At 52.2% G+C, this 57671-nt stretch carries 52 protein-coding genes (1 of these 52 running past the window's edge); 20 read left to right on the top strand and 32 right to left on the bottom strand.

The window, feature by feature from the left end:
* From repC to repA, 3 genes are all read right to left on the bottom strand, one after another.
* Positions 1-649, bottom strand: the 5' portion of a protein-coding gene (gene repC, locus ATL17_RS16345) for a plasmid replication protein RepC (protein WP_133573927.1). The gene continues 551 nt to the left of window position 1, outside the view; 649 of the gene's 1200 nt are visible here — the first part of the coding sequence; its start codon is at positions 647-649; its stop codon lies beyond the left edge, outside the window.
* 198 nt (positions 650-847) lie between these two features.
* Entirely contained in the window at positions 848-1852 is a 1005-nt protein-coding gene (repB, locus tag ATL17_RS16340; protein WP_133573926.1) for a plasmid partitioning protein RepB, read from the bottom strand.
* Positions 1849-3069 (bottom strand): plasmid partitioning protein RepA, encoded by a 1221-nt coding sequence (gene repA / locus ATL17_RS16335; protein ID WP_133573925.1) that lies wholly within the window; start codon positions 3067-3069, stop codon positions 1849-1851. The genes repB and repA overlap by 4 nt, the downstream gene beginning before the upstream one ends.
* Positions 3070-3341: 272 nt before the next feature.
* Here repA and ATL17_RS16330 point away from each other — a divergent pair, with 272 nt between their 5' ends.
* From ATL17_RS16330 to ATL17_RS16315, 4 genes are all read left to right on the top strand, one after another.
* Positions 3342-4214 (top strand): hypothetical protein, encoded by an 873-nt coding sequence (locus ATL17_RS16330; RefSeq protein ID WP_133573924.1) that lies wholly within the window; start codon positions 3342-3344, stop codon positions 4212-4214.
* Entirely contained in the window at positions 4211-6151 is a 1941-nt protein-coding gene (locus ATL17_RS16325) for a vWA domain-containing protein (RefSeq protein WP_133573923.1), read from the top strand. Before ATL17_RS16330 ends, ATL17_RS16325 begins: the two co-directional genes overlap by 4 nt.
* Positions 6148-6840 (top strand): hypothetical protein, encoded by a 693-nt coding sequence (locus tag ATL17_RS16320; RefSeq protein ID WP_133573922.1) that lies wholly within the window; start codon positions 6148-6150, stop codon positions 6838-6840. Before ATL17_RS16325 ends, ATL17_RS16320 begins: the two co-directional genes overlap by 4 nt.
* An 85-nt stretch (positions 6841-6925) precedes the next feature.
* Positions 6926-7342, top strand: coding sequence for a hypothetical protein (locus ATL17_RS16315; protein WP_133573921.1), 417 nt, complete (start codon positions 6926-6928; stop codon positions 7340-7342).
* Here ATL17_RS16315 and ATL17_RS16310 read toward each other — a convergent pair whose 3' ends face one another.
* The 3 genes from ATL17_RS16310 to ATL17_RS16300 all read right to left on the bottom strand — a co-directional run bounded on the left by ATL17_RS16310 (position 7343) and on the right by ATL17_RS16300 (position 10846).
* Positions 7343-9133, bottom strand: a complete 1791-nt coding sequence (locus ATL17_RS16310) for a serine aminopeptidase domain-containing protein (protein WP_133573920.1) — start codon at positions 9131-9133, stop codon at positions 7343-7345. It abuts the gene before it with no gap.
* 109 nt (positions 9134-9242) lie between these two features.
* On the bottom strand, positions 9243-10274 hold the full coding sequence (locus tag ATL17_RS16305; protein WP_133573919.1) for a DUF3137 domain-containing protein: 1032 nt from the start codon (positions 10272-10274) through the stop codon (positions 9243-9245).
* Positions 10271-10846: a LemA family protein gene (locus ATL17_RS16300; protein WP_133573918.1), complete on the bottom strand. Its 576-nt coding sequence runs from the start codon at positions 10844-10846 to the stop codon at positions 10271-10273. The genes ATL17_RS16305 and ATL17_RS16300 overlap by 4 nt, the downstream gene beginning before the upstream one ends.
* A gap of 192 nt (positions 10847-11038) precedes the next feature.
* Between ATL17_RS16300 and ATL17_RS16295 the strand changes: the two genes are divergently transcribed.
* Positions 11039-12349, top strand: coding sequence for a sodium:solute symporter family transporter (locus ATL17_RS16295; RefSeq protein ID WP_133573917.1), 1311 nt, complete (start codon positions 11039-11041; stop codon positions 12347-12349).
* Between the two features lie 141 nt (positions 12350-12490).
* On the opposite strand, the gene ATL17_RS16290 is transcribed toward ATL17_RS16295, so the two are convergent.
* On the bottom strand, positions 12491-13456 hold the full coding sequence (locus ATL17_RS16290; protein WP_133573916.1) for a sodium-dependent bicarbonate transport family permease: 966 nt from the start codon (positions 13454-13456) through the stop codon (positions 12491-12493).
* 105 nt (positions 13457-13561) lie between these two features.
* Between ATL17_RS16290 and ATL17_RS16285 the strand changes: the two genes are divergently transcribed.
* Complete coding sequence (locus tag ATL17_RS16285; protein WP_133573915.1) at positions 13562-14470, top strand: LysR substrate-binding domain-containing protein; 909 nt, start codon at positions 13562-13564, stop codon at positions 14468-14470.
* Position 14471: 1 nt separating this feature from the next.
* Here the strand turns inward: ATL17_RS16285 and ATL17_RS16280 are convergent, their stop codons facing one another.
* Positions 14472-15272 carry a glutathione S-transferase family protein gene (locus ATL17_RS16280; protein WP_133573914.1) on the bottom strand — a complete coding sequence of 267 codons (801 nt, stop codon included), beginning with the start codon at positions 15270-15272 and terminating at the stop codon, positions 14472-14474.
* Between the two features lie 23 nt (positions 15273-15295).
* Positions 15296-15673, bottom strand: coding sequence for a hypothetical protein (locus tag ATL17_RS16275; protein WP_133573913.1), 378 nt, complete (start codon positions 15671-15673; stop codon positions 15296-15298).
* A gap of 104 nt (positions 15674-15777) precedes the next feature.
* On the opposite strand from ATL17_RS16275, the gene ATL17_RS16270 reads away from it, so the two are divergent.
* The gene (locus ATL17_RS16270) at positions 15778-16749 is read left to right on the top strand and encodes a LysR family transcriptional regulator (protein WP_133573912.1); all 972 of its coding nucleotides are present in this window, start codon (positions 15778-15780) and stop codon (positions 16747-16749) included.
* 1 nt (position 16750) lies between these two features.
* Here the strand turns inward: ATL17_RS16270 and arsH are convergent, their stop codons facing one another.
* The 5 genes from arsH to ATL17_RS16245 all read right to left on the bottom strand — a co-directional run bounded on the left by arsH (position 16751) and on the right by ATL17_RS16245 (position 20024).
* On the bottom strand, positions 16751-17473 hold the full coding sequence (gene arsH, locus ATL17_RS16265; RefSeq protein ID WP_133573911.1) for an arsenical resistance protein ArsH: 723 nt from the start codon (positions 17471-17473) through the stop codon (positions 16751-16753).
* Positions 17474-17480: 7 nt separating this feature from the next.
* Positions 17481-18539, bottom strand: coding sequence for an ACR3 family arsenite efflux transporter (arsB, locus tag ATL17_RS16260; RefSeq protein ID WP_133573910.1), 1059 nt, complete (start codon positions 18537-18539; stop codon positions 17481-17483).
* Entirely contained in the window at positions 18540-19046 is a 507-nt protein-coding gene (locus ATL17_RS16255; protein WP_133573909.1) for an arsenate reductase ArsC, read from the bottom strand.
* Entirely contained in the window at positions 19036-19386 is a 351-nt protein-coding gene (locus ATL17_RS16250) for an ArsR/SmtB family transcription factor (protein ID WP_133573908.1), read from the bottom strand. The genes ATL17_RS16255 and ATL17_RS16250 overlap by 11 nt, the downstream gene beginning before the upstream one ends.
* A gap of 65 nt (positions 19387-19451) precedes the next feature.
* Positions 19452-20024 carry a helix-turn-helix domain-containing protein gene (locus tag ATL17_RS16245; RefSeq protein ID WP_133573907.1) on the bottom strand — a complete coding sequence of 191 codons (573 nt, stop codon included), beginning with the start codon at positions 20022-20024 and terminating at the stop codon, positions 19452-19454.
* Positions 20025-20211: 187 nt separating this feature from the next.
* On the opposite strand from ATL17_RS16245, the gene ATL17_RS16240 reads away from it, so the two are divergent.
* The 6 genes from ATL17_RS16240 to ATL17_RS16215 all read left to right on the top strand — a co-directional run bounded on the left by ATL17_RS16240 (position 20212) and on the right by ATL17_RS16215 (position 27460).
* Entirely contained in the window at positions 20212-21792 is a 1581-nt protein-coding gene (locus ATL17_RS16240) for an ABC transporter substrate-binding protein (protein ID WP_133573906.1), read from the top strand.
* Between the two features lie 85 nt (positions 21793-21877).
* The gene (locus ATL17_RS16235) at positions 21878-22819 is read left to right on the top strand and encodes an ABC transporter permease (RefSeq protein WP_133573905.1); all 942 of its coding nucleotides are present in this window, start codon (positions 21878-21880) and stop codon (positions 22817-22819) included.
* A complete protein-coding gene (locus tag ATL17_RS16230; protein ID WP_133573904.1) occupies positions 22820-23671 on the top strand; it encodes an ABC transporter permease in 852 nt (283 codons plus the stop codon). It abuts the gene before it with no gap.
* Between the two features lie 9 nt (positions 23672-23680).
* Positions 23681-24676: an ABC transporter ATP-binding protein gene (locus ATL17_RS16225; protein ID WP_133573903.1), complete on the top strand. Its 996-nt coding sequence runs from the start codon at positions 23681-23683 to the stop codon at positions 24674-24676.
* Positions 24673-25659: an ABC transporter ATP-binding protein gene (locus ATL17_RS16220; protein WP_133573902.1), complete on the top strand. Its 987-nt coding sequence runs from the start codon at positions 24673-24675 to the stop codon at positions 25657-25659. Before ATL17_RS16225 ends, ATL17_RS16220 begins: the two co-directional genes overlap by 4 nt.
* A gap of 10 nt (positions 25660-25669) precedes the next feature.
* A complete protein-coding gene (locus ATL17_RS16215) occupies positions 25670-27460 on the top strand; it encodes an aminopeptidase P family protein (protein WP_133573901.1) in 1791 nt (596 codons plus the stop codon).
* A 29-nt stretch (positions 27461-27489) separates the two neighbouring features.
* Here the strand turns inward: ATL17_RS16215 and ATL17_RS16210 are convergent, their stop codons facing one another.
* The 4 genes from ATL17_RS16210 to ATL17_RS16195 form a co-directional block, all read right to left on the bottom strand.
* Entirely contained in the window at positions 27490-28020 is a 531-nt protein-coding gene (locus ATL17_RS16210) for a hypothetical protein (RefSeq protein ID WP_133573900.1), read from the bottom strand.
* Positions 28021-28028: 8 nt separating this feature from the next.
* Positions 28029-29555: a vWA domain-containing protein gene (locus tag ATL17_RS16205; protein WP_133573899.1), complete on the bottom strand. Its 1527-nt coding sequence runs from the start codon at positions 29553-29555 to the stop codon at positions 28029-28031.
* 9 nt (positions 29556-29564) lie between these two features.
* On the bottom strand, positions 29565-30548 hold the full coding sequence (locus ATL17_RS16200) for a hypothetical protein (RefSeq protein WP_133573898.1): 984 nt from the start codon (positions 30546-30548) through the stop codon (positions 29565-29567).
* A gap of 81 nt (positions 30549-30629) precedes the next feature.
* Positions 30630-32177: a bifunctional helix-turn-helix transcriptional regulator/alpha/beta hydrolase gene (locus ATL17_RS16195; RefSeq protein ID WP_133573897.1), complete on the bottom strand. Its 1548-nt coding sequence runs from the start codon at positions 32175-32177 to the stop codon at positions 30630-30632.
* A 165-nt stretch (positions 32178-32342) separates the two neighbouring features.
* Here ATL17_RS16195 and ATL17_RS16190 point away from each other — a divergent pair, with 165 nt between their 5' ends.
* Positions 32343-33887 (top strand): Fic family protein, encoded by a 1545-nt coding sequence (locus ATL17_RS16190; protein WP_133573896.1) that lies wholly within the window; start codon positions 32343-32345, stop codon positions 33885-33887.
* On the opposite strand, the gene ATL17_RS16185 is transcribed toward ATL17_RS16190, so the two are convergent.
* From ATL17_RS16185 to ATL17_RS16175, 3 genes are all read right to left on the bottom strand, one after another.
* A complete protein-coding gene (locus ATL17_RS16185) occupies positions 33884-35797 on the bottom strand; it encodes a polysaccharide biosynthesis protein (RefSeq protein WP_133573895.1) in 1914 nt (637 codons plus the stop codon). The two genes, ATL17_RS16190 and ATL17_RS16185, sit on opposite strands and share 4 nt — an antisense overlap.
* Positions 35798-35926: 129 nt before the next feature.
* Positions 35927-36724 carry a PfkB family carbohydrate kinase gene (locus ATL17_RS16180; RefSeq protein WP_133573894.1) on the bottom strand — a complete coding sequence of 266 codons (798 nt, stop codon included), beginning with the start codon at positions 36722-36724 and terminating at the stop codon, positions 35927-35929.
* A gap of 50 nt (positions 36725-36774) precedes the next feature.
* Positions 36775-37788, bottom strand: a complete 1014-nt coding sequence (locus ATL17_RS16175) for an SIS domain-containing protein (RefSeq protein ID WP_133573893.1) — start codon at positions 37786-37788, stop codon at positions 36775-36777.
* A 388-nt stretch (positions 37789-38176) separates the two neighbouring features.
* Between ATL17_RS16175 and ATL17_RS16170 the strand changes: the two genes are divergently transcribed.
* From ATL17_RS16170 to ATL17_RS16155, 4 genes are all read left to right on the top strand, one after another.
* The gene (locus ATL17_RS16170; protein ID WP_133573994.1) at positions 38177-38941 is read left to right on the top strand and encodes a transporter substrate-binding domain-containing protein; all 765 of its coding nucleotides are present in this window, start codon (positions 38177-38179) and stop codon (positions 38939-38941) included.
* A 62-nt stretch (positions 38942-39003) separates the two neighbouring features.
* Positions 39004-40281, top strand: coding sequence for an NAD(P)/FAD-dependent oxidoreductase (locus ATL17_RS16165; protein WP_133573892.1), 1278 nt, complete (start codon positions 39004-39006; stop codon positions 40279-40281).
* 24 nt (positions 40282-40305) lie between these two features.
* Positions 40306-41277, top strand: a complete 972-nt coding sequence (locus tag ATL17_RS16160) for an amino acid ABC transporter permease (RefSeq protein ID WP_133573891.1) — start codon at positions 40306-40308, stop codon at positions 41275-41277.
* A gap of 35 nt (positions 41278-41312) precedes the next feature.
* Positions 41313-42170 carry a DMT family transporter gene (locus ATL17_RS16155; protein WP_133573890.1) on the top strand — a complete coding sequence of 286 codons (858 nt, stop codon included), beginning with the start codon at positions 41313-41315 and terminating at the stop codon, positions 42168-42170.
* Here ATL17_RS16155 and ATL17_RS16150 read toward each other — a convergent pair.
* Positions 42167-42898: a GntR family transcriptional regulator gene (locus ATL17_RS16150; protein WP_133573889.1), complete on the bottom strand. Its 732-nt coding sequence runs from the start codon at positions 42896-42898 to the stop codon at positions 42167-42169. The two genes, ATL17_RS16155 and ATL17_RS16150, sit on opposite strands and share 4 nt — an antisense overlap.
* 101 nt (positions 42899-42999) lie before the next feature.
* On the opposite strand from ATL17_RS16150, the gene ATL17_RS16145 reads away from it, so the two are divergent.
* Complete coding sequence (locus tag ATL17_RS16145; protein WP_166639080.1) at positions 43000-44079, top strand: LacI family DNA-binding transcriptional regulator; 1080 nt, start codon at positions 43000-43002, stop codon at positions 44077-44079.
* 3 nt (positions 44080-44082) lie between these two features.
* On the opposite strand, the gene ATL17_RS16140 is transcribed toward ATL17_RS16145, so the two are convergent.
* The 9 genes from ATL17_RS16140 to ATL17_RS16100 all read right to left on the bottom strand — a co-directional run bounded on the left by ATL17_RS16140 (position 44083) and on the right by ATL17_RS16100 (position 54067).
* Positions 44083-47202 carry an alpha-mannosidase gene (locus tag ATL17_RS16140; protein ID WP_133573887.1) on the bottom strand — a complete coding sequence of 1040 codons (3120 nt, stop codon included), beginning with the start codon at positions 47200-47202 and terminating at the stop codon, positions 44083-44085.
* The gene (locus ATL17_RS16135) at positions 47195-48142 is read right to left on the bottom strand and encodes an ROK family protein (protein WP_166639079.1); all 948 of its coding nucleotides are present in this window, start codon (positions 48140-48142) and stop codon (positions 47195-47197) included. Before ATL17_RS16135 ends, ATL17_RS16140 begins: the two co-directional genes overlap by 8 nt.
* The gene (locus ATL17_RS16130) at positions 48132-48488 is read right to left on the bottom strand and encodes a phosphomannose isomerase type II C-terminal cupin domain (protein WP_133573885.1); all 357 of its coding nucleotides are present in this window, start codon (positions 48486-48488) and stop codon (positions 48132-48134) included. Before ATL17_RS16130 ends, ATL17_RS16135 begins: the two co-directional genes overlap by 11 nt.
* Positions 48481-49527 (bottom strand): ABC transporter ATP-binding protein, encoded by a 1047-nt coding sequence (locus ATL17_RS16125; RefSeq protein WP_133573884.1) that lies wholly within the window; start codon positions 49525-49527, stop codon positions 48481-48483. Before ATL17_RS16125 ends, ATL17_RS16130 begins: the two co-directional genes overlap by 8 nt.
* 2 nt (positions 49528-49529) lie before the next feature.
* The gene (locus ATL17_RS16120) at positions 49530-50366 is read right to left on the bottom strand and encodes a carbohydrate ABC transporter permease (RefSeq protein WP_133573883.1); all 837 of its coding nucleotides are present in this window, start codon (positions 50364-50366) and stop codon (positions 49530-49532) included.
* 2 nt (positions 50367-50368) lie between these two features.
* On the bottom strand, positions 50369-51301 hold the full coding sequence (locus tag ATL17_RS16115) for a carbohydrate ABC transporter permease (RefSeq protein ID WP_133573882.1): 933 nt from the start codon (positions 51299-51301) through the stop codon (positions 50369-50371).
* Complete coding sequence (locus tag ATL17_RS16110; RefSeq protein WP_133573881.1) at positions 51298-52569, bottom strand: ABC transporter substrate-binding protein; 1272 nt, start codon at positions 52567-52569, stop codon at positions 51298-51300. The genes ATL17_RS16115 and ATL17_RS16110 overlap by 4 nt, the downstream gene beginning before the upstream one ends.
* A 158-nt stretch (positions 52570-52727) precedes the next feature.
* Positions 52728-53474: a FadR/GntR family transcriptional regulator gene (locus tag ATL17_RS16105; RefSeq protein WP_133573880.1), complete on the bottom strand. Its 747-nt coding sequence runs from the start codon at positions 53472-53474 to the stop codon at positions 52728-52730.
* Positions 53475-53659: 185 nt separating this feature from the next.
* Positions 53660-54067 (bottom strand): MerR family transcriptional regulator, encoded by a 408-nt coding sequence (locus ATL17_RS16100; protein WP_133573879.1) that lies wholly within the window; start codon positions 54065-54067, stop codon positions 53660-53662.
* 303 nt (positions 54068-54370) lie between these two features.
* On the opposite strand from ATL17_RS16100, the gene ATL17_RS17140 reads away from it, so the two are divergent.
* Complete coding sequence (locus ATL17_RS17140) at positions 54371-54604, top strand: GDCCVxC domain-containing (seleno)protein (RefSeq protein WP_133573878.1); 234 nt, start codon at positions 54371-54373, stop codon at positions 54602-54604.
* Positions 54605-54606: 2 nt separating this feature from the next.
* Here ATL17_RS17140 and ATL17_RS16090 read toward each other — a convergent pair whose 3' ends face one another.
* Positions 54607-57396 (bottom strand): HYR domain-containing protein, encoded by a 2790-nt coding sequence (locus ATL17_RS16090; protein WP_133573877.1) that lies wholly within the window; start codon positions 57394-57396, stop codon positions 54607-54609.
* Between the last annotated feature and the right edge of the window lie 275 nt (positions 57397-57671).

Genomic DNA, 57671 nt, shown 5'->3' with positions numbered 1-57671 from the left:
TTTCTAAAGCCACTTTCATTGCCCCCTGCTCTTTTTTTGAATTTGGCAAATTGGACAGTATTTCATTGAACTCGCGCTCCAACTGTTTCCAATGACCCGCTAGGCCGCCTTCAATGGCCTCCACAAGTCGTGCGCGGATAGAACGGCGTGTACGGGTGAGCTCTTTACGCAATTGCTGCTGTTGTGCCCGTTCAGCCATAATCTTTTGGTGAAGGGCTTCAAGCTCCCCTGCCCGCGCGGCAAGTGGGCTGAGATCAAAGCCGTATGCTTCGACAATGTTCCCCTGCCCGTCGCGATGGCCATAGCGTTTGCCGTTAGGGCTGTCGTGAAAGCTGATGAGGCCGAGTTCGCCTAGGCGGCGTAAATGGCGCTTGAGTGCGGGAAGGCTAAAGCCTGTTTGATCCATCAAATATTGATTGGAGGGCCAAACGAAAGGGCGTTGCCCCTGCTCCCAATCTTGAGGTTTGGAGAAGGCGAAAAGGATGTCGAGCAGCATCAATTGTGCGGGCTTCATGCCGATATGAGCGGCTACTTTTTTGACTGCGATGATTGCCTTTGATTTGGGTACAGAAAGCCCTTCACCGACTTGCGCATGCATTTCTGCTGCAACAAGACCCGGTGTCGGCTTGCGCCAACCTAGATTTTGCATAATTTCTCAAAATTCAGACAAAGAAATACAGCTTGCCAAACATGAATGCTTGACATTTTTGGTCTAAAGTGATTCCTTGATAGGTGCTTAAGTTATCGAGGAAGGCTTTCAGACTGTCGGGTTTGGAGGCCTTTTTCTTTGCTTAAATTTCCTTTCCTGGTTCGTTGTGTTTAAAACCTTGTCAGTTGACAAGGTGAGTCATGATTTTCCGCGATGGCGACTATATTTCTCGAGAAGCGCTTCCATTTCGCTTTCGAGAAATTCGGCAAATTCAACCTGGTGTTGCTTTTTGAGCTTAATCCGAACCTCGTTTTTGCCCTTCTGCATGGTGCCCACCTCACCTAGCGATAAGGACGGCTCCCTAGATTTGCTGGGCTTTTCGGGTTTTGCGAGCTTTAGTATAAGGCTGAATCGGTCATCCGGAGATAAGTTTTTTTGAACCTTGTCATCTGACAAGGTGTTCAAAAGCTGATCTTCATCCACGCCCTCTTTCAAACGGTCAGCAAGCTCGATCCATCTTGGTCGGCCAATGCCGGGCGCACGCCCCACCAGCTGGATGAGGTGGGCACCAACTTGCTTGATCACATAGCGAAACTTTGAAAGTTGCGCATCGTCCACATTTAGCGCAGCTTTGATGTCTTTGGGTTTTAGGCCTGCGCGATGCATTTCATCGGCAAAAAGAGCGCGCTCAATCCAACTCAGATCCTGTCGATTGGCGTTCTCGATGCCTTGTGCGACCACAAGATCACGATCAGAGTAGTCAACGAGAATGGCTTTAACAGGGAGACCTAATTCTTTAAGCGCTCGCCAGCGGCGATGGCCGTAAACAATTTGATGGCGATCACTTTGTTGCGGGTGCAGGCGCACGGTGATGGGAACCTGCTGTCCCTCATCGCGCATGCTTTGCTTAAACTGTTCAAAAGCGGCCGGATCATCATCCGGCAAGCGATCTTGAAAAGGCGAGGGGTCAATCTTCTCGGGATCCAGTTTCAAAATCTTATCAGCGCTTTGCGCTTGCGCCAGCAATTGATCTCGTTCCTCACGTAACTGAGAAAGCGTGCGTTGAGTGGTGCCAATAATGCCTGCAGCCACTCGGTTTGGTGGCTTTTGTTTGTCGTCAGAGTTTGGCTCAGCGGCTTTCGGTTTGGCGCTGTCGCCAGTTAGGTCGCCAAAGCTTGAAACAATAGATTTGCGCTTGCTCATTTCCGCCCCCAGGCTTCATGGATCAAATCGACCAGTGCGCCATTCACCAAATCCATAGCTTCGCGGGCGCGCTTTAGTGTGTTGCGCTGCACTTCGCCTGCTTCCACTTCATAGATGGAGCGTTTGCCCAACCCGGCAGCTTCGACAGCTGTGCTCTCAAGTGCGGTGGGCAACAGCACATCAGTGGCGAAAAGGTGACGCAACAGGCCAACAATTTGGGCTTGTGCCTGATCGTTGGGATCATGGCGGGTCACCAAATAGCGCATAAAGTCTTTTTGCATGGTGGCGCCCGCATTGCGGATCACGCCCACAAGGTCGCCCATCATCAACAAAAATTGGTTCATGGAAGCCACATCCATCATGGCCGGGTGCACGGTGATCAAAAGTCCGGTGGCGGCATAAAGCGACGCCAGGGTCAAATATCCGAGGGAAGGGGGCGTATCCAAGATAACGATGTCGTAATCATCATCGACTTGCTTCAGCGCCTGGTCCAGCCGTTCAAAAAAGATCGAACCGTGATTGTTTTCGTTTAGTGCCAGCACCCGCGGGGTGTCATATTCAAACTCCATCACCTCAATATTGCCGGGAATCAAATCCAAGCCGGGGAAATAGGTTTTGCGGATCACGTCGCGAATTGGCCGCTGCTGATCATCATAGCGCAGGGCCGCATAAATGGTTTCATTGCTGGCCACGTCAAATTCAGGCTGGGTGCCGAACATGGCCGACATGGAGGCCTGCGGGTCCAAATCAATGGCCAAAACGCGATAGCCCTGCAGCGCCAAATAATGGGCGAGATGCACGCTTGATGTGGTCTTCGCGCTGCCGCCTTTAAAGTTGGCAATGGCCAAAACCTGCAAATGTTCGCCCTCGCGCCGATGCGGCAAATAAGTGAGCGCGTCATTTGGGTTCTTTTCAGCAAAATACTGCCGCAGCTCGTTAATTTGCTCGAGCGTATAGGCGCGGTGGTTGTTTTCCAGCCGTTCCGGCGTGGGGCCTTTGCCCTCAATGGATAGCGTGCGCAAGCTGGATTCTGAGATGGAGGTGAGCTTTGCCACCTCTGGTGTCATAAAGCGGCGTAGCGATTTTTGCGCCTGCGGCGGATACATCCGCTCGCGCAGATTTTGCAACTGATTTGACAGCATCTCAGCATGCCGCAAAATCTTGTCGACGGAATCTTCTTCGTCTGGGTTGACGCTAATCAAATCTTCTGTTGCCATTTTCTGCTCTGACGTAAAAAATCACTTTGACGGCTTTTTTGCGTCAGAAAGTTGCCACAGATTCGCGATTCCGTCCAGAAATTTAAGGTTAACGCTTGGTTAAGCGGGGTACAAGCGCCTCGCAACGCTAAAATTTGGACACATAGGCATGTGCAATTTTTAGCTTTGATCCAATCCCACTGCCCAATCACCAAACTCTATACCATTTGGTAGAGGCGGCAATTCATTTGGCTTGCTAACGGTGGGCCAATTGGTCAGTTGGAGCTTGAAATATGCGATTTACGGCAAAATCCACCCGGTTGAGCCTTGCGGTGGTGGTGATGTTGTCCGGATTTGTGCCTTTGGCAGGGGCGCAAGAGGAAATGTCTGCGGAAGAACAGGCGCGCTTGGCAGCAGCCGACAATGGTGCGGCAGTAGCGCAAACATTGGCGCTTCCCTTTGTTGATCCGTTTGATGGGAATGCTTTGTCGGCATCCTGGGTAGTTCAAAATGAGAATTTGGACAAATATGTGCTGGAAGCCGGCGATATTTTTGTGCTTGAAAATGGCGGCACGGCCACGCCGGACAATGCAGAGGCAGACAATATTTTCACCCTTGATGGTGGATTGCCTGCGGGTGATTTCACCATGCAGATTTCCGCCAAGTTGGAAACTAAAACCGGCGAAGAGAGCGTTTGGATCGGTTTGCGCGAAGATGAGGATAATTACATCGCGGCGCAATTATATGCCCACACGAAGGGCTGCGGCACTGCGCTTTATCTGCATGTGGAAAGTTCGCGGAATTTGACTGAAGGGGAAAAGCCAACGGTCACTCAGTTCACCAGCAATCTATTTGACGGGCCATTGCTCGACAATATTTGCAGCGATGGACCGCGCGCCATTGCTGACGAGGCCTTGGTGGCCCTGTTTGAGGAAGGGTTTGACCTTCGGCTTACCCGTACGGGCTTTCAATATCATGCTGGGGTAACGCTCAATATGCCCGCTTTAGGCAACCAGCCTGCTGGTGCTTACGAGTTTGCCACACGCCGCTTGGCGCGGACGGAAAATTTCGGGCAGCCCTTTTTCATGTTGGGGCAGTTCAAAAAAGCCGGGTCGGGCGAAAGCACGGCACTATTCCAAGAAATGCGTATTGAGGCGGGCCAATGATAAAAGATTTGATTCACAAAACATCATCATTCTTGGCCATCAGTGCATTGAGCCTCGGTTTGGGCGGTGTGGCACAGGCGCAAGAGGTGGAAATGGACAGTGCTGTGCAGATGGTGCGGCTCTTTTTCGCGGATCATTCCACGCGCTTTATCGCGGGCGATGAGCCATTGCTCAACGAGGCCAAGGCGGCGGAAAAATATATGGTCGATGATTTGGCCATTGACGGACTGCAGGGCCAATTGGGCGCTGATCCGGTATTTTGCGGGCAGGATGCTGAAATTGCAGATTTGCAGATCATGCCAGACCCCGAATTGCCAATGTTGCGCGGTGCGGCGCAAGTGCGAGTGAACTTCACCAATTTTGGCCGCCCCACATCGACCCTTTACACCTTGGTGCAATGGAAACCGGGGGAAGAATGGCAGATTAGCGATATTTATTGCGAGACGGACGATTGGTCTCTTGTGCAGGCGATGCGCGAAATGGGCATTTCATATGCGCCAAATGATGGGACTGAAACCACTTTGAACATGGCGGATGCCCAGATGGACGATCCTGATGAGCAGGTTGGCATGGAGCAAGGGGATTTGCCGGGCAATGGGCAACCGGGGGAGGGGAGCGATTTGCTCTTCATTCTCGATGGATCCGGGTCCATGTGGGGGCAGATTGACGGGGTGGCGAAAATCACCACCGCCAAACAGGCGCTTAAGGGCCTTGTTGGCGATTTGCCTTCGACCACACGCGTGGGCTTGATGGCTTATGGCCATCGGCGCGAAGGTGATTGTGCTGACACAGAAATTTTGATGCCTGTTGCGGACCATGCTTCGGGCCAAATGGGGCCCGCTATTGATGGCGTAAGCCCGCGTGGCAAAACGCCAATTGCAGGTGCATTGGCGGAAGCAGCAGATGCTTTTCCAAGTGCAGATCGCCGGGCAAATATCTTGTTGATCTCAGATGGTTTGGAAACATGTGGTGGCGATCCATGCGCGGCAGCGGCTGAATTGGCGGCGCAGGGCGTGGACACGCGGGTGCATGTGGTTGGCTTTGACCTGAGCGACGAAGAAGCACAGGCGCTGCAATGTATCGCGGATAATGGCAATGGCAATTATTATGCTGCGGCCAATGCCGATGAGTTTGTAGATGCGGTGGAGCAAGCCGTTGCGGACACGGAGGCACCAGCAGAACCGGAACCAGCACCCGCGCCAGAACCTGAGCCGGTGGCCAGCAAATATTTCGAAGAAAATTTTGATGGTCCAGCACTTGATGCGGCGTGGTCAATAGAGCAGGAATTGGCCGATGCCAAAGCCTTGAACGGGGCAGGGGAGATATTTGTCTCCGCCTTTGGGCGCAACAATTTCTACGATCATGCGGAGGCACAAAACCGCTATATTTTGGACAAGCCATTGCCGGCGGGTGATTTTGACCTGACGATGCAGGTGCGGTTCCCCATCCAAACGGGCAGTGAACATGCTTGGCTATCGCTCTATGACAATGCGGCCAATCAAATTGGCGCCCTGCTATGGGCTGAATGGAAAGGCTGCGGCCCGAGCATCAATTTGTCCTTGATTAAAGTGGCAGGTGCTGAAGGTGAAAAGCCGGAGAAAACGCAGTTCAAATCCGTGCTGTTTGATGGGCCAGTGATCGACAATATTTGCAGTGCCGGGCCGCGCGCGGATGCGGACAAAATTTTGCAGATGCTGGCGGATGAGGGGGCGAAGCTAACCCTGAAGCGACGCGGGCGGAAGCTGACGGCATCGGTTACGCTGAATGTGCCCGCCATGGGCGACAATCCGGCCCAAAGCGTGACGGTGGAGAGCGAAGAAATCACCAGCTTGCGCCTTTCTGGCCGGCCAAGTTTCTTCCTTGGTCAATGGAATGGTGGTGCGCCGGGCGAAAGCCACTATTTCGTCGATCAATTTGCGATTGAGCAATTGCAATGACCCGGCTGATCCCGCTGATGTTCATCGCGTTGCTTGGCATGGGCCAAATGGCCCTTGCCCAAAGCGCCGACCATTTGCGATGCGCGGCGGGGTTTGGCTGCCAAGGTTTGGGGGTGGATGCCGACGATGCCTTGGTGTTGTTGGGGGTGGAAACGCAAGATCAGGCAACCGATCTTTACATTCAGAAATATCCTGATCGTTATTTTGAAGATGCATTTCCCGAACCCGGTGAGCCGGAAAATCCGGCTCAACTTGATAAGGGTGGCGAGGATAGCGCCATCCAGCTTTTCGACGGTGATGAGGCACCCACCAAGGAGATCGATTTGTTTGACGGTTCGGAAACGGACCAGAAGGAAATTGATTTATTTGAACCTGACCAAACTGCCGCATCGGGTGATCATCCCGTCGAATTCACCAATCTCGAAGGCTATAGCGAAAAACCTTGCGCAGGCTGGTTGATTAAGAACCCCAAATTTCCGCACGCACAGGCAGCTGGCGTCAGCGTTTGTCTAGACCAAAAGGGCTTTTCGTCAGAAAATTGCGGGTTGCCTGCCGCCAATCCCATTTGCGTTATTCAGCGCAAATCTAAGGCTGCATGTTTTGGCCTGACCACCACGTCCCGCGCTGTGAACATCGCCGCTGTATGCCAAGGCCAATGCACGGCATTTTCTTACATTGTTTGTCGATAGTCTCACCCATATGGGAGAGGCCAAATGCCTTTGTCGCCAATAGGTTGGTCTCAGTTCAGACCGGGGGCGGTTAGAGGAGAGACTAATGAAAAAATTGACACTGGGCGCTGCCTTTACAGCATTTTCACTTCTGGGGTTTGCGGCGCCATCGGTGGCGGCAGATTGCGTAAAAAACTATGTGTTTAAAAACGTCACGGACACCGATATTCGGTTTAAAATTGAATCGCGCACTCGTGCGAATGCCACATGGTACTCTGGCGGCATCAAAGCGCCGATCACCTATGGTGGGCGTTTCGACACGATCAAGGCGGGCGAGCAAGTGAGTGGCACCATCACCTATAAAATTGTGGGGTGCAGCGTGAAGCGCAAAGTGCGGATCAAACTGACATGCAAAAACCCGACAACAAACCGCTATGTTGGCAACCGCGTGATCAATGTGGCGCAGGGCAAAATGCACCGGGTTTATGATTTGAAATCAGATCTACATTGCAACAATCGATAATTATTTGAGCCAGCCAATGGGGCCGGACATAAGCCGGGCGGAAAGTTCCGCCTGGCTGTGCACCCCAACTTTTTGAAAGCTCTTTTTCAAATGGCCGCGCACGGTGCTGACATAAATGCCCAACTGCTCGGCGATTTCATCCAAACTTTGGCCCGCTGCCACGCCCAATGCGATTTCGGCTTCCTTGCCCGTTAGGCCATAGGCCAATTCCGCCAACACTTTTTTATCGCCGCTGATCTCGCCAGCTTGTGTGCCAGTGCGGGCGATCAAAATGGAGGCGGGCTTTTTGCGCTGTAGCCCGGTTTGGTGCAGGGCAGGGGGGTAAAACTGAAAGCCGACAGGCTTTTCCTGAAAGATGATCACGCGATCCTTGCCCGCTTCTTCATCATTGGCTGAGGCCAATAAAAGCCGTGTGGCCCGATGGTCATAGCTATCCTGATTGCCTTGGGCCACTAAATCAGGAAAGAGATGATTGAGCAGCGAACGATAGGTTTCGTTTGCATGTAGCAGCTCGCCATCCCGATCCAGAATCGCGACGCCGATTTGCAGTTTCTCCACCACGGTTTGCAGCAAAATGCCCAAAGTGGCATTCATCATCACCTGCTGGTTGAGGGTAAAGGCCCGTTCCCAATGGGGCATTAATTGGCTGATCCGCGCTTGCATATCTTCTTCTGACACATCGCCCTCAAGCTCTGCATCATAGATCATGCGATAGATCACCTCGGTCCAGCGGCTTTCATCGTCAATGGCGTTGTAGCAAAGCTCTACCAGTTCGCTGGCCCCAAGCTCTGTATTTTGCGCCGTGCCCATATGGGTAATCATGCTGCTGGCCAAATCGGCTACAGCCATTTCTTCATGGTCCGCCTGCGGCCGATGGGTGCCTTCGGCCCAATCCAACACCCGCTGGCTGATTTGATATTTATCTTCTTCCAAAAACAAAGCGGAGCGCGCGCCATTCACCCGTTCTGAGGCCACATCATCAATGCCGATTTGATGCAAAAACCGCTCGATCGGGGCGAGAAACCCGCCATCGCGCAACATGGCGTCTTCGCCGCCAAACATCATCAGGCACCGCGTGCCTGGTTTCATCTTGGCGTCTTTCGGCCAGCGCCAAGCTGAAAGCATGCCTTCAAATATGTTCGACCAATAGGCCGGCGTCGGGATCGGCCAGCCGTAAGGGTCGTTCACTACTTTTTGAATCAATGCACGGTCCGAGCTCATCACGTCAGCGGGGTGGTTGCGATCTTTCAAATGACTGCCCAAAAAGGCATAGAGGTGATGAAGCGGTTGTTCATCCGGCGCATCGGGTTTTCTCATCCGCATGCGCGCCAAAGCGAAGGCTTTGCCGAAAAGAGCAAGAGTTTTCTGGTTTGGCGGCGGTGAGATCAAGACGATATGTTTGGCTAGGTCCGGCCAGTCTTTCATCACTTCCAGAGTCAGCAGGGCGGTGATGTTGGGCACCACCACCATGCGGTTTTCCCATGCAATGTGCTCGAAGCTATTTTCCAAAAAGTGGCGCATATCCGCCACCGCGTCTTGCCATCCGCTTTTGGCGGGCAAATGGCCCAAAATATGCGCATTGTCGGTGCTGCGGCCATGGCCGCGCACATCGCCGGAAAAAACATGCCAGCCTTGGCGTTGAAAACCTTCAGCCAACGGCCCCAACATGCCCGAATGGGTGGGTTGGGAATGGCCCAAAAAAACGGCGCGTTCTGCGCTGCTTGTGGAAGGTTTCCACTGACGAAATAAAAGGGTTGGCCCCGACTTTTGGGGCAAAAGACGATAATCCATACATGTCCTCCGGCACCAATTTGGCACGAGTGACCTTTGGTTTGAAGAGGGCGCGCAAAATTAGTTGCAAAATTCACATTTGCAACCGCGCATAAATCTGTGATGAAGCCTATTCGATATAGGGTTTGATGCCCAATTTAGCGCTTTCAAATTCGCGTGATAGCTCGCACAGCAATTCATCAATGCGATCAGGCATGGCATTTTTGCCAACCAGCTTATCCTGCGCCATGAAATACAGCACATCATCATCCAGCACGAAGCCCACCTTGTGGTAGCGATGGTGCAGCGCCAACATGGCATCTTGCGTTGCCGGGGTTAAAATGCGCATCACTTCCAAGTCGGGGGTATGTTGGGATTGGCCTTTGTCCAAATAGCGACCTGAAATTTTAAACCGATCATTGAAGTCCATGCTTTCGGTTTTGATGTCGCGGTCCAAGGGCCCTTTGTGCAGTATATTTTCTGGCTGGATCACCACACGCACACCGGTTTTACGGTCGATCTTATAGGCGCCAAGTAGGCTGAAAAACTGGCCATATCCCCCTTGGCCGCCAAAATTATCGCGGCGTAAATTGGGGTCGGCCGCCAAACCGGCTTCCATTTGCATGGAGCCAAGGGCGAGCCAAAAGGGCAAACTGTCTTCGCGGCTTTCGCCCCAAAATTCCCCGTCAAAATAAGCCCCAACATAAGCGCCTACTTGCACTTTGGTGAGCTCGGGTACTTCCGCCTCAATCTTTTCGGCTCGCTCAGATTTGACAGATGTGGCGCGTCGTTCAATGCCGTCGCTGGTGCTCGACGCCACATAGCTCAATTGCCGCTCCATCAAATCGGGCGTGTAGCTCCAATTTTGGCTTTGTGCCAGTTTCACCCGCCTGATGGTTTTGCGGCCATGTTCATTTTCAAAATGATCAGCCAGCAAAAATGCGCCCATAAAAACAGTGGCCGCCACCGTGCTGTAAATGGGGAAGCTGCCGATCACCATGCCTTCGATGATGACGCCTACAAAGCTCAGCGCAGCGGCGAGCGGCAAAATCCGTTTCAACCACATGGGCAAAGCAATGCCTTGCTTGATCGTGGAAAGGTCAGGCGTTTTAATGCTGATTTGACCCTCAATCGGGTCCCAATGGGTACGCGCTTTGCTCATGATTGGGCACCGGGCAGATCAATTTTAGGCATATGGGACGCGGACTTTGCTTCGCTGGCGCTCAGGCCGAAAAAGGGTGCTTTCTCCAACCGCATTGTTTGTGCCACCCAATTGGACGGAATCGCATCCAATTGCGTGTTAAACCGTTCCACATTGCCATTATAGAGCCGTCGCGAGGCGGCAATTTGATCTTCGGTTTCTTCCAACTGCTTTTGCAATTCAGAAATGTTTTGCGTGGCTGTAATTTCGGGATGATCTTCTGCATAGGCAAAAAATTCGCGCAAGCCTTGCGTTAGGCTTGCTTCTGCCACTTCGACTTTCTCGATCTCTTGATCAAGCGCGGTCACTGCTTCTTGGCGCACCGCCAAGATTTGGTCGAATAATTTTTCCTCATGTTTGATGGCGCTGCGCACCGCATCCACCAAAGCAGGCACCAAATCATGTCGTCGCTTCAATTGCACCTGAATGCCTGCATAGGCGTTTGAAACCGCGTTTTTGGCGGCAGCAAGCCGATTTTGCAAATAGACATAGCCGCCGATTAAAATCACAACACCAATGATGAGATTGAACATAGATTCCCTCTGAGCAAAAGCCCCCGCGCTTCCTCCATGCCGCAGGTGAGGGGCCGTGGCCTCCCCCAAATGGGGTGGACAAACAAATTTATTGGCACCAACGGGCCTAAATTCTGTCGGCCTGAAGCCTTGGGTTGGCTAGACGCATGATCCTGTTTGCGCATAAGGTGGCGCCGATGGGGGCAGGATTGAATGAATAGTCAATTTTGGTTTGGGCTGATTTTGGCCGCGGCGTTGATTGGGCCATTGGCTTATGCCTTGCTGGGCGCGCGGCAAATCAGCCGCAATGCCTATATTTTTAATGATGGTCAAAGCGGTTTTGCCGCCACCCTTGCAGGCGTCATTTGCGGGAATATGGGCGTGGGCACATTTGTGGCCATCATGTTGTTTTCGCAAGCCAGCCCTGTCATCGGCCTATCGCTTGCACTTGCCTATATGTTGGGCCTGTTCCTTTGCGCTTTCTTGGCGCCCTTTGTGCAACGTTTCGCGCAGCAATATGGCGCATCGGGCCTAGTGGATTTGATTGTGCTGGCACACAATATCAAACATCCCTTTGGTGTATGGCTACCGATTGCTTCGGTGTTTTTGTTGCGGGCCGCGGTACAATTGCTGGCACTGGCTGCCTTGCTCAGCTCGATTTTCACTTTGAGCACTGGGCAGGCGATTTTGCTCTCCACTTTGGTGACCGGTGGATACACCGCCTTTGGCGGTTATCGCGCGGCCACCCGCACAGATATTTTCCAAGCACTATTGATCGTTGGCGGCATGGTCGCTTTGTTTCTGGCCAATTTTGGCACCCTAACCACACCGCAAGCACCCTTTTGGGATTTGGGGCCCTATCGCTGGCCACTTCTGGTGGGCGTGTGGTTGTTTATCCCGGTCAGCGCCGTGTTGGCCGTGGACAATTGGCAGCGCATGGTGGTGGCGAAAGATTTGAATGTGGCCCGCTGGGGCTTTTTGATCGGCGCGCCGCTTTGCGGCATCTGCTATTTGATCATATATTGGCTGGGCGTGAACTCTACACTCATCGGCGACATGAGCGGCACCTTGCGCGCGCTAATGCCGGAAAGTGCACCATGGTTAGCCGATATTTTGCTGATCGCGGTGATCATGTCCACCATCGACACTTTCATCATGCCGCTAATGAGCGGCGCTCAACGCAGCCAATTGCAGGTGCCACAATTGCGCCTGTTGGTCGCAGCGCTTTTTGTGTTTATCGGCCTTCTGGCGTGGCTGTTGGGCGATATGCTGCAAAGTGTTATCGCCGCCTTCAGTGCGCTAGTTGCTTTCTTGCCTGCTGTGTGGGCCACGTTCTTTGTGCCCTACAAAATGCCCCGCACCATCATCGCCTCACTCTGTTTAGGCGTTGTGTCGACATTTCTGTTCACCATGGTCGACGTAAATCTCGCCGCCTTTGTGGGCTTTGTGGTGGCAGGGTTGGTGGTGGGCATTGGGGTATATGCGCGCAGCGCCAAAAAATCTTTTGCCTCGGGCAAAACCTAATTTTCGCGGCCTACGGCCGCGAATTGCTTTGGAACAAAGCAGATCGAAATTTTTGCGTTTCCGCGCCGATTCCGTGTTTAGGCTAACATTTTTGGGCCCAATCAAACAGAGCAGGCGCCATTGCTGGCGCCTGCTTTAAGGTTACATCATGGCCAAGGCCAAATAGATGGGCAGGCCGATGGTGAGATTGTTTGGGAAGGTCACCCCCAAAGACAGCGACAAATAAATGCCTGACTTTGATTGGGGCAGGGCCAGCCGCATCGCGGCGGGTACAGCGATGTAAGACGCAGATGCGTTAAGCACCATAAACAAGAATGTCCCGCCAGCGGATAGCCCGATCGGTTTGGCAACCACCCAGCCGATCAATGCGCCGATCAAAGGCATCAGTACACCAAAGGCAAAAAGGCCTAAGGAGAGGTCACCGCGGTTTGACAGCAAGCTGCGCCCGGCGGTGAGGCCCATATCCAGCAAAAATAGGCACAATACGCCCGTAAAGGGCAGCACGATAAAGGGCTCGATTTGTGCCAAACCCGGTTTGCCTGTGATCGCCCCGATCAGAAACGCGCCGACCAGCAACACGATGGAGCCGTTGGCCAAAATGTGGCGTGCCAGATTGGCGTCCACTTTGGTTTGGCTCTTGTCGCGTGCGGCGAGCCATAGGGCCGAAACGATGGCTGGTGCTTCCATAATGGCCGCCACGGCCACTAAATAGCCTTCACTATCGATGCCACTCGTTTCCAGCAAACTGGCGGCGGTGACAAAGGTGACAATGGAGATCGAACCATAATGCCCGGCCACTGCGGCAGCATTCATGCGGTCCAGTTTGGTGATGGCGCGCAACAGCGCATAGGCTAAAATTGGCAAGAGCAACGAGAGCAATGCGCCGGCAGCAAGGCTGGCCAACAATTGGCCGGAGATGCCGCTTTCAGCTACGCTGACCCCGCCTTTAAAGCCAATGGACAGCAGCAAATAGATCGACATCACCTTGGCCGCGCCTTCGGGGATGGACAAATCGCTGCGGGCAAAGGCGGCAACCAGACCAAGAGCAAAAAACAAAATGGTGGGGGCCATCAGATTGCTGGCCAACATATCGAGGGATATGGACATCGAAACTCCTTTCAAGACCGTGCCGAACTAAATCGGTACTGCTCTTGACGGACTCTAGATATAATTTCAAATATATATAAACGCTAATAAGCATAGGATGAAACTATGATTAGGCCAACCATCCGTCAGTTGGAATATATTGTGACCGTGGCCGATATTGGTCGCATCGGCGCGGCAGCGGCCAAGTTGAACGTAAGCCAACCCAGCCTTTCAGCCCAATTGGCGGAGGTCGAAGCGGATCTGGGCGTTGCGCTTTTTCACCGGGATCGGAGGGGCGCAACCCCCACAAATGAGGGGCGCGAAATTATGCGCCGGGCGCGATTGATTCTGCGGGACATGGCGGATTTACGTGCGGCAGCAAGCGGGGTGAGTGCCTTCCAAGGGCGGTTGCGCCTTGGCGTGTTGCCCTCGATCAGCCCTTATCTGCTGCCCAATGTGGTGAAGCGCTTGCACTCAGATTATCAAGATTTGCGGTTGGTGGTGCGCGAAGAAAGCACGCGCGATCTGGATGAAGGCTTGCGGTCGGGCCGTTTGGATATGATTATCTCAACGCCGGAAGATCACGCTTCGGGCATGGCCACCCATCTTTTTAAAGAGCATTTATGGGCGGCTTTGGCACAGGACGATCCGTTGGCCCGTAGCAACAAGCCCATTGAATTATCAAAACTGGCGAACCGCACCTTCCTGACTCTAGGTCCGCAGCACCGCTTGTCTCACATCGTGGCGGGGTTGGCCGGGCAGGTGGGCGGATATCTATCCGATGAATATGAGGGCACCAGTTTGGACGCGATCCGCGCCATGGCCGCCGCCGGGGTTGGGGTGGCCATTTTGCCAGAAATTTACACCAAGACGGAGGCGCAACGGGGGACTGACGTGCGATTGCGCAGGATTAAGGTAGATCGCGCCTTCCGCAACATTGCGCTGGTCGAGCCACACCGCAGCGCCGCCAGCCAGAAAGGCACCGTGCTGGCACAGCTTTTATCAGATGAAGCGGCTAAATTGTTAAAGCAGTAGCCTAACTGGCTAAGCCCAGTTCTTCATCGCTCGCGGCTTGGTTGTATTTATCTTTTGGCGGCCATGGACGTTCGCGCCAATCCGGGCTGAATACAAAGCTTGATTTTGCGCGGCCCTCAAGTAGCGCCCCATTGCCAGCACCCAAGGCGTAGTCATAATAGAGTTTGACGATCTCTTCGCGACTGACCTGTTGTGCCGCGTCATGCGCCAGACAGGCATTGCGCCATTTCAGCAGCCGTGCAAACTCTTCGGTTTGTGGAATATCGAAATCTTCATAATAATCCAGGAACCAAAACCGCATAAAGAGCGGTGTGTAGACCGCTTCTGCCAACCCAAACTCTTCAAATAGGAAGGTGTTGTTGGGGCTGTGATGCGCTAGAAAATCGTTCAGCATGCGATAATGGTTGAGCATCTTATCGATATAGGTTTGCCGCTCGTCGGACTTTTGATTCATCACCATCATATAGCCACTCATGGTCAACGGCCCTTCAAAAGCAATCAGCATATTTTCAACGGCATGGCGCATTGGGTCTTGCTGGCGAACCGGGTTTTCGCCGATCACCTCGTCCAGATAACGCAGGATGACGAGGCTTTCTTTCAAAATATCTCCCTCCGCTGTTTCTAAAACGGGGAGGGAGGTGGTGCCGCGGGTTTTGGCCAGCAAGTCCGGGTCGCGCGGTTTGGTGATGTCCACCACGTGAAACTCAACCGCATCTTGCTGACCTTTAAGCGCCAGCAAGATTTCAAGCCGTTGGGAAAAAGGACAAACGGGGATGTGATACACTTTAATTTTTTGGCTCATAATGTTTGTCCTTCTCAGTTGGTTTATTGCTTTACGCCCACACCATGGCGCAGGATCATAAAGATGAATAGGCCCATTGTGGCAATGGTGACAATTGACCCCACCTTGGCCAGTGTTTCCCCCGCACCACTGATGGCCATGGCGATGCCGGGCACCAAAATGATCACAGCCAACAGGCTGATGCCCAAATGGATTGGCGCAAGTTTTGATTGGGCAGCGTCAGGCGTAAGTGCGTAATAAATGCCGTAAATTGTGAGCGTCACAAAACCGATCAAATTTAAATGCCCGTGGGCGGGTGACAAAGTGTGATCATGGGTAGCAGACATTTGAATGCCCCACGCCATGCCTGCCAACGCACAAAGTGCGCCTGCCGCAAAAAACCATTTTGATAAATCTCTCATTCTTCCTCCTCCATTTTCTGAACCAGAGTTCTCCCATTGCTCAATTGATAAAACTGGCACTAAAATAAACCAAATTGATTTTGCTTATTTAGGTTATTGATCAGATGAATTTCGCAACCTTTGATCTGAACTTGATGCGGGTGTTGGACGCGCTGTTGCGCGAGCAATCCACGGTGAAGGCGGCGCAAAAACTGAACTTGTCGCAATCCGCAGTGTCCAGTGCGCTTTCGCGCTTGCGGCATATGCTTAATGATCAATTGTTTATTCGTCGTGGCAACCGATTGGTGCCCACCGACTATGCGCAAAAAATTGCGTTACCCCTCCGGGAGGAAATGGATCGACTTGAAGCGCTGTTCGCGCAGCCGAAATCTTTTGACCCAGCTGCAGAACATATGGACTTCCGCATCGCCGCATCTGATTTTTTCGCAGAACTTTTGATGCCGATCCTTGCCAACGGTATGGCCGTAGCCGCGCCAAACATCCAGCCTAAACTGATCGATTTGGTGCCCCATCGCTATATTCAAACGGTGGAGCAGGGCAGTTCCGATTTGGCATTAATCCCAGAAGAGCCCGTGGGCAATTGGGCGGAAAAAGAGGTTTTGTTTCACTCGGCTTTTGCCGTGATCGCAAGACGAAATCATCCTGCGCTTCAAAAAGCCAATACCAAAGCAGGCGAGTTGATGCCGTTGGAATTATTTTGTGCGCTGCGACACGCGCTGTTTTCCCCAGAAGGTAATTCCTCCGCCATGGGGGATGCCGCATTAGCAAAACTTGGCCGCACGCGAAAAGTGGGCATGACCTTGCAGGTTTTTTCCGGCGTCTGCCGGGTGGTGAGCGAAAGCGATATGATCGCGTTAATTCCCTGGCAGCTGGGCCAAAAATGGGCCGATCAGATGCAGCTCGACATCTTCGTGCCGCCCATGCATGTCCCCATCGTCAAAATTGTCGGCGTTTGGCACAAACGCTCCACCAACAACCCCGCCCACCGCTGGGTCCGAGAGCAGATCTTTGCCGAAATGAAAAAGCTGGATGCAATCCAACCCGATCTGTCGGCTTGGCCACAGGCGGGGCAGTAGGCTATATCGCCTTCATATTCACCCGCTTTGAAAGCTCCTCGCGACTTTCCACCCGCTCGGAATAACGGTCCACCAGATAGGCAGCGGTGCCGCGGGTGAGTAGGGTGAATTTCATCAATTCTTCCATCACATCCACAACCCGATTGTAATAGGGGGAGGGGAACATGCGGCCTGCCTCGTCAAATTCATTGAAGGCTTTGGGGACCGAGGATTGGTTGGGGATGGTGATCATGCGCATCCATCGGCCCAACACCCGCATTTGATTGATGGTGTTGAAGCTTTGTGAGCCGCCGCAAACTTGCATTAAAGCCAAGGTGCGGCCTTGAGTGGGGCGCACGCCGCCGATGGGGGCGAGGGGGAGCCAGTCGATCTGTGTTTTCATCAGCCCGGTCATATTGCCGTGCCGTTCCGGCGAGCACCAGACTTGCGCTTCGGACCAGAGCGACAGCTCTCGCAGTTCTTGCACTTTTTCATGGTCTACATTGTCTTCATCCACTAAGGGCAGGCCCTTGGGGTTGAAGAGTTTCACCTCAGCGCCCAAAGCTTCCAAAATCCGCGCGGCCTCTTCGGTTAAAAGCCGGGAAAAGGAGCGTTGGCGCAAAGAGCCATAGAGCATCAACACGCGTACCGGATGGGCGGGCTGTGCTGCGAACAATTGGCTGTGGTCAATCGGGTGCAACTGGTCGGCGACCAGATTGGGCATATTAGGTTTTTTGTCGGTCATGGTTTTGCTATCCGGGGAAATGTTGCTTTGTACGGTTGGCCAAAGCCACCAGCGACAACATCACAGGCACTTCCACCAGCACGCCGACCACCGTTGCCAGCGCTGCGCCGGAATTGAGGCCAAACAAGCCAATCGCCACGGCCACTGCCAACTCAAAAAAGTTGGAGGTGCCGATCAGGGCGCAAGGGGCGGCAATGCGAAAGGGTACCTTCATTTTCCACGCGGCCAAATAGGCTACTGCAAAAATGCCGTAGGATTGCAGCAACAACGGAATGGCGATGAACAAGATCAGCAACGGATTGGCGAGGATTATTTCGCCCTGAAAACCGAACAACAGCACCACGGTGGCCAACAGCCCGGCGATGGAAGCGGGCTTGAGTTTGGCGGTGAACGCATCGACGGCGGCCACATTGTGGGCGCGGGCGTTCAGCGCTTTGCGGGTGAGATAACCCGCCACCAGCGGCACCAGCACATAAAGCACCACGCTCAGCACCAACGTGTCCCAGGGCACTGGAATATTGGTGACGCCCAACAGCACGGCGACGATGGGGGCATAGGCAAAGATCATGATCAGGTCATTGACGCTGACTTGCACCAGCGTGTAGTTCGCGTCGCCCTTGGTGAGGTGAGACCACACAAACACCATTGCCGTGCAGGGGGCGGCGCCCAGCAAAATTAGTCCGGCAATATAGCTGTCGGCTTCGGTAGGGGTGATGAAGGCGGCAAAAATATATTTGAAAAAGGCAACGCCCAAAATCGCCATGGTGAAAGGCTTGATCAGCCAGTTTACCACCAAAGTGATCGCTAGGCCTTTCGGTTCTTTCGCCACATCTTTGATGGAGCTGAAATCAACGGACACCATCATCGGATAGACCATCGCCCAAATCAAAATGGCGACAGGCAGATTGACCTTCGCCACTTCCAACTGCGCCAAAAATTGCACTAATCCGGGCATCACTTGCCCAAGGCCAATGCCGACAATGATGGCGAGGGCGACCCAGATGGAGAGATATTTTTCAAATGTGCCAATGCCGCCAGGGGCGGTGCTTTGCTCTTGCGTAGACATTTAGGCCACCTCTTCCATCTGGCCGATGGCCATCATTTCTTGTTTTAAGGCAGTAGGGTCGAGCTGATCGAATGGCAGTGCCAAGAAGCGTGAAATGCGCGCGTGCAATTGGGCATAGGCCAGATCAAATGCTGCTTCCACCGCTTCTTGCGGCGCGGTCACCGCTGCGGGATCAGGAATGCCCCAATGGGCCGTGGTTGGTTTGCCGGGCCAAATTGGGCAGGTTTCGCCCGCCGCATTGTCGCAAACGGTGATGATGTAATCGAGCGCTGGTGCATCCGCGCCGGCAAATTCGTCCCAGCTCTTAGACCGGGCAAAGCCGGTGTCGATCTTATGTTTTTCGAGCGTCTTGAGCGCTTGTGGGTGTGGCTCGCCTTTGGGCTGTGACCCGGCGGAATAGGCGACAAAATCTGGGGCACCAAGATGGTTGATCAGCCCTTCAGCCAAAATAGAACGGGCAGAATTGCCCGTGCACAAAATGAGAATTTGAGCAGCTTTACGCGTCATTACAATTTTCCGTTGAACAGGTGATTTGTTGAATAAAGGGCTGGCACAATTGCGGCTGGCCGCCGCAACAATCTTCCAGCAAAAAGGAAAGCATGGCAGTGACCCCGTCCATATCCGCATAATAGCGAATGGTGCGGCCCTCGCGCTTGTTCTTCACCAGGCCCGCATTCAGCAACACAGAAAGGTTGGCCGACATGGTGTTTTGTTTGACCTGCAGCTTTTCGCCAATTTCCCCGGCCATAAGACCATCCGCGCCGGCTTTCACCAGCAGGCGGAACACTTCAAGCCGTGTGGCTTGGCTGAGGGCAGCAAAAGCCTGAGTTGATTGTAATATATCCATATATCATGAATAATTGATATATTTGGATCGGTCAATCTGTTTTGTGGGTGTTCTGATTTCAAGACTTAATGGCTGGTCATGGGGTGGGAACTCACCCAAAGTTCCACGCTTTCCTCATCGCTCACAACTTTAGAAAAGTGCTTTTCGCTGGTGTCGTGATGGATGGTGTCGCCGGGCTTCATTTCAAAAACCTTGTCGCCCAGATGATATTCCAGCTCGCCGGAAATCAGATAGCAAAACACTTCGCCTTTGTGCTGCATCATCTCCGCCACATGCCCGGGCGGGCGGTGAATGATGCAGGGGTAAAACAGGGCGCCGGAAAAGCCCGGCCCTAGTTTTTCATACCAGCGGCCATTTTCACCCAAGCTGTAGCTTTGGCGATGCTCAGCTTTGGTGAGCGGTTCAAACGGCTCGCTCACATTTAGCAATTGCTCGATTGAGGTGTTGAGCACCCGCGCAATCCGCATGAATGAGGAGAGGGAAGGCGCGCTGATGCCGCGCTCCACTTGCGAGATAAAACCAACCGTCAGTTCAGTTGCCTCGGCCACTTCCACCAGTGTTTTGCCCAGCGCTTTGCGCCGCCGCCTGATGGCAAAGCCAATTTCTTCATTGCTGGGTTCAGGGCGGGCATCTTGCACGGGACAGGCCTTTCAAACATCGGCGTAAATAATTCGATGCGCCAATGTGCATGGCTGCGCACGCAAACACAACCCCTTAAGTTTTACTAAAATAAATTTTAGCTTGACTAAATTAAAATCAGATAGCAGTTTGGATTGGATACAATCTGCAATAGTGCAAAATTCATCTCTGAGGGAGGAAACTAGGATGAAAAAACTATTGATGGCGACTGTAGCTGCCGCCGCAATGTTTTCAGCAGTGCCCAGCATGGCCATTGAACGCGGCGGGTCTTTGACCTTTGCGCGCTATGATGATTCCACGCTGATCGATCCAATTTACGCTGACCGTAATCCAGATATTTGGATGGTCACCAATCTTTACGACACCTTGTTGCGCACCGAGGCGGACGGCAAAACCGTGACCTCTGGTTTGGCCGAAAGCTACGATGTGGCCGAAGACGGGCAAAGCGTGACGCTGACCCTTCGTGATGGCATCATGTTTTCCGATGGCACGCCGATTGAGGGCAAAGATGTTGTCTTTTCACTCACCCGTGCGTCGGATGCCGATCTCAGCCCATGGGCCGGATTGCTCAGCTCCATTGAAGAGGTGAGTGCCGATGGCAACCAGATCACCATCACTCTGAACCAACCAGACCCAACCATTGTGTTGATGCTGGCCACGTTCAACACCGCCATTGTTTCTGCTGATGCGTTTGAGGCCGCGAGCGGCGAAACGGATCAGGAAAAAGCCCAAAGTATCGCTATTGATGGCTTTGTGGGGTCCGGTCCCTTCATGATGAAATCCCATCAGCGCGGCACCTTGATGCAATTTGGCGCGAACCCGCATTATTGGCGCGAAGGCGAGGATGGTCAGCCGTTGCCTTATATGGATGGCATCAACTTCCTTGTGATCCCCGACGATGCGACCCGTATTTTGAAGCTGCAAGCAGGTGAAGTCGATGCGGCTGAATTTATCCCGTTTGCCCGCGTGGGTGAGTTGGAAGCAGATCCAAACATCAATATGGAGCTGTTCCCATCCACCCGCATTATCTATTCGCCGATCAATACCCGCGAAACCCGTGCTGATGGTTCTGCCAATCCGCTGGCGGACGTGAAGCTGCGACAGGCACTCAACTATGCCACCAATAAGGACGCTTTGGTGCAATTGGTGCTGCAAGGGGCGGGCAAGCCAGTTTCATCCGGCCTGATGGCCTCCACCACCCAATTGGCCACAGATAATGGCCCGATCTATCAATATGATTTGGACAAAGCCAAAGCGCTGATTGCCGAGGCGGGCGTGCCGGACGGCACCGAATTGACCCTGACCATTCTGGCGGGCTCAGCTGACGATGCGATCATTTTGAGCGCCTTGCAGCAAATGTGGTCACAGATCGGCATTGATTTGAACGTGGAACAGGTTGATGGGCCAACCCGTGGCGCGAAAAACCGTTCGGGTGAGTTCGACATTCACACCTATGGCTGGGTGAATGATGTGAACGATCCGGCGCAGGTGGCAGGCTGGTTGGGCTATTACCCAACGGCAAAAGCTGTTGGCACAGGCTGGAACAATGAAGAGTTCAACAGCCTTTATGAAGCCTCCAATGTGGAGATGGATCCAGCAAAACGCGCCGAGCAATATGCGCGGATGCAGGCGATCTACAATGAAGCGGCACCATTGCTCTTTATGTACGAAACGCCATTTGCGGTCGCTTTGTCCGCTGATGTGCAGGGCTATGTGCAAACCCCATTGGGCAATAATGAGTTCGCCTCCACTTGGATCGAACGTTAGGGCCTCCTCCTATGGGTCTTTATCCACCTGACCCTAACCTTGGCATGTGGGCGCATTGGCGCTCACATGTCCTTTGAGAACAGCTATGTCGACCATTTCCTATTTCCTTTCGCGGTTGCTGCAAATCATCCCGACCTTTTTGATCGTGATGGTGATCATCTTTTTGCTGGTACGCGCTTTGCCGGGCGACCCGGCCATTGCCATGGCCGATGCAAAAGCCACCGCCGAACAGCTCGAACAAATCCGCCAGCGTTTGGGGTTAGACCAACCGCTTTGGGTGCAATTTGGCATCTTTGTCAAAAATGTCTTCACCGGCAATTTGGGTGACTCCATTTTGCTGAAAGCGCCTGTCACCCAAGTGATTATTGAGCGCTTGCCTGCTTCAGGGTTTCTCACGCTCTATGCGGTGTTGTTTTCCTTGTTGATCGCAGGGCCGTTGGCCTTTGTCGCCGCGTTGAACCGCAACAGTTGGGTCGACACCAGCATTCGCTCCATCTTTCAGGTGGGGCTATCCACCCCGGTTTTTTATATTGGCTTGCTGTTGCTCACCTTTTTGGCCGCGCGCATGCGGTGGTTTCCAGTGGGCGGATATGGCACGACATTTCTTGAACATATGTATCATTTGCTTTTGCCTGCGCTCACCGTGGCGCTTTACACCTCGGCGATCATCATGCGCAATTTGCGCTCTTCGGTGATTGAAGTGGTGGATGCTGAATATGTGCAATTTGCCCGCGCCAAAGGTTTGCCGGAGCGCATTGTTCTGGGCCGCCATGTGCTGCGCAACGCGTTGATTTCAACCGTCACCCTGTTGGGCCTATCCATCGGCAATTTGATGAGCGGCACCTTGGTCACTGAAACTGTGTTTGCGGTGCCCGGCGTGGGTCGCCTGATGCTCGATGCGATTTTTGCCCGCGACTATCCGCTCATTCAGGGCCTGACGCTCACCTTTGCGGTGCTCGTCTCCATCATCTTTTTGCTCACGGATATGATCCAGGCTTGGCTCGATCCCAGATTGCGGGTGGCGTAAATGGTCAAAAAACTTCTTTTCCGCTTGCCGCGTAAATCGCAATTGGTGGCGCTTCAGCGCCCCAGCTTTTTGCTCGGCCTTTTTATCTTGCTCAGTTCGATTTCACTGGCGCTGTTTCCAGATCTGTTCGCGCCTTACGACCCGAATGTGTTTGATTACACGGCGATCAAACAACCGCCTTCGGCGCTGCATTGGTTTGGCACCGACAATTTGGGGCGAGACACTTTTTCACGGGTGATCTGGGCCTATTCGGTCAATATGCAAATGGCACTGTTCGCCACCATCTTTTGCTTGGCCATCGGTATCTTTGTTGGGGCATTGGTGGGCTATTATGGCGGCGTCGCCGATATGATTTTTGGCCGCTGCGTCGATGCGATCATCACATTTCCCTTTTTGGTGCTGGTGATTGCGGTGGTCGCCGTGTTGGGGCCGGGCCTCACCAATATGTATATCGCCATCACCCTTGTGGGCTGGGTCTATTATGCGCGGTTGATGCGGGCCGAAATTATGGGCCAGATGGCCAATGACTACGCGGCGGCGGGCAAGGTGATGGGCTATTCCGATCGCCGCATTATCTTCCGCCATTTAATGCCCAACGCCATCACCCCGGTGATTGTGTATTGGATGACCGATATGGCGCTGGCCATTTTGCTCGGCTCGTCCCTTGGTTATCTCGGTTTGGGCGCGCAACCGCCGCAGGCGGAATGGGGCGTGTTGATTGCTGAAGGGCGCAATTTCATCACCACGGCTTGGTGGCTCAGCCTGATGCCGGGCATTGCCATCGTGTTGACGGGGTTGGGCTTCTCACTGGTGGGCGACGGCATCACCGATCTGATGCGACCACGGGGATAGGGGACAGATATGACACAATCAAATTCACCCCTTCTATCGGTCAAAAATCTTAGCACGTCCTTCCATGTGGGCGGTCAAAAGCTCCGTGCGGTTGATGAGGTAAGTTTTGATCTCGCGACAGGCGAAGTGCTGGGCATTGTGGGCGAAAGTGGCTCGGGCAAATCCATAACCTTGCGGTCCATTATGGGGCTGGCGCGACGCTATGGCGAAGTGACGGGTGAAGTGGTGTGGCAAGGCGAAAATCTGGTCACCAAGCCTGAAGCGCAAATGCGTAAAATCCGCGGCAAAGACATTGCCATGATTTTCCAAGAACCCATGTCTTCGCTCAATCCGTTGCTGACGGTGGGCGTTCAGATCAAAGAAAATCTGGTGGCCCACACCGAGCTGGACAAAAAAGCACGGCACCATCGCGCTATTGAATTGTTGGAGCTGGTGGGCATACCTGATGCCTCGCGACGCTTGAATGATTATCCGCATCAATTTTCTGGCGGGATGCGCCAGCGGGTGATGATCGCCATTGCCTTGGCCTCCTCGCCAAAATTGCTGTTGGCGGATGAACCTACCACCGCGCTTGATGTGACCATTCAAAATCAAATTCTGAAACTGATTTTGGACCTGTCGCAAGAGTTGGGTATGTCGGTCATTTTGGTGACTCATGATCTGGGCGTCGCCGCGCAAACCTGTGATCGGTTGGCGGTGATGTATGGCGGCAAGCTGGTGGAAAAGGGCAGCACCCGCGATGTGCTGTGCAACCCGCTACATCGTTACACCATGGGCCTATTGCAATCGGTGCCCGAAAATGTCGAGCCGCGCACCCCGCTCTTTTCACTGCCCGGCACACCGCCCAGCTTGATGAACTTGCCAAAAGGCTGCGCCTTTGCCCCGCGCTGCGCCCATGCTGTTGAGGCTTGCGCAACAACAAAGCCGCCGCTTGAAGGCACCGAGCATCAAGTCGCTTGTTTCAATCCCACCCAAGCGCCCGATGGGGCAGGGGGGCAATCATGACTGAAGTTCTCAAAACTGAAAATATCGTGCTGCACTTTGCCAAAAATCGCTCTCTTGCAGATTGGGTGATGCGGCGGCCGCAGCAAAAGGTGAAGGCGCTGAATGGCGTGTCGCTGCGACTGGAAAAAGGCGAAACCCTTGGCATTGTGGGCGAAAGCGGGTGTGGTAAGTCCACCCTGGCGCGGGTGCTTGCTGGCCTTTATCAGCCACAGCAGGGTGAGATTGAGTTTTATGGCGAGACCATTCTCAATGCCAAAGGCAAGGCCCAGCGCGACTATAACCGCCGGGTGCAGATGATCTTTCAAGATCCCTATTCTTCGTTAAACCCCCGGATGCGGGTGGGGGACATGTTGCGTGAGGCGTTGGGTGTCCACAAAATGCGTGCTGAGCGTGACATTCCCGCCCGCATTGCTGAATTGCTGGAGCTGGTACGCCTGCCGCAAGATGCGGCAGACAAGTTCCCGCACGAATTTTCCGGTGGCCAGCGCCAGCGTATCGCCATTGCCCGCGCCTTGAGCGTCGAGCCGGAAGTGCTGATCGCCGACGAATTGGTTTCCGCACTCGATGTGTCGGTGCAGGCGCAAGTGGTGAACTTGCTGCTTGGGTTGCAGGAAGAATTGGGGCTGACCGTTTTGTTTGTGGCGCATGATTTGCGTTTGGTACGACATGTATCGCATCGGGTGGCGGTGATCTATCTCGGGTCCGTTGTGGAAATTGGCCCTGCGAAAGAATTGTTTGCCGCGCCGCGCCATCCTTATTCTGAAGCTTTGTTGAGTGCGGCCCCATCGCTTGACCCAGACGATAAGGGCAATGCCATCCCCCTCAAAGGCGAATTGCCCAGCCCACTCAACATTCCCACCGGGTGCGCCTTTCATGGGCGCTGCCCTCTCGCAACAGATGTGTGCAAAACCACATTGCCGCTATTGAAGGGCGACCCGGCAAAGGGGCAAGTGGCGTGTCACCATCGTGATCCGATTGAATGAAAGTCTTCCCATGTTGAATAGCTCCCCCCAAGCGAAGCGCCTTAGCGATATTCGCGACGCGCTGAAATGCCAAGATTTGGATGCGCTGATTGTGCCGCGCTTTGATGCCCATATGGCTGAATATGTTGCCGATTGCGACAAGCGCCTCATGTGGGCCACGGGCTTTTCCGGCTCAGCAGGGTTGGCGCTGATCACGCAGGATCAGGCGATCTTGTTTGTGGATGGGCGCTACACGGTGCAGGTGCGCGAGCAATGTCCAGAGGGTCTGTTCTCCTATCGTCATTTGCATGACCAACCGTTGGCCGATTGGCTCAAAACCACACAGCAGCGCGGCCTGCGCATTGGCTTTGATCCAATGCATATCCCCGCCAGCTGGCATCAAGAACTGACCGAAGCGGCGGCAGAGTCGCACAATCATCTGATCGCCACAGAAAATAATATCATCGACCAGCTCTGGACTGACCGCCCCGCCCCCATTGCTGATAAAGCGCGTCCGTTTGGCGAAGAAAAGAGCGGCGAGCATTCTGCCATCAAGCGGCAACGCATTGCGGCCCATCTGGTGGCGCATGACATTGATGTGCTGGTCGAAAATCAGCCGGACAATATTGCGTGGCTCTTGAACATTCGCGGCAATGATATTGCCTATAATCCCTTTATCAATTCGTTCCTGACCTTGGATCGCGAAGGGGGCGTGCAATGGTTTGTCGATCCGCAAAAAGTGCCACAAGACTTGACCGACTTTGAACTGGATGGCGTTGAAATTTGCGCACCCGAGCGGTTTCTGCCGGCCATCGCTGACCATGCCGCCAGCGATAAAGTCTTAGGGTATGATCCCTTGTTCACCCCCGTGGCTGTGCAATTCGCGGCAGGCGAGAGCAGCCAGATCAAACATAGCCGTAGCGCCATCACCCTAACCAAGGCGATAAAAAACGCCACCGAGCTGGGCGGGATGCGCGATTGTCACAAGCGCGATGGCATTGCCTGGACCGAACTTGGCGCATGGCTACACGCCAATGTTGCCAAGCGTTTTGCAGCTGGTGATCCCATTACCGAACTCGAGGTGACGCAAAAGATCGAACAGCTTCGTGCCCAGCTGTTTGGCTTTGAACAACTCAGCTTTGATGTGATTTCCGGGGCCGGGCCGAACGGCGCCATGTGCCACTATAAAGTCACCGAACAATCCAACCGTGCGCTCGATCCATATGAGATTTATTTGCACGATTCCGGCGGTCAATTTGCTGACGGCACAACAGACAGCACTCGCACCTATAATTTTAGTAAAACTTCGCCTGAATTTTGCGAAAATTATACTGGAGTTTTACGTGGATTTTTGGCGCTGGCCACACTCAAATTTCCGCAAAAAACATTCGGCCATCACATCGACGCCATCGCCCGCGCCCCGCTCTGGTCGATCAAAAAAGACTATGATCACGGCACTGGTCATGGGGTGGGGCACAATCTTTCCGTCCACGAACAACCCCAACGCATCGGCCGCGCCTTCAACGATGTGGAACTGGTGCCCGGCATGGTGCTGAGCATCGAACCCGGCTATTACGTCGCTGGAGAATATGGCATTCGCATCGAAAATCTGTTTGAGATCATCGACTTAGGCGACGGCTTCTACGGCTTTGAAACCCTAAGCTATATGCCCATCGAAACCAGCGCCGTGCTGCCAGAACGTTTAACTGAGACCGAGCGTGATTGGCTAAACGCTTATCATCAAAAGTGTTTTGAGCTTTTGAAAGATCAAGTTAGCGCGGACGCACTTGATTATCTCAAGCGCACCACGCAGCCAATATAGTAAGAAGGCGGCCTTGGGCCGCCTTTGCTTTAGTCGCCAACGCGTTGCACGTCATAGGTGACATTCACTTTGCAATCGGCCATGCCCATTTGCTTGAGCGCTGCCATCGCTTCGGTGTCGCCCATCAACGTCCCTAGCTCCACCAAAGTGGTGCCTTCAATTTTGGTGGGGGAGATCAATTGCATGGTCACGGTTGCGCCCACACGGGTGCAACTGTTAGTGTCAGCATTGGCGCAGCTTGAGCCGTCAAAAATCTTGCCCTTATAGCTGTTCTCGCCTGTGCTTTCCCACGCCATGGGGGCGCCTTCTTCATTGAAAATGTTCATTGAATTCGGGTCAAATTTACCGCCCCATTTGATGCGGCGTGTTTCGCCTTTCTGGGTGAACGCGCCATTATTTTGCAACATATTTTCCATCATGGGATTGCAATCTTCCACACTGCCACCTGTGGCATCGCCGCGCCACAAACCGTCTTGGGGCACAATCGGCGCCGCGTCTATGGCGGCGGCGCTGGTGAGCAGAATGAACGAGGATAGGGCTGCAATTTTCATATTCATCATCTTGGTTCCTATTCTGAAATTATGGTGTCTTCGGCACCTGCGGTGACGATGAGTGGCTTGCGCACAAGCACGATACGGCCATCGCGTCCTTCAAGCACATAGCGCAATTCGAAGGTGCCTTCTTCTGCCGGGGCGGTGAGGCGGCCCACGCCATTTTGGGCGTGTTCCGTATAGAAGTAAGTGATCTCGCCGCTAAACTCTTCATAGCCGGGGGTGACAATGTCGACCCAGTCGCCAGAGGTGTTGGGCGCGTTGAACTGCACTTCAAATTCAGCGCCGGGTTTCACCTGCGCAGGCGCCACCAAATTTGCCGTTGTTGGCAAAACGGTGAGAGGCACGACCAAGCCAACAGAGCGATCTTGCTCGCCTTGCACCACATAGCGCAGATCATATTCGCCTGGCGTAATTGGCATTTGCAGTTGCGCCGGATTGCCATCGCGTGCCCAAGCATAGGTCACTTCACCATCGGTGCGGCTGGCCCCGCGCTCTATGGTGTCGATATAATCATCGGCATTGTTTGGTCCTTTCCATGTCACCTCGACCATCTCCCCCTGTTCGGCGGATTGAGGCGCGTCGAGCACAAATTCTGCTTCAGTGACGGTGATCGGGAGGGTGGCAATCGTGTCCCAGCCAGTGCGACCTGTCCAACGATAGCGCAAAATATAGTCGCCGGGCGTGGCGGGCATTTTGAACAATTGCGGATTGCCGTTGGCCGTATAGATAAAGTCGAGACCCGCCTGTTCAGGCGTTTTGGCTGAGACAATGTCGATAAAATCATCCTCAGCATTTGGCCCGTCCCAACTCACCTCAATGGCCGTGGTGATTGGCGTGCTTTGCTTATCTACCATCAACTTCGCTGTAGGCAGATCAATTGGCTCGGGCTCAGCCAGCTCAGTTGATTTGACTTCTGCTGTTTGCGCGACGGTTTGATTAAGTGCGGCGGTCAGGCCATCGGCGTCCTTCGCGGACACATATTGGCCGCCTGTATTTTGCGCCAAACAGGCGACTTGCGCGCCTTCTGCCTGGCTTAAGCCAAAGCCGATTACGTGCGCGGTGAAATCAATGCCTGCTTCTTCCAACTCGATGCCGAGGGCACAGGGGTCAGCTGCGCAGGTTTCTAGCCCGTCGGTCACCAGCACTACGGTTGCTGGCTCTTCAGTAAAGCGCAGCGCTTCGGCAGCTTGTCGCACCGCGGCAGAAAGCGGTGTTTTACCTTGGAACCGCATTTTATTGACCGCATCAGTTATCGCTTCAGATTGGCCCAAGGCAGGTTGCACCAACACCTCAATATCGCTGCAATCGCCCCGGCGGCGGTGGCCATAGGCGACGAGGCCCAAAGCTTGGTCTGCATCCAATTGCGGCAACAGATTGGCCACAGCTTCGCGCGCGATTTGCAGTTTTGGTACGCCCTCAATTTGCCCCCACATGGAGCCGGAACCGTCCATCACAATAATAGTGCGGCCCGCCTCTTGTGCAGACACAGCGGTAGCGCCCATTGCCAAGCTGGCAATGGTGATCATGGCAAGTTTTTTCATTTTTCCTCCCTAGGCGGGCTTGGTTGGTTCTGGTTGCGGGGCTTTCGGTCCCATGCCAGCCCAGCCTGCGGCTTTATTGCCCAATTCCTTGAATTTCTTGGATGCGCCTTCCAAACGCTCTTCCCATTCGGGGTTCGGCACTTGCCCATCGGTGACTTTGAAAAAGGCTTGCAGCAAACATGCAATGGCAAATGGTTCGATCAAGGCGGCTTTGACCGCCCAAGCAAACAGAATGGCAAACACAATGCCGCCAGCTGACCATGCGCCCGGCATCAAATAAACCACCAAACCGGCAGGGGCCAACATCACCAAAAACACGAGGAAGGACAGCAGATATACAAACAGGGTAACCCATGCGGCGTTGATCATCATCGGCTTTGCATTTTGCCCATAAAGCACCAATGCTTCGCGCGCGCCATGCCAAGGGTTTTCTGCATTTGTGCGCAAAATATGTGCCAACACCACTTCGTCCAGCAGGCCAACGGCCACTTTAAGATAAGCGCGCACCACGCCCATAATCCGGTCTAACCCCGGAACAGGCAACAAGGACATCAAGCCCTGCAACAATCCGGTGATGGCGTTGATCACGCCTTTCACCAATTGGTCGATGCCGAACAAAATTGAGGCTTTGCCAAAGTGGTTTTTCACAATGGTTTGTGCGTAGGCCACCTGATTTTGGGGTAATTCGCGCCCGTCCAATGCTTCGATCATCACCGCGATATGGCCAGCTTTGACCATATAGAGCGTATATTCGCGCAGGAAAAAGATGATGCCCAAGGTGAGCGCCAAGCCGATGCCGCCACCCCAAAAAGTGGTGGTGCCTTGAAAATCGGCATCACCCATAAAGCCGACGCCATAGCCAATGCCCGCCCCGGTGCCGGTGATCAGCACGATAGAAACGGCGACAATAAAGTAGACCGCCATCCGAAATAGCAAGAAGGGTGCGGTTTGCCGCATCAACCCCATCGACTTTGAAAAACTAAAATCCCACATCAAATCTCTCCTTTTGTCTTGCGCTAGCAGACAATAATTTTTTCCAACACTACCATTTGGTATAGATTATAAAAAATGGGGTCAGAACCCGCTTAAAATGCCCGCGCGCAGTGCCTGCCGCAAAAGCAAATTGGCGTGGGTGAACGGCATTGAATGGCCCGCATCTTCAACCAGATGCAATTGGGCTTGCGGCAATCTTTGAGCCATTTTTTCAACTGCCGCTTGCGCAACGGTTTGGCTCTGCTGTCCGTGGAATAAATGCACGGGCAGGTCCATGCCGTCTAGCCAATCCCACCAATCCAAATTGGTCAGGCGCATATCGTCAGTGAAGCCCAAGCCTTGCTGGGCGGTGACCAACGCAAAGCTTGTTTCAAGCGCCGCAAGATATTTGGCTTGGCTTAAGCGATCCCGGTCAAATTCCGCATCGGCGAATAATAATTGCGGGATGATGTCCACGCCCTTTTTCTGAATTTGGCCAATGCCGACATTGACGATCCAGTGCATAAAGGCAGGCATTTTTTGTGCCGCCCAGGCGTTTACCCGGTGCAGCTTTGGCATATGCTCGGTGTCGTCCATGCCGCCCATGGGCGGGGTGGTGGCCCCGCAAATCAGCGCCATGCTGTGCTGCGGGAATGTGCGGGCGAAGGCAAAGGCGAAATGGGTGCCAATATCTTGCCCCATAATCACCGCCTTTTTCCAACCCGCATGATCCATAGCGCGTTTGGCCTGGCGCATCGCTCGGTCCACAGGGTCCATGTCTTTTTCCAAGGGATTGGCCCCATAGCCGGGGCGCTCAATCGCGATCACATCTAACCCCAGTATATGGGCCGCGGTGCGGCCAATATCTTGCGGCATAATGCCGAAAAAGGCGCCGTGGAAAAACAAAACCGGGCAACCGTCCGCAAGGCCAAACCGCCGATAAGGCACCCAATCGCCATCTAAATGATCGTGATTGAGGGTAATCGGTGTGCCTTCAGTCAAGTCCTGCCGCAGCGCAATTTGGTCGAGCATGGTGCCCGCCGAGGCGACCATCGCTACCAATTGCGCCTGTGAACGGGCGTTGGTTTTGTTCAGGATGGATTTTATATGCTGCCGCACCGTGCTGGTTTTTCGGTCGGATTGGTCGGCAATGGCTTGTGCATCCATGCCCTTCACCAGATCGTTCAAAATATGTTGCTCAGTGGGGGTGAGCCCATAAATATTTTCCAGCGGTTGCGCGAGCAGCGGCGAAAGACCAGCCCGAATTTCGGTAAGCAATAGCCGTTGCCCGCTGCCCAACCATTGGCCTGCAAAGATTAGCTTTTGATCTTCACATCCGTGAAAGCGCAGCAAAGTTGGGGCGTTTTGATCTTGATGCCCAGCATCAGGCAGGTTTGGCTCAAATTCACTGGGATGTACATGCTGCCCCACTTCAATGGGCAAAATGCGCAGTGCCCGGCCATTGGCCGAATTGACCAAGCCACGTCGATCCATCAGCAACAGGGCGGGTTCATCCCCTTCTTCAATATCTTCCAAACGATGCACCAGATCATCCAGCAAAGCAGCTTTGATCTGCTCATCTTGAACCTGTTTTGGCGCATCGATCTTTTGCGCGACCTGATCAATAATTTGCTGGTAAATCTTGTACATGGCGGAAAGAAACTGAAAATGAAAGCAGCAGAATAGGGCGAATGACGGAATTTGTAAGCCCTTTTCACGCACTCTGCATAAAAATCACGACATTAGCTGTTTTGTAAGCGTTTTTCATGATATTATGATTTAGCAATTAAATTTCACAGCATGTAAGCGATTTTCATGGCGAAGCAGCAAAATCATCAATTTTCGGGCCCAGTAAGCGTTTTTCAGGAACTTCGATTGCCGGAACAAGCCCAACCGGTTGGCTATGCTGCGCTGATCGATGCATATGATCTGGCCGTGCCGCTGCCGCTTATTCTTTGCGCCATTGGCCGAAAACATCAGATTATCGAAGCCCAAAATTGGCGACTTTATACGCCGCGACACGCTCCAGCTGCCACCCTTGAAGGGCATCTCACCTTTGCCCTCAAATATGAGGGGGTGGATTTGTGTGTGCTCAAAAAACTGTTTGAGACAATCGACGGGGCGGAGCTTGCGGGACTAATCCAGCAAAAACCCAATAGCGCCTATTTGCGCCGTATCTGGTTTTTATATGAATGGCTATTGGGCACACAGCTCGAGCTGCCAAACGCAAAAACCGGCACCTATGCCCATGTGGTGGACCCAAAATTACAATGGGCGGTAAAGGGCAGCACCTCCACCCGACATCGGGTGCATAATAATCTGCCCGGCACGCCAGACTTTTGCCCGATGGTGCGGCGCACATCGCGGTTAGAGCAGTTTGTTGCGCGACAATTTGATCAGGAAGCACGGGCGATCGTGGGCAGGATTTCGCAATCCATTCTCTCGCGCACAGCGGCCTTCTTGTTGTTGAAAGACTCCAAATCCAGCTACGCCATTGAGGGCGAAGCGCCGCCCCATGATCGTATTCAACGTTGGGGCAAAGCCATTGGCGAGGCAGGACGTCACCCGTTGGATGAAGAAGAATTTTTGCGGCTGCAACGTTTGGTGATCGGCAAAGACACGCGCTTTATCCAGTTGGGATGGCGGCATGAGGGGGGCTTTGTGGGAGAGCACGAGCTCGATACGCGCCTGCCTTTGCCCGAACATATCAGCGCCAAGCCAGAAGATCTGCCAACGTTGATTGCCGGCCTCATACAGTTCGATCAAGGAGTTTCTGACGAACTTGATCCGGTGATTGCCGCGGCAATGCTCGCCTTTGGCTTTGTCTATATTCATCCATTTGAGGACGGAAATGGACGGCTGCACCGTTACCTTATCCATCATATTTTGAGCGCGCGTGGGTTCAACCCGCCAGGTATGGTGTTCCCCATCTCAGCGGCAATTTTGGATCGGATTGAAGATTATCGTCGGGTTTTGGAAAGTCATTCGGCGCGCATATTACCGCTGATCGAGTGGCGCACCACGCCGAGCATGAATGTGGACGTGACCAATGACACAGCCGATTTCTATCGATATTTCGACGCGACACCTCATGCGGAGTTTCTGTTTGAGTGCGTTGAACGCACAATTGAGCAAGACCTGCCGCAAGAGGCTGAATTTTTGACGAGATATGATCAGTTCAAATCCCGCATCGAAGCCCATACCGAAATGCCAGCCTCAATGATTGATTTGCTGTTCAATTTCCTCCGCCAGAACCAAGGCAAATTTTCCAACCGCGCCCGGCAAAAAGAATTCGCGGCTTTAACCGATGACGAGGTGGTTGCGTTTGAGGAAATTTATGCAGAGATTTTTGAGGGCTAGCCCTTTTTAGACTGTAGCCAGATCACATCGCCAATGGCATCATTGGGCTGATAATCTGTCTGTGCGTCTTGCAAAATGTCGCGAATTTTTGGCAGATCATAGGCAGCACACGCATCAAACAATGCTTTGAGCAGAAGATTTAAATCTTCAAGTGGTAAAAAACGCTCCTGCGCACACATGATCCGTTCATGGCTAGTAGGTGTCGGATTTTCGCCAATCAAAAGCTCTTCATAAAGCTTCTCGCCAATGCGAAGACCGGTGAACGTAATTTCAATTTCACCCTGTTTGTGTGTGTACTGCACATCTTCTGCGATAATGGGTTTTAGACCCTGCAAGCGGATCATACGTTGCGCCAGATCGACGATCTTAACCGGCTCTCCCATATCCAACACAAAAACCTCGCCACCTTTGGCCATCGCGCCAGCTTGGATCACCAATTGGGCGGCTTCTGGAATGGTCATAAAATATCGGTTGATCTCAGGGTGCGTAACCGTAACCGGACCACCTTTGTCAATTTGCCGTTGAAAACGTGGAATAACCGAGCCAGAAGACCCCAAAACATTGCCAAAACGAACCATTGAAAAACGCGTTTTGTTGGACTGGTTGGCGTGAGCCTGACAAATAAGCTCAGCGATCCGTTTAGTGGCGCCCATAATATTGGTGGGGCGCACAGCTTTATCTGTCGATATCAAAATAAAGGACGACACCTGCGCGGCGATCGCCGCCTTCACAATCGTTTCGGTGCCGAAAATATTGTTGCGAATACCTTCAACGACATTTTGCTCGACCAAAGGCACATGTTTATACGCGGCGGCGTGATAGATCGTATCGACCTTAAAGCGCTTCAAAATAGTTTCGATACGATTGTGATTTTGCACCGAGCCGAGCACAGGCGCAATTTCGATCTGTTCGGCTTTCTTGTATGCTTCTAATTCATCTTGAATGCGATAAAGTGCATATTCAGACACTTCTAAAAGCACCAGCCGCGTGGGTTGCTGCGCTAAGATTTGACGGCAAAGCTCGCTGCCGATAGAGCCGCCAGCACCAGAAACCAGCACAGTCTTTCCGGTAATATTGGCCGAGAGCAATTGTTGGTTGGGAGGGATCGGGTCTCGCCCCAACAGATCTTCAGGTTTAACCGTCTGCAAATCGCCAATATCGGCTTTGCCTGACACGAGATCGCGCATGCCCGGAATGGTGCGCACTTGCACTTGAAAGGGCTCTAGCCGAGAAATGATGGCTTTCCGAGCGCTTACCGGAGCGCTTGGAAGCGCCAAAAGAATGGCTTTTACACCATATTTTTGGATCAGATCACCAATTTGGTTTGGACCGGAAACAGGTATGCCGCCCACTTCAATGCCATGCAACTCTTTGGCATCATCAATAAAGGCGACAGGTTGATATTCCGCCCCCTGCTTTAAAGCGTTCAGCAATTGTCGCCCGGATTCACCAGCACCATAAATCAGCACATTGTCATTTAGTTTGGCACGTTGCTGAAAATAGAGCGCCCGCAATAAAAAGCGTACACCGCCAATCAGAATGAAGGCGATAAAGGCATAGATGGCGGGCACGGAACGGGGCACTTGCAAGCCAAGCAGTTGGCTCAAAACCAACATCATTGCAGCCGAAACCAAAATGCCCGTGCCGATCGTGAGCAGCGCTTGACCACCAATGTAGCGGATAACCGCTCGGTAAAATCCGATGCGTGCAAACAGCAAAATGCTCAACGGGATTACAAGCAGCAGCACAGTCCAGCGGGCAGGGTAGGCAGCAAACCAAATTCCATCAAGCCGCAGCATCATGGCCAGCAGATAGCTGAACGTGATGAGGACAATATCAACCGCCACTTGGATGGTGCGTTTTGTCCAGCGATTTAGACCAAACAGAAAGGTCAGGAATTTATTTATCATTATTATTATGCCGCCTGATTTCGGTTCAGAATAATCACTAAGAACTGATTTGCCCACCTCATAAAGCATCGAAATGCGATTGCAAGTCGATAGATAACATTTTACTGAAATAACAACGAAAGTATTAGGTTATTGTGGGAATCCGCCAGGATGGCAGCAGGTTATGGCGGCCCAATCACGCCCTTGTTCAAGCGATTGTTGTAAGTTTTTTCCCTTATGCAGGGCGGCGATGACGCCGGCGGCAAAACTATCACCTGCGCCGGTTGTGTCTATTATTTCAACCGGATTTATGCCCGCTTCAGCCCAATTATTGCCGTCGTAGCCAACGCTGCCTTCCATGCCGCAAGTGACCACTGCGCGCTGGGCGCCAAGATCAATAAGTTCGTGCACCCGCGTTCTGGCATCAGCTTTGCTGTCACCCGCTGAATCAAATGCAAGAGAAAGACCGGTCGGGTCTTTATCTTCAGGGGCGGCATTTACGCCTAAATCTTGCGAAACAAAAACATTGTGTTGGCGGAGAAATTGCTTTGTTGCGCCGCCATCCTTTAGCCAGCCAATGTGCACATGACGCATTCTTCTTAAAATATCTAGTTCGGCAGAGTTTGGACGGTATTCGCCGCTGGCGCCAAAATCTTCAAAATCAATAATTCGATCACCATCGGGGGTAAAAGAAAGGTTGGTATAAGCGGTTGGGGCATCAAGACGTTGAATATGGACGTTGGACACGTGATTTTCATTTAACGTCTTGAGGGTTAAATCACCATCCTTATCTCGGCCAACTGCGCCGAAATAGGCTGATTCTTCCTTGTGACGAGCGAGTTGCACGGCCACATTCAGCGCATTACCGCCCACCAAGGCCTGGTGTAGAGGTGCGCCAAATCTGTCGATACAATTATCGCCCACACAAGCAAATTCAAACGATGGCATTTAGATCGCCCCAACCTTAAAGATATCGCCAGAAGGCAATATCAATTAACTCAATATGCCACACGCTTATAATAACGACGCGTGGTCAATGGATGATTTCGCAAGCTCTCAAGGTGCGCACTCATGCGTTCCATCATTGTCGCCAGCACAATCGGCGAGGCAATGGCGCGTGCTGCAGGAGAAAGGGTGCCCATCTCATATTTCGCTGTATCGAAAATGATCAGCTCATTTGTATATTGGCGGGCAAACTTTTCTACGCGTTCCACTAATGGTCGGTAAGCGTCCTCACCTTTGTAAAGAACAACGCTCACATCCTTCTCCAGCAATTCTAGTGTGCCGTGGAAGAAGTGGGAAGCATGGACGGGGCGGGTTCGTATCCATTGCATTTCTTCCAAGATGCACATGCCGTAATAATGTGCTTCAGGCCAGGTGTTCCCCGCACCAGAAATGATGTGATAGTCCATATTTTGAATGTGTGTGGCGATTTGTTCAGCTTCTGCTTCAAACTGCTCTTTGACGGATAAGAGGAGTTTGGGCAGTTGATCAAGCTCTTTGTAAAGTCCATCTGCATCATCCAACTCTCCGCGCGCAGCCATGATCGCGTGAGCGATGGCATATGACTGGATATAAAAACTCTCGCAGGATGTGTCGTCTTCAGCAAAGTTGACGAAGGCTTTGTCTGCTTTTTGCGCCAAAGGTGTGTTTGCATGACCGGTCAACACAATCACATGGGCACCTGCGGCTTGCGTTGTTTCTAACAGCTCGATGCTTTCTTTGGTGGTGCCTGACAGTGAGGGAATGACCACGATGGAATTGGCACCTAAATGGATTGAACTCTCAACATTTAATTCTGCCGTGAATTCAGTGAATACGGGAAATGTTGACCGCTTGCGCAACAGATCTGCCGCAGGCTCCATCAAAATTGCCGCGCCACCGGTGCCTAACAAGAATATGTTTTGCGCGCCGTTGCCCAGCAAATCTGTGATATGTGGCCGCAATGCCTGTGCTTGGGTAACTGCACCCTCTTGGATCTGCAAAAAACGACCCGCATCAAAATTAAACATAGCTCCCCCTTATGGGCTAAAATCCAAACAACTTGTTTAAGTTGTATGACAACATGCACGGTAAATTATTTTTGTCAAGCGCGATGCATTTCTTTAAGATGATGCGAGCTTCCCCTGGCGGCAACTCATTTTTACCTATTAAATACAACGTATTATGAGCAATTCTCCCTGCTTGCGCGCGCTTTAGATCGTCAGCTCTTGCGGCAAAAAATAATTTTTATATCATATATTGACAGGTGAATAAGTGCGTGCAACGATTAGTTGTCATACAACATTTGCGAGGTGGGTCGGCACGCTTTGCGGATGGTCTATAAAAGGGAGTAGAACATTGAATAGAATTTTAAAATTTGCAGTGGCAGGCGCTTTGGTGCTTTCAACTGCTCAGGCAATGGCCGGCGAAACGCTCGACCGGGTAATGGAACGCAGCGAAATGGTTGTCGCTACAAACTCGGGGTGGCCTCCGCAAAGTTTTCTCAACGATAATAATGAGATGGTTGGCTTTGACATTGACGTAGCAACTGAAATTGCTAATCGCCTAGGCGTGGATGTGCGTTTTGAAACGCCAGATTGGGCGACAATGACTGGTGGACGCTGGCAGGGTCGTTATGATTTGGGTGTAGGGTCGGTTACGCCAACCAATGCCCGAGCGCAGGTTATCGATTTTCCGGGGACTTATTATTACAGCCCTTATGTTTGGGTTGTTCACAAAGACTCAGACATTCAAAGTGTTAGCGATCTGAACGGTAAAGTTATCGGCGTGGAAACAGCGACGACGTCTGAAGATTACATTCGTCGCCAACTGGACATCGCTGCGCCGGATCAACCACCAATCGAATATAATGTAGAGCCAGGTGAAATCCGCACATATGCAGATTCGATGTTGCCATTTGATGATTTGCGCCTTGGCGCTGGCGTTCGCGTGGATGCAGTTATCGCGCCGGAGCAAACGGCAGAACAGGCCATTGAAAATGGATACCCACTTCGCATTGTTGAGGGTGACTATGCCTTCCGCGAGCCTTTGGTTGTGATCACCGAAAAAGGTGATGAAGAATGGAACAACAAGATCACCGAGATTCTCTTCGCTATGCGAGAAGAAGGCGTGATCGCTGAGTTCAGCACCAAATGGTACGGCAAAAACTACGCCGCTGAATAAGATCTGATGTGCCGGCCATCGGTCGGCACATTTGCCCACCCCATTTCTTTCGGAATACCCTTATGAGTTATATTGACAGCTATTATGCCAGAACCGTGGCGGATCAGCGAAAGCGTTCCGCGCTTGAGGAAACACACACCGCCGAAATTTGTATAATTGGTGCTGGTTATGCGGGCCTTACTACCGCGCTCGAATTAGCTAAGGGTGGTAAATCCGTCGTGTTGCTGGAAGCCGAGCAAATTGGCTGGGGCGCGTCGGGGCGCAATGGTGGGTTTGTTAGTCCAGGATACGCAGTTGGCGAAGCGCAGATCGCCAAAAAACTTGGTAAGCAAGACGCACAAAGGCTTCACAAAATGTCCATTGAGGGCATGGAGCTGGTGCGAAACAATATAGAGCAATATGAGATTACATCTGCGAAGCCGGTGAGCGGTATCACTGGTGTCACCCGTTATGACAGCGGCGATGATCTAAAAATCGCCGCCGCTGAAAGCTTGAGGGATTATAATTACCCACTTGAATTTTTAGATCGTGATGATGTTCAGGCGCGCCTAATGTCATCCTGCTATCACCAAGGTTTAAGGGATCAAAATGCCTTTCATATCCATCCGCTAAATTATGCGCGAGGGCTTGCAAATGCGGTTGAAGCGCATGAGGGCGTGATCTTTGAAAATAGTGCAGCGCTGCGGGTTGAGAAGTTGGCCACACAAATGGTGGTTCACACAGCTAACGGCAAAATAAAAGCTGAAAAAGTTGTGGTCACAACTGGTGGGTATACGGGCAGCTTGTTGCCGAAATTAAAGCGCGCTTTTCTGCCAATCGCAACATATGTTTTAATTACAGAAGAAGCGCCTGACCTCTTGGCACAAGTGATCAAAACCACTGACGCCATTGGTGATGATCGACGCGCAGCGGATTATTATCGCTTGGTGGACGATGGCAAACGTCTGATGTGGGGCGGCCGCATCACCACAATTCCGGCGAAACCAGCAGATGTTGCGACTATTTTACGTAAAGAAATGGTTGGCACTTATCCAGAGCTAGCCAGCCTGAAGGTTGAGCTGGCTTGGTCTGGTTTGATGGCGTATGCCCGACATCAAATGCCACAAATTGGCAAATTGAGTGAACAGATTTGGTACTGCACGGCCTTTGGGGGGCACGGGCTGAACACCACTGCCATTGGCGGCAAGGTGGCGGCAGAAGCGCTGTTGGATCAAACAGATCGATATGAATTATTTGCACCATTCGGATTGGCCTGGACCGGAGGCCCAGTAGGCAAGGCCGTAGCACAAATGACCTATTGGGGACTGCAAGCCATGGATTGGTGGAAAGAGCGTGGCTAATCGCCACAAAGCATCGGGGGGAATATGTTCAGAGAGCTATTGATTAAATATCCAGAAGCCACCAAACGCGTAGGGCTTAGCATTTTGTTTGTTGCGCTAACAGTCGCGTTCTATTTTCTGGGTTTGCGTGAAAACACGTTTCTCGCCATCTTCCCATTTTTAAACAATACCGCTGAGCAAAGTCCTGTCGTTGTAGGATTGGCCAGTGCCACCTTAGCTGCCGTGTTGTTTTTCTTAAATTGGAAGCTCATCGGCAAATTTAGCCGCATGCAGCAAATGCTGGTGGTTTGGGCTGAGTTATTGGTTCTTTTGCTGGTGTTCTTCTATTCGTTTGATCTCAGCTTTGAGTTCATCATGCGCAAGATCGGGTTTTTGGTGACGCGCGGGGTGATGACAACCCTTTATATTTCAGCAATTTCCATCGCGATTGCTACGGCAATTGCACTTGTGGGGGCGATTGCGAAATTGTCAAAGAATGGGGCAATTTATGGCCTTGCAACTTTCTACACGTCTTTGTTTCGCGGTTTACCCTTATTGATGCAGGTCTATTTGATCTATCTTGGCTTGCCGCAGCTCGGCTTTATCATTGATGCAATTCCGGCGGGTATTTTGGCATTGTCGCTTTGTTATGGGGCTTACATGACGGAGATTTTCCGAGCGGGGATTCAATCCATCCCCAAGGGGCAATCCGAAGGCGCGCAAGCGCTTGGCCTAAATCACCTTCAAACGATGTGGTTAGTGATTTTGCCACAAGCCATGCGCGTGATCGTGCCACCGACCGGTAGCCAATTTATTGCCATGTTGAAAGACTCTTCCTTGGTCTCAGTAGTAGGGGTTTGGGAATTGACCTACTTGTCGCGCACATTGGGACAAACTGAATTCAGACATATTGAAATGCTGATCACCGCATCCCTGATCTATTGGTTGTTGTCGATTGGGCTGGAGTCAATTCAAGCTCGGATCGAGAAGCGGTTTGAACGGTCATATCGTCGATAAAACCATCCCTTCACTGCGCGTTTAAGGCAAATCAAATGAAGTTAAATCAATCGGTTGCGTCCACACAATTGGTGTGGGCGCCGGTAGCTTTTGCCGTTCTGTCACTTTGTGATGCGATGGTAAAATATCTGACCGAAGATTATTCAATCGCGCAGACATCGATTATGGTCAGCGCTGTTGGGCTGGGTTTTGCGGTGGTCCATGCCATGATGCAAAAACGGCCTGAAGCCCTCTGGCCCAAACACGCAAAGATCGCAATCTATCGTGCCCTATTGTTAGGCGTTGATACGATATTGATCTATGTCGCCTTTGCGCTACTACCCTTGGCGGAGGCTTATGTCCTCGCATTTCTGACCCCCATTTTGGTCGCCCTTTTTTCTGCAATCTTGTTCAAGGAACTTTTGACGTGGAAACAGGCATTCGCCGTGATGCTGGGTTTTGTTGGCGTGATCATCGTGCTGCGGCCCGGCGTTTCAACAATTGGCTGGGGGCATATCGCAGCGCTGGGATCCGCATTTGTTTTTGCCGCATCCATGTTGCTGATGCGGAAGTTGAAGGCAGAAGAGAATGACTTGGCTTTGGTGAGTACGTTGATGATTGGGTTGATCATTTGCGCAGTATTGCTGTTGCCATTTTCGACTGTCCGCTCAGTGACTACAGACGCTTTTTTACCATTGCTTTTGGCGGGTTTCTGCTTTTATTGCGGGCACAGCATGTTGGTGCGTGCGCTACGCTCAAGGGCGGCAAATCTGGTTGCGCCTTTCCAATATAGCCAGATTATTTGGGGCGTTGTTTATGGCGCTTTGCTGTTTGCAGCACCAATTGAACCTATTGTTTTACTTGGCGCTGCGATGATCATTTTCGCAGGTATATTGACCTGGCAACGCTATTAAGAACGCACAAAACTAAACTCGAATGCGTCGCCCCGGTGATAATCTTCCGCATAAACAATAGGCTCGCCGGCGGCCGTATAAACCGTTTCAACAATGCGGAACGCAGGCCCGAACTCTTCCAAATTATTTGCAGCGATCACATCGTCTGGCAACAGAACAGCGGCGGCTGTTGCACTCGACATGGTGGCCTTGTGGCCATAAGTTTCCAATAAATCCATCAGCGAGCCAGACCATTCCACATCATATATCTTATCGGTGATGAGATGACGCGGTACATAATCAACGCAATACATCAACACGTCATCGCGGTGCATGCGAATACGTTCTAACCGCAAAACTCGATCGTCAGCGGAAATTTTTAAGGCAGCGGCAATGTGTTCAGGCGCATGTTGTTCTGCAATAGACAGGACCTTGTTGGTTGGGTCGTATCCATTGCCGCGGGTGAGCGCTGTTACACTTTCAAAAAGCGTGATCGGTCGTTCAACTTTCAGTTCGGCTATGCCACCAACAAAGCGCCCTTTACCGTGATGCACATAAATTGTGCCGTTTTGCTCCAGCAGTTTTAAGGCTTCACGCAAGGCCGTGCGCGATACGCCATACTTCGCTGTGAGCGCAGCTTCGGTTGGCAATTTGTCGCCGGCTTTAAAATTGCCATTGGCGATAAACTCAGCCAGCTTGTCGCGCAGCTCAATGGCCATAGTTTTATTGCTTTTTGCTGACTTCGCCATCAGATATTCCTTCGCCGAAAACTCATCATACAACTATCTGGTTTTTTGTGTATCAGCAAGGTGCGCGTAGAAGATTGACCAGAGATTTCAGCATTAAAACGATGACCCTTTGTTTGACTTCCAACCAAAAGCTGCGGCACAAAGATTGGAGTGAAATTGGCGAAGTGCGTATTGGCGAAACTATGAAGAAGCAACCGACATTGAAGATGATTGCGGAGCGCACGGGTTATGCGGTGACCACGGTGTCTAAGGCGTTGCATGATGCGCCGAATATTGGGGCGAAGACGAAAAAATATATTCAGGACGTGGCGAATGAGGTGGGGTATCAGCCTGATCGAGCCGGGCTTTCCTTGCGCACGGGCAATACGCACAAAATTATTTTGCTGATGCAGCTTTCTGACGATATTTCTGACTTTTCGCGTCGGTTGATCTTGGGCATGGCACGCACTTTGGAAGCGACGCCTTATGAATTGGTGTTTCACCCCGTATTGCCGGGGCATGATGAGTTGAGCCAGGTGCAATCAATTGTCCGCAATCGTGCGGCGGACGGGTTGGTGCTGGCGCAGACTGCGCCGGATGATGCGCGGGTGGCTTTTGCGCAATCATATGATTTTCCCTTGGTGACCCATGGGCGGACCCGATTGGCAGTGCCGCATGCCTTTTACGATTTTGACAATGAGGCATTTGCGTTTGAGGCGGGCAAGCGGCTTGCCGCGCTGGGGTGTAAGTCAGTTGGATTGCTGACGCCGGAATGTGAATTTACCTTTTTCGCGCACCTGCGATCAGGCTTGAGCTGCGCGGCTGAACTGAACAAGTTTGCTATTGAAGAGAAGTGGAATGTCTCGATCCCCGGCGATAACTACCTACTGTGGTTGCGGGATGAAAGTTTCAACGCTGTGCAATCTGGCACCATGCCGGATGGGGTGATCTGTTCAAACGAGCTGGCGGTTTTGGCGGTGATGGACGGGGTGAATGCGGCAGGCGGTAAGTTGGGAGAAGATGTGAAAATCATCTCCCGGAAAACCTCGCGCTTGCTGGACTATTTGCATCCCGAGATTGAATGGGTCGAGGAAGACCTGATTGTGGCGGGCGAACATTTGGCGCAATTGTTGCTCAAACGCGTTCAGGGTGCTGACCCCAAGCAATTGCAAATTGTTGGTTCGCCCGCCATTAGCTGGTGAAATTTAGACTAAAGCTGCAGCTAAGGTCAGAATTTCAAACGGTTTCAATTCCAGTTCAATTTCACCAGTTTGGCTGCGTACGCACTGCGTTGATTTTTGCTCCAGCAGATTGGTGATGTGCACCTCGCCCAAACGGTCGTCTAGCTTTGCGGTGAGGCGCGTGCGTTTGCCGCTTTCCTCACACAAACGGAAGACAATATGCTGCCCATCTTCGCTGACTTTGGCCGCATGAAGCACCACATTGTCTTGCTCAAATTGGATGAGCGCTGATGGGCTAGTTTGAGGCGTTGTTGCAAAGTTCCCGCCAGATAGTTGTAGCGGCACGGCAAAGTCCAAGGCGCGTTGATTGATGGTCTCAAGCCTGTCCAAGCCTTCACTTACGGTGAGGGCATAGCGGCACATATGGTGTTCCTGATCCGCTGTGGGGTGCGGATAAATGCCGGACTTGATCAGCGTGAGGCCAAAGTGTGTGTCTTTGGCGCTATAGCCATATTTGCAATCGTTGAGCACGCCAATGGCGAAGTCTGCTTCATCAAAAGCGACCCAGCGGTGCATGCTGGCTTCAAACCGGGCCCGATCCCAACTGGTGTTGCGATGGGTGGGGCGGGTGACGTGGCCAAACTGAATTTGCGATTTGATCTGATCGCTCAGCACATCAAAATCAAACTCTGCTTTTAGCAGTGATTGGCTTTCCTTCCAGTCGGCAAAGAAATCAAATTCGAGCTGACGGGCGTCCGCTTGTAATGAAATGATCTGCACAAGGCGAGATTGATTATAGGTCCGCTCTAGGCGGATGGCGGCGCGGTGGGGGCCGGTTTCAATCACTTCAATTTCGCTAGGCCCTTCCACCAGCCAGGATTTTTCTTCATGGAACCAATCAATATCCCATGCGTCCCAATTGAGCGGCTTATCCTCATAGACTCGCAGTTGGTTGCCCAACTTGCCATCGCGTAGCAATTGACGCTGGCTTTGCTTATCGAAGATGCTGGTGATGTCACCTTGCGGATTTAGATCGACACGGACGAACGCGTTTTCCAAATGGGTTTCGCTGACTGAAAGTTCTGTAATGTCGTCTGCGGCGTGCTGTGCTTCAGCAGGCTTTAGTGATTGAAATGGCGCGAGTTTTGCTACCGGAGCTGCATCAAATGCTGTGCCGTCGGCGCGATGAATTTTTTGGGTTGCACAGGGGCCTGCGCCAAAATCAATTGCCGCAACATCACCTTCAAGCTGCGCCAAGCGATTGCGACGGGTGACGCCTACACTGTTGAGCAGATGGACGCCTTCTCCAAATACCAATGCACCTAGGCGCGTGCGCAATTTTTCGCCGCGCGCAAACAGTTCGGCATAATCGCGGTCACTGTCATCATAGACCTCTGGAATGGATGTGCCGGGCAAAATGTCATGGAACTGATTGAGCATCAAAATCTTCCATAGCGCATCAATTTCAGCCAACGCGTCGTCAATGGCCTCGCCATTCAGCTTTGCCAAAACACTCAGCAATTCCAATTCACGCAGCAAATGCTCTCCATTGGCGTTGTTGCGTTTGTTTTTGGCGAGAGAGGTGAGGGTGCCGCGGTGATATTCGAGGTAAAGCTCGCCCACCCAACGGGGGAAATCTGTCTCGCTTTCGGAAATGGTTTGCCGCAGCCGATCAAAATAGGGGCGAATGCCTTCGAGCTTGAGCTTCGGCAGACCGGGCACGCCTTTTTCCATGCGCTTTGCGTTTTCCAGCATCACTTTGCAGGGGCCGCCGCCGCCATCGCCATGGCCAAAAGGCACAAGAACATTCTGGTTTAGCGCTTTTGGCTCATAGCGGTTCCATGCGCCTACGGTGGAGCTGACATCGAGATGCGGGCCATAATCTGTTCGATGGTCGCCGCGATGGCCTTTGTCGTCGGTTTGCGCGGTGATCAGATAGGCAGTGACATTGGTGCCGTCGATGCCCTGCCACTCAAACGTGTCATAGGGCATGCGGTTGGTGTCGTTCCACGAGCATTTTGAGGTAACAAAAATATTAAGACCAGTTTGCGCCATCAATTGGGGAATGGCGGCGGTGTAGCCAAAGGTGTCCGGCAGCCAGAGCACACGCGGGGTGATGCCAAACTCGTCCTGCTGGAATTTTACACCACGCAAAATCTGCCGCACCAAAGATTCACCGGAGATGATGTTCACATCCGGCTCAAGCCACATGGCGCCTTCAATTTCAAACTGCCCGGATTTGACGTGTTTTTTGATCCGTTCAAAAAGCTCGGGCGCATCCTCTTTCAACCACTCAAAAAGAATGCACTGATTATACATGAACACAAAGTCCGGATATTCATCCATCAGCTTGCAGGCGGTGGACATGGACCGAACCATTTTTTCCCGCGTTTGCGAGATCGGCCAAAGCCAAGCCACATCAATATGTGTATGGCCCACGGCCGAAATGGTCGGGGCGTGCGGGTCTGCGCCAAACAAGTCTTTGGCGATAGTGAGTGCCTTGCGAGCCGAGGCGGAAAATGCCTCGTCGCGCGCACGTAAATCAAGGCAGGCAAATGCGCGATCAATAATGATGAACAGATGGTGGCGACGTGCGTCATTCTCGTCTAACCGGCGGGCGGCTTCAAAGGAAATGGCGAGATCATAATAAAGGTCGGCCGCATCATCATGTTGTTCGCACCACACCAGCCCAATGCCAAGTTGCCGTTCAATCTCAGCGGTATAGGCATTGATGTGAATGGTGGCGGTGCCTGTGGCTTGTTGGGCCTTGGGCAGATAGAGTTCGCGGTGGAACCCATCAAAAGCCTGACAGAATTCACCGTCTAAATAGACCTGGCATTGCGGGTCTGTACGGCCCAGCAAAATCTCATTTTTGGCGACCAGTTTCAGATAGGGCGTAATACCAGCATCTGTTTGCGGCACGCTCAGTTGCCCGGCAAACCAATGATGACCTGCGGGTGTGCCCCAAGCAAAATCGCCTTCCACTTGTGGCCAGCTTTGCCACTCCATGCCAAGCACATCGCTTGCACCAGCTTCGCCTTGCCATTCATGCAGCGGCACATGGGCTACGGCTTCTCGCCAAGCCATTTGCTTGAGCAAGTTGAGATAATGATTGAGTTTTTGTTCTTGTTTTTGATTATGCATAGATCTTGGCTTGCTCAGTATAAGATGAATTAGGTGCGAGATATGCGGCACCGCGCGCAGCTTGCAACGCACTATCGCTCACAATCTCAAATTTCGTTTTAATTTCTTTAGAAAAGCAGAGGGGTTCGACTTGCGCGAAGATCTCTTGCCAGAGAGCTGTTTGCGCGGCCATGCCGCCGCCAATCACGATGCGATGAGGATCAAGCAGTTGGATGATGGTGGCGAGATAATGCGCGAAGCTGCGTTTGAACTGGTCAAGGCTGGCAAGCGCCGCATTGTCCTGCTGGTTGGCATCGGCCAAAATTTCGATTGCTGACCTTTGGCGCTGGCTTTGCCGCGCGTGAAATTGCGAAAGGCCGGTGCCAGACAAGAGCTGTTCCGTGCATCCGCGTTGACCGCAATAGCAAGTTGGCCAGTCTGACGTGGCTTCCGGCAAAAGGCTTAGGGGCACATGGCCCGCTTCTGCTGCTAAACCGCCGGCGCCCTTGATCAGTTGACCATCCTTAACAAAACCGCCGCCCAGTCCGGTACCGACCGTGAGCGCATAAACCATCTCGGATGGCGCGCGATGTTCATTATGGGCGCAAGAAAGGGCAAAGCAGTTCGCGTCATTTTCGATGATAATTTCTTGCCCCAGCGCCGCAGAAAAATGGGACGAAAGATCGTGACCATTCAGCGACAAAATATTGGCATTGCGCCAAATATTTGTGTCGGGATGGGCGCTGCCGGGGGCACAAATGCCGATAAATTCAATCTGGCCGAAATAGGCACGGAAATGCGTGACGCCATCGACCAAAATATTGGTGATGTCTGCAATTTGTTTCGGCGTGTTGACCCGCCGTTCGGCCACCAGCTCGCCATCGCGCAGCAGCACAAATTGGATTTTTGTGCCGCCAATATCGATGCCGAGCCGGGGAGGAGAGGCGTCCTTATCGGCCATAGATATCCTCATAGCGCACAATATCGTCTTCGCCTAAATAGCTGCCATACTGCACTTCAATTATATCTACGGGCGCATCGGAAAAATTCTCAATGCGGTGGATGGCGCCTTTGGGAATATCGATGGATTGACCCGCTTCAAGGTCAAATTTCTCCTCGCCCAATGTCACTGTGGCCGTGCCGCGGGCGACCACCCAATGTTCAGCGCGGTGTTTATGGCTTTGAAGCGACAATTGACCTTCAGGCTTCACCTGAATGATTTTGCTTTTAAAGCCTTCGCCTTCGGTCAATACGGTAAAGCTGCCCCAGGGACGTTCTTCAAATTGTGGGTGGGTTGAGTTATCCATTTTTATGCTCCGAAATGGCTTGGCCGTTTTGATCAAAAAGGTGCAAATCTTCTGGCTGGAATTGGCAGCCAATCTTTTCGCCGATCGCAGTGCGATCAATGCCGGGCACGCGCACCACAAATGGTTTGGTGGCGCCGTGATTGATGTAGAAAATCGTGTCCGACCCCAGACGCTCGACCACATCGATGGTGCCCACCAGATGGGCAGTGTCATCAGGCGCGGTCACTTTGATATGTTCGGGGCGAATGCCATAGGTCTGCGCCGACGGGTTCGTGAGCGAGCTTGGCAGATTGAGCGCGGCATCATCATGGGCCACAAAGTTCATTTTGGGCGACCCCAGAAAGCCAGCAACAAACAGGTTTGCCGGATTGCTGTAGAGATCAAGTGGCGTGCCGACTTGTTCAACTTGGCCTGCATTCATCACCACAATACGATCGGCCAAAGTCATGGCTTCTACCTGATCGTGGGTCACATAGACCATGGTGGTGCCAAGGCGTTGGTGCAGTTTAGCAATCTCGATCCGCATTTCGATGCGCAAGGCGGCATCAAGGTTGGACAAAGGCTCGTCAAACAGAAAGATTTGCGGGTCACGCACAATTGCCCGCCCCATGGCAACGCGCTGACGTTGGCCGCCGGACAAGGCTTTTGGGAAACGATCCAGCAATTTATCCAGCCCCAAAATGCCTGCGGCGTGGGACGTACGGTCTTTCTTTTCCGCAGCGGCGCGTTTACGCAATTCAAGGCTGAAGCCCAGATTGCGCTCAACATTCATGTGCGGATAAAGCGCGTAAGATTGGAACACCATAGCGATGTCGCGCTCACGCGGCTCAAGATCATTGACGCGGGTGTCGCCAAAAATCATGTCGCCAGAGCTAACAGGTTCCAGCCCTGCAATCATCCGCAGCAACGTGGACTTGCCGCAACCAGAGGGTCCAACCAGAACAACAAATTCGCCTTTGTCGAACTGAAGTGAAATGTCTTTGAGCACATGCACCGGCCCAAAGCGTTTATTGATGCTGTTTAGCGTAATTGCAGTCATAATCAGCCTTTCACAGCGCCTGCGGTCAAACCTTTGACCAGGAACCGCTGGATAAGAATAAAGAACAAGCAGCTTGGGATCAGGGCGAGAGTGCCGGCGGCCATCATCTGCCCCCAATCCACTGCAAATTTGGACACGAAGGTTTTCAGGCCCACGGGGAAAGTCATCTTGGCATCAGAGTTGATGAGCATCAGGGCAAAGAGCAATTCACTCCATGCGGCCGTGAAGATGAAGCCCAATGTGGCGGCCAACCCCGGCAGCGTTAGCGGAAAAATCACTTTGCGCAGGGCTTCAAACCGGGTGCAGCCATCAATCATGGCCGCTTCTTCGAGGTCTTTGGGGATCCCGTCGAAAAAGCCCTGCATCAGGAAGGTGGCAAACGGCACGTTGAACGCGGTGTAGACAATTATCAGCCCGGTCAGACTGTCCAACAGGCGCAGCCCGGCCATGATTTTGTAGATTGGTGCAATGATCATCAGGAGAGGGAACATCTGAGTGATCAGCATCAACGCGATGATGATGGTTTTGCCGCGAAAGTGGAACCGGGAGAAAGCATAACCCGCTGCCGTTGCCACCAAAGTGGTGAAGAAGGCTGTTCCCAAACTCACAATCATGGAGTTTTTGAAATAGACCAGAAAATCCGTCAAAAACAGCACGGAGACAAAATTGTCTAAGGTGAAATTAGACGGCCAGATTTGCGTGCCTTCGGTGTAAATCAGCCGGTCGGGCGTCACCGCAATTTTCACCAGCCAATAGATAGGGAAAAGCGCAAACAGCACGTAAAGAGCGATGGCGAAGTAACGCAGGACGGCGCCAATAGGGAATGCAGTTTTTTGCATGATTAAATCCCCTTCACCAAATGTTTGCGCATTTGCAAAATCAACATGGCGTAGGCCAGCAGCAACACCAGCAAGGCAATGGCAAGCGTGGAGGCATAGGCAAAATCAAGCCGACGGAATGCGGTTGTGAAAATATATGACGAGATGATGTTCGTTGAGTTGGCGGGGCCACCACCAGTCATGATGTATATCAGGTCGGCAAAGTTGGCGATCCAGATGGTGCGCAACATCACCGTGATGGCGATGGTTGGCGCCAAAAATGGCACAGTAATTTTGATGAAACTTTGCCATACGCTCGCCCCATCAATCGCAGCGGCTTCATAAAGATCGCGCGGAATAGATTGCAAAGCGGCCAACAAAGTGATGGCGAAAAACGGGATGCCGAACCAAACATTGGCAACAATTGGTCCCCACAATGCCAATTCTGGGTTGGCGAGAATATTTTGTGGTTTTTCCATAATGCCCAAAGCGGCGAGCCAATGGGGAATTGGGCCGATGATCGGGTTGAAAAGCCATGCCCAGTTGAGGCCAGACAAGAAGGCGGGCACAGCCCACGGCAGAAACACCAGCCCTTGCACCAAGCCGCGCCCGGCAAAAGGCTTGTTGAGCAAAAGCGCGAGACCTAGGCCTAAGAAAAACTGGAAGAATAGAGAACCCAAGGTCCACCAGAAGGTGTTGGTCAAGGCTTTCCAAAACAGGCGATCCGCCCATAATTTTTCGAAATTGGCAAAGCCGACCCAACCTGTTTCAAACGGGTTCAGTAGGTCAATCGCTTGGAAGGCATAGGAAACGCCGACAACAAGCGGCACCAGTATCACCAAGGCGATCAGGATAATGGCGGGCGACAAATAGAGATAAGGCTCGACCAGCCATTGAAATCTTTTAAGGGGTCTCCCCCGGCCATTGCCGGGGGAGGTAGGGAGCGCCATGGTCATTGTGTGGCTTTCCATGCTTGATATTCATTGGTGAGGAATTCGGCCCACTCATTGGCCAAGTCTTCAGCTGAACGTTGACCGAGCAGAGCTTCTTGGCTTGAAGCCGTGGCCAACTCTTTGAACACGCCGAATTTCTTCAAATAAACAGGCATGATGGTTGGGATATATTCTTCGCCATTCAACGTATCGAACCAGCCTTTATATTGCGGCGTCGCAAAGTGAGAATCCTGCTCTGCACCTTCGTGAATAGGGATCACGCCAACTTGCTTGGTCCAGGTCAGGTTCGCTTCAGGTGAAGACAGGTGCTGCACAAGCGCAACCGCTTCATTTTGATGCTCTGTGCTGTTAAACACTGACCAACCTGCAAAACCGATGGTTGGGAAGGCTTGGCCAGAAGGACCAACAGGCATTGGCGTCACAGCAAAATCTTCAGGGTCCATGCGCTCAGCAACTGAAATCAAAGCATCTGGATCTTGGTCCAAGAAGGCACATGTGCCGGAATAAAAGCCTGCAACAATTTCGTTGAAGCCCCAGTTCACACTGGCATAAGGCGCATATTCTTTTTGGTACATGTCGACGAGGAACTGAATGCCCTCAATTGAGCCAGGCTCGTTGATCCGGCTTTGGCCATCTTCGGTGAAGAACTCGTTTGAGCCATTCATGGTGGCTGCATACATGATCCATGCATTCAAACCGCCGCCGCCGCCGCGCAAGCAATAGCCATATTTGCCGTCAAGCTGAGACACTTTGGCGGACGCTTCCATGAATTCTTCCATGGTGTGCGGTGGCTTTTCTACGCCTGCTTCAGCCAACAATTTCTTGTTGTAGAACATGGCGCGGAGATAGAAACCGTAAGGTAAAGTATAGGCTTCACCCTCGGCCAAGCGTGCCATATCCAGTGTTTTTTGAGCCAGCGTATCGCCATGTTCCCAACCGGAAATTGCGTCTTCCAAGCTCAACAACATGTCATTGCCCGCATAAAGGGCAAGCCACGCGTCTGGCATTTCAACCACGTCAGGAATTTCGCCACCAGCAACCATGGTGGAAAGCTTTTCAAATGCCTCGCCCCATGGCAGTGAGATGATTTCCACATCCACATCAGGATTGTTGGCTTCATACTCTGAAACCAAGGCATTGAGGGTCTCGGTCCGCGCTGGGCTGGTGATCACCTCAACAAGTTTGAGTTTTGTTTCGGCCAATGCGGTTCCGGCAGACAAGGTGGCTGCGAGAATGGCGCTTGTGGCCACTGTACGGAATAAGTGTTTCACTATTTTCCTCCCTTTAAATTGCGCCGCGTATTCGCGGCACTTCCCATCCGGCCTGTGCCGGAAACTCAATTGGCAATATGTAACGTTGTACTAAATATATACATCGTTGTACTTATTGCTTAAAATCAAACGGCGCCCTTTCGGTGCCGCTTAAAAAGCTAGCCCAAAAGCTCCTTTGTTTGCTGTTCGGTGCTGTCGAGAATTTTTTCCATCGCAGAAACGGCCGCTGCGGCGTCACCTGCAATCACGGCTTCTGCCAATGGTTTGTGCAGCGGAATGGAGGGCAAGCCATAGCTATCGTCCATAAAGGGTTCGATATAATGCTGGTGGAATGCCCCATGCACCTGCTCGATCAATTGCGAAAACAAGGGGTTGCCCGAAGCTGCATAAATGGCGCGGTGAAAATTGGCGTCAGCTTGGCGCCAGGGCAGGCCTTTTTCAACCACCTCGAACAAAATATCGAGCGTAGATTGGATGGCCTCATGATCTTTCTCGCTGGCATGCAGTGCGGCGAGGTGCACCACTTCTTTTTCCAAAGCGCGCCGCACTTGCTGGGTCCGCAACAGACCCTCGGCCTCAAATTGAAGCACCACGGGTACATGCACCGAGTTGGGCACAATATCCATGGCCAAAATGGTGCCTGCACTGGTCCGCCGTTCAACAATGCCCAGATTTTCCCAAACCTTTAGGGCTTCGCGCACAGTGGATCGCCCCACCTGCAGCCGCGCTGCCAGTTCAGTTTCGGTTGGCAGCTTATCGCCTTCTTTCAGGCCCGCCTGTTCAATCATCACGGCTAACGCTTCCAGCACTTCCACGTCACGTGTGCGCCGCTTGATCGGCCGCAAAAATTGCGAAGCGGTGCCCGATGCGGCGCTTGCACTTGTGAACTTGGATTGCGGAGCCATGACTAGCCTTTGATCGTTTATACGTTTGTCCGACAAACAAGCATAGTCAAAAAAATCTGTCAAGCGGTAGAATTTTCATCCTGTGGGTAAGGCATTAAACTCGCCAAACAAAAGGGCAGGAAACAATTGCGCTAAGAGGCCAAGAAATTTAGGAAATTTCCCCGCGGGCAATTTGAAGGATGATGCTAACCTTCTCCAAACAAATCCTCGATCATCGGGCAGCTTGGCCCCTCATTGCATTGGCATTTTTGATGCAGCACCTGCAATTTATCTTCCAGATGTTTGAGTTCTGCGATTTTCTGTTGAATATCTTTTAGATGTGAGGCGGTCATGTCTTTGACCTGACAACAACTCATTTGGTTTTCATCCGCCATGACCAATAGGGATCGAATTTGCTCAATTGAAAAGCCAAGATTGCGCGCACGTTTGATGAAACTAAGTTGTTTTTGCTGTTCATCGCTATATTGACGGTTCCCACCGGCGGTGCGATCGGCTGCGGGCATTAGGCCAATTCGCTCGTAATAACGAATGGTTTCAATATTCACGGATGTGGCGCGAGAAACCTCGCCGATTGAATAACCTTTTCGGTCCATCACAACAGCTCAATCACTTTTTTACTTGCATCTGTAGTTACTACAGATCGTAGGCTTTGCACAATAGTATGCTGTCCGCGGCTGAGGTCGAGGGGCCATGTTGAGCAGCATAAATGCAGCGAAACTTCAATTCGCAGAGCGCATCAACCAACGGGCGAACGAACATGCGGCTTCGTGAGCAATCGAGATGGACCGATCTTCTCGCCACTATTTCTCACCCGTTGGTTGAGCATTTTTTACAAGATTTTGTGAGGTGGCATTCGACAGCCGATGAAGACCTATGGCGGAGGGCAATAGAAATCCATGACCAAATCTCAAGACAATGACGTCAAGATTGAAACCCAATCCACGCTGACTTGTCCTGAATGTGGGCAGGCGGTGACGGAAACCATGCCTACAGATGCGTGCCAATGGTTTTACGAGTGCACCAATTGCCACACATTGCTCAAACCGAAGCCTGGAGATTGCTGTGTTTATTGCTCATTTGGCACAGTGCCTTGCCCACCCATTCAGGCTGGGCAAAGCTGTTGCGGATAGTTTTAGAACCCGACAGACAGTCCAAATTTGGCGCTGAGCGCGCGGTAGTTGGGGTCGCCAATGCCATCATAGGCCACGCTAAAATCAAGCGACTGATTGGCATCGCCTGTTAGCGAGAAGCCAAGCTCTGTTTTCGCACGTAACTGCTCGCTTATGGTGCTGGCTCCATTTGCTGCGGCGGAGTCGAAGGTCCAAATGCCATCTAAAGTAATATAAGGCGTCAAGTTCCAGCCATTTTCCAAGGGCTGTGCCCAAGCAAAGGTGGTGCCGAATGTCAGGTCGCCCAGCCGTGTTTCTTGTTCTGCAATAGAAACACCAAAACTGTTCACAAATGCATCTGTGCGCTCATAGAAATAGTTCAGGCTAATATCTGGCCGCACGGTGAGTTGGTCCAATTCAACTTCACCAAACAAAGACGCGTTGAGCAAGCCGCGGGTGGCGCCGAACTGATCTTCGGAGGCTCCAGCGATTGCGATGTTGTTATAGGAACGACCAAGCTTTGCGCTGATGTCGAGATACAAGTTCTCGCTAATTTCACCCGTATAATAAGGCCCGACCATAAAGCCCAAACCATTGGTGTAGGCCGTGCTGCCGATCACATCTGCATGAGTGTAATCAATGGAAGCGCCAATGCCCAAAATGCTGTTAGGGGTAATCAGATAATCAACGCCCATATGCAAGGTGGCAAAGCTGCCCTCATCAAAATCCGTTTCAAAACGGCTGAATGTTGCCTCGGCCCAGGCATCCCATTCTTTTGCCAATCCTTCATCTTGTGAAGTCGGATAGTTCACCTCAATCGCATCATTGGCAACACTTACGCCAACAGGCAGATGGTTTGAGTTCGGCGCACGGTAACCCAAGACATTCAACCCACCGGGTTGTGGCGCGGTGCCGTTAACCCTCGCCATACGACGGCTTTGGCGGGGCTGGTTGCCCATGATCTGCCGCGCACGGCCATCGATGAAATTCTGCACTTGTTCGGCCGTTTCGCCCGCGCTGTCCGACATGGAGAGAGTACACACAATGTTTTGCCCCGACGCCAGATTAAGCGCGATTGTCTTTGTCCTTAGGTCAATCTGCACGGCTGAATTGTTACAGCTTGCACTGGTGATCACAAAGCCCGTAGACGGGACATAATTTGCTGAATAGGTGCTGGGGTGTATTTGGAATTGACCCGTGCTGCCATACCCACCTGTCACATTGATCATATGATTGAGGGCAGGTTCCGAGGAGGACAGTGAAACATTGCCATCTGCATTTGAGTTAATCTCAAATTCAAGCGTGGCTGGCGGCGTGTTTCCAACGATCACATTAAAGCTTTGTAGCACTTTATTGCCGGAGTCGTCCTCCGCCTGATGGGTAACTGTGGTCGTGCCAACAGGGAAGGCGCTGCCGGATGCAAGGCCGCTCGTACGTGTAATCGTGACGCTACCGGAATTGTCGATGGCGGTCGGAATAGGATAGGTGACGATCGCCGAACTCTCATCAAAGGGGATATCTATATTGATATCGCTCTGCGTTGATGTGAATACGGGATTTTCATTATCATTGACTGTAACTTTGAACAACTTGGTAAGCGAATTTCCAATCGAGTCTTCAGCGTATGCCTGCACTTGGGTTGTACCAATTGGAAATGCAGAACCTGAATCTAACCCTGTAGTTGGAGATGTTGTAATAGTGACCGGGACGGCGCCATCTACATTATCAGTTGCGCTTACACTGAATGTGACGACTGCCGTATCTTCGCCAGGGTCAGTTGTGGTCACAATGTCTGATATGGGCGTAACGACCGGCCACTCAGTATCAACGATGGTGACGTTAAAGTTCTTAGTGCTCACATTTCCCACTATGTCTTCCGCGCGAACGGTTACTGTGGTGGTGCCGAGTGGAAATGCGTCGCCGGACTCCAAGCCTGTTGTAGGGGACGTGCTGACGGTGGTCGCTACCGGACCGTCAACGGCATCATTGGCGCTTGGCGAGAAGGCAACAACGGCTGTGTCCAGACCGGGATCAGTAGATTGACGGATGTCTGTGGGCACAGTTATGACCGGCGCCGTAACATCTCTTGTGCCAGATAGAACGTTCGACGCGTTGTTGGAATTGCCAGCGAAGTCATATGCTCGATTGGCTGGTATGCTGACCGAAAACGATCCTTCGCCGGTCAAGTTGATATTGGCCCAATAAGTGGCTTCGCTGCCGCCAAAACCTGCGATAGATGAGGCCGTGCCGCTTAACTGAATATCGTTGGCATGGAAGTCGTTCACCGTCTCATCAAAGTCGATTTCGACGCGGATTGTCGAGGCGTCTGTCGTTAGGGACAAGGATGTCGAAAGAGTCACGTCAGGTGGATTAACATCATAATAGTAATATGATTGGATGCCGTCGATCACCGTTAGATCTACCATCGGATTTCCAGCCAAGTCGGTGACCGTGGCACTGGGGTGGACCTCCATTCTTAGCTCCGCATCAACTGTATGAGCCGCGAAAGGAACGTTGCGGGTAAATCGATATACGCTGGGGGACACTTGTGTCACTGAGCCAGTCATGGAGTTCGAAAGCGCGCCATAAACGTATGCACTCATGTCAGCCACATCCACATCATTCACAGCTTCTGTAAATGTAACTTCCCAAGTGAACACGTTATTTGTTGAATAGGGTGAAGGCGGATCATAAAGGGTGATGGATTGAACCCTAGGCGGCGTTGTGTCCTGTGCATTGGCTTGGATCGCAAAAATATTCGATGCGAATAGAACTAAAAAGATTAAAGCTATTGATTGGAGTAGGCGTTTCAAAATTTGATCCCATCGTCATACGCATCAAAATTCATTTAAGCGATCGCAACTGCTTGAATGAATTTGTTTTGTTAGATGAGGTGTTCCATGCCAATTAAATGCCAACAATCCCCATTTGGGACCCAAATTGCTCAAATCTCAAAAATTATTGGCTTCGGCATGTTAGAACCCGACAGACAATCCAAATTTGGCGCTGAGCGCGCGGTAGTTGGGGTCGCCAATGCCATCATAGGCCACGCTAAAATCAAGCGACTGATTGGCATCGCCTGTTAGCG

Origin of the sequence: Maritalea mobilis, assembly GCF_004363175.1 — a bacterium.
Taxonomy (GTDB): Bacteria; Pseudomonadota; Alphaproteobacteria; order Rhizobiales; family Devosiaceae; genus Maritalea; species Maritalea mobilis.
This window is presented reverse-complemented; position numbering and strand designations above follow the sequence as displayed.

What these genes read in the sequence shown, in the direction of transcription:
- repB (WP_133573926.1), bottom strand. Translation starts at nt 1,852, where the DNA reads ATGAGCAAGCGCAAATCTATTGTTTCAAGCTTTGGCGACCTAACTGGC.
- repA (WP_133573925.1), bottom strand. Translation starts at nt 3,069, where the DNA reads ATGGCAACAGAAGATTTGATTAGCGTCAACCCAGACGAAGAAGATTCC.
- ATL17_RS16330 (WP_133573924.1), top strand. Translation starts at nt 3,342, where the DNA reads ATGCGATTTACGGCAAAATCCACCCGGTTGAGCCTTGCGGTGGTGGTG.
- ATL17_RS16325 (WP_133573923.1), top strand. Translation starts at nt 4,211, where the DNA reads ATGATAAAAGATTTGATTCACAAAACATCATCATTCTTGGCCATCAGT.
- ATL17_RS16320 (WP_133573922.1), top strand. Translation starts at nt 6,148, where the DNA reads ATGACCCGGCTGATCCCGCTGATGTTCATCGCGTTGCTTGGCATGGGC.
- ATL17_RS16315 (WP_133573921.1), top strand. Translation starts at nt 6,926, where the DNA reads ATGAAAAAATTGACACTGGGCGCTGCCTTTACAGCATTTTCACTTCTG.
- ATL17_RS16310 (WP_133573920.1), bottom strand. Translation starts at nt 9,133, where the DNA reads ATGGATTATCGTCTTTTGCCCCAAAAGTCGGGGCCAACCCTTTTATTT.
- ATL17_RS16305 (WP_133573919.1), bottom strand. Translation starts at nt 10,274, where the DNA reads ATGAGCAAAGCGCGTACCCATTGGGACCCGATTGAGGGTCAAATCAGC.
- ATL17_RS16300 (WP_133573918.1), bottom strand. Translation starts at nt 10,846, where the DNA reads ATGTTCAATCTCATCATTGGTGTTGTGATTTTAATCGGCGGCTATGTC.
- ATL17_RS16295 (WP_133573917.1), top strand. Translation starts at nt 11,039, where the DNA reads ATGAATAGTCAATTTTGGTTTGGGCTGATTTTGGCCGCGGCGTTGATT.
- ATL17_RS16290 (WP_133573916.1), bottom strand. Translation starts at nt 13,456, where the DNA reads ATGTCCATATCCCTCGATATGTTGGCCAGCAATCTGATGGCCCCCACC.
- ATL17_RS16285 (WP_133573915.1), top strand. Translation starts at nt 13,562, where the DNA reads ATGATTAGGCCAACCATCCGTCAGTTGGAATATATTGTGACCGTGGCC.
- ATL17_RS16280 (WP_133573914.1), bottom strand. Translation starts at nt 15,272, where the DNA reads ATGAGCCAAAAAATTAAAGTGTATCACATCCCCGTTTGTCCTTTTTCC.
- ATL17_RS16275 (WP_133573913.1), bottom strand. Translation starts at nt 15,673, where the DNA reads ATGAGAGATTTATCAAAATGGTTTTTTGCGGCAGGCGCACTTTGTGCG.
- ATL17_RS16270 (WP_133573912.1), top strand. Translation starts at nt 15,778, where the DNA reads ATGAATTTCGCAACCTTTGATCTGAACTTGATGCGGGTGTTGGACGCG.
- arsH (WP_133573911.1), bottom strand. Translation starts at nt 17,473, where the DNA reads ATGACCGACAAAAAACCTAATATGCCCAATCTGGTCGCCGACCAGTTG.
- arsB (WP_133573910.1), bottom strand. Translation starts at nt 18,539, where the DNA reads ATGTCTACGCAAGAGCAAAGCACCGCCCCTGGCGGCATTGGCACATTT.
- ATL17_RS16255 (WP_133573909.1), bottom strand. Translation starts at nt 19,046, where the DNA reads ATGACGCGTAAAGCTGCTCAAATTCTCATTTTGTGCACGGGCAATTCT.
- ATL17_RS16250 (WP_133573908.1), bottom strand. Translation starts at nt 19,386, where the DNA reads ATGGATATATTACAATCAACTCAGGCTTTTGCTGCCCTCAGCCAAGCC.
- ATL17_RS16240 (WP_133573906.1), top strand. Translation starts at nt 20,212, where the DNA reads ATGAAAAAACTATTGATGGCGACTGTAGCTGCCGCCGCAATGTTTTCA.
- ATL17_RS16235 (WP_133573905.1), top strand. Translation starts at nt 21,878, where the DNA reads ATGTCGACCATTTCCTATTTCCTTTCGCGGTTGCTGCAAATCATCCCG.
- ATL17_RS16230 (WP_133573904.1), top strand. Translation starts at nt 22,820, where the DNA reads ATGGTCAAAAAACTTCTTTTCCGCTTGCCGCGTAAATCGCAATTGGTG.
- ATL17_RS16225 (WP_133573903.1), top strand. Translation starts at nt 23,681, where the DNA reads ATGACACAATCAAATTCACCCCTTCTATCGGTCAAAAATCTTAGCACG.
- ATL17_RS16220 (WP_133573902.1), top strand. Translation starts at nt 24,673, where the DNA reads ATGACTGAAGTTCTCAAAACTGAAAATATCGTGCTGCACTTTGCCAAA.
- ATL17_RS16215 (WP_133573901.1), top strand. Translation starts at nt 25,670, where the DNA reads ATGTTGAATAGCTCCCCCCAAGCGAAGCGCCTTAGCGATATTCGCGAC.
- ATL17_RS16210 (WP_133573900.1), bottom strand. Translation starts at nt 28,020, where the DNA reads ATGATGAATATGAAAATTGCAGCCCTATCCTCGTTCATTCTGCTCACC.
- ATL17_RS16205 (WP_133573899.1), bottom strand. Translation starts at nt 29,555, where the DNA reads ATGAAAAAACTTGCCATGATCACCATTGCCAGCTTGGCAATGGGCGCT.
- ATL17_RS16200 (WP_133573898.1), bottom strand. Translation starts at nt 30,548, where the DNA reads ATGTGGGATTTTAGTTTTTCAAAGTCGATGGGGTTGATGCGGCAAACC.
- ATL17_RS16195 (WP_133573897.1), bottom strand. Translation starts at nt 32,177, where the DNA reads ATGTACAAGATTTACCAGCAAATTATTGATCAGGTCGCGCAAAAGATC.
- ATL17_RS16190 (WP_133573896.1), top strand. Translation starts at nt 32,343, where the DNA reads ATGGCGAAGCAGCAAAATCATCAATTTTCGGGCCCAGTAAGCGTTTTT.
- ATL17_RS16185 (WP_133573895.1), bottom strand. Translation starts at nt 35,797, where the DNA reads ATGATAAATAAATTCCTGACCTTTCTGTTTGGTCTAAATCGCTGGACA.
- ATL17_RS16180 (WP_133573894.1), bottom strand. Translation starts at nt 36,724, where the DNA reads ATGCCATCGTTTGAATTTGCTTGTGTGGGCGATAATTGTATCGACAGA.
- ATL17_RS16175 (WP_133573893.1), bottom strand. Translation starts at nt 37,788, where the DNA reads ATGTTTAATTTTGATGCGGGTCGTTTTTTGCAGATCCAAGAGGGTGCA.
- ATL17_RS16170 (WP_133573994.1), top strand. Translation starts at nt 38,177, where the DNA reads ATGGCCGGCGAAACGCTCGACCGGGTAATGGAACGCAGCGAAATGGTT.
- ATL17_RS16165 (WP_133573892.1), top strand. Translation starts at nt 39,004, where the DNA reads ATGAGTTATATTGACAGCTATTATGCCAGAACCGTGGCGGATCAGCGA.
- ATL17_RS16160 (WP_133573891.1), top strand. Translation starts at nt 40,306, where the DNA reads ATGTTCAGAGAGCTATTGATTAAATATCCAGAAGCCACCAAACGCGTA.
- ATL17_RS16155 (WP_133573890.1), top strand. Translation starts at nt 41,313, where the DNA reads ATGAAGTTAAATCAATCGGTTGCGTCCACACAATTGGTGTGGGCGCCG.
- ATL17_RS16150 (WP_133573889.1), bottom strand. Translation starts at nt 42,898, where the DNA reads ATGGCGAAGTCAGCAAAAAGCAATAAAACTATGGCCATTGAGCTGCGC.
- ATL17_RS16145 (WP_166639080.1), top strand. Translation starts at nt 43,000, where the DNA reads ATGACCCTTTGTTTGACTTCCAACCAAAAGCTGCGGCACAAAGATTGG.
- ATL17_RS16140 (WP_133573887.1), bottom strand. Translation starts at nt 47,202, where the DNA reads ATGCATAATCAAAAACAAGAACAAAAACTCAATCATTATCTCAACTTG.
- ATL17_RS16135 (WP_166639079.1), bottom strand. Translation starts at nt 48,142, where the DNA reads ATGGCCGATAAGGACGCCTCTCCTCCCCGGCTCGGCATCGATATTGGC.
- ATL17_RS16130 (WP_133573885.1), bottom strand. Translation starts at nt 48,488, where the DNA reads ATGGATAACTCAACCCACCCACAATTTGAAGAACGTCCCTGGGGCAGC.
- ATL17_RS16125 (WP_133573884.1), bottom strand. Translation starts at nt 49,527, where the DNA reads ATGACTGCAATTACGCTAAACAGCATCAATAAACGCTTTGGGCCGGTG.
- ATL17_RS16120 (WP_133573883.1), bottom strand. Translation starts at nt 50,366, where the DNA reads ATGCAAAAAACTGCATTCCCTATTGGCGCCGTCCTGCGTTACTTCGCC.
- ATL17_RS16115 (WP_133573882.1), bottom strand. Translation starts at nt 51,301, where the DNA reads ATGACCATGGCGCTCCCTACCTCCCCCGGCAATGGCCGGGGGAGACCC.
- ATL17_RS16105 (WP_133573880.1), bottom strand. Translation starts at nt 53,474, where the DNA reads ATGGCTCCGCAATCCAAGTTCACAAGTGCAAGCGCCGCATCGGGCACC.
- ATL17_RS16100 (WP_133573879.1), bottom strand. Translation starts at nt 54,067, where the DNA reads ATGGACCGAAAAGGTTATTCAATCGGCGAGGTTTCTCGCGCCACATCC.
- ATL17_RS17140 (WP_133573878.1), top strand. Translation starts at nt 54,371, where the DNA reads ATGACCAAATCTCAAGACAATGACGTCAAGATTGAAACCCAATCCACG.